At 70.6% G+C, this 57,671-nt stretch carries 49 protein-coding genes and 1 riboswitch (1 of these 50 only partly in view); of the genes, 24 read left to right on the forward strand and 25 right to left on the reverse strand.

What is annotated here, in order from left to right; translation table 11 throughout:
- Positions 1-266 precede the first annotated feature (266 nt).
- The gene (locus ACZ6TB_RS13200; RefSeq protein WP_465553887.1) at positions 267-1,295 is read right to left on the reverse strand and encodes a LacI family DNA-binding transcriptional regulator; all 1,029 of its coding nucleotides are present in this window, start codon (positions 1,293-1,295) and stop codon (positions 267-269) included.
- 264 nt (positions 1,296-1,559) lie between these two features.
- Here ACZ6TB_RS13200 and ACZ6TB_RS13205 point away from each other — a divergent pair, with 264 nt between their 5' ends.
- From ACZ6TB_RS13205 to ACZ6TB_RS13215, 3 genes are all read left to right on the forward strand, one after another.
- Entirely contained in the window at positions 1,560-2,978 is a 1,419-nt protein-coding gene (locus ACZ6TB_RS13205) for a DUF1996 domain-containing protein (protein ID WP_465553889.1), read from the forward strand.
- An 81-nt stretch (positions 2,979-3,059) separates the two neighbouring features.
- Positions 3,060-3,428, forward strand: a complete 369-nt coding sequence (locus ACZ6TB_RS13210; protein WP_465553891.1) for a metalloregulator ArsR/SmtB family transcription factor — start codon at positions 3,060-3,062, stop codon at positions 3,426-3,428.
- Positions 3,425-3,898, forward strand: coding sequence for an SRPBCC family protein (locus ACZ6TB_RS13215; protein ID WP_465553893.1), 474 nt, complete (start codon positions 3,425-3,427; stop codon positions 3,896-3,898). Before ACZ6TB_RS13210 ends, ACZ6TB_RS13215 begins: the two co-directional genes overlap by 4 nt.
- Before the next feature lie 5 nt (positions 3,899-3,903).
- Here ACZ6TB_RS13215 and ACZ6TB_RS13220 read toward each other — a convergent pair whose 3' ends face one another.
- On the reverse strand, positions 3,904-4,446 hold the full coding sequence (locus ACZ6TB_RS13220; RefSeq protein ID WP_465554609.1) for a DUF305 domain-containing protein: 543 nt from the start codon (positions 4,444-4,446) through the stop codon (positions 3,904-3,906).
- Between the two features lie 121 nt (positions 4,447-4,567).
- Positions 4,568-4,632, forward strand: a riboswitch (guanidine-III (ykkC-III) riboswitch).
- A 15-nt stretch (positions 4,633-4,647) separates the two neighbouring features.
- Here ACZ6TB_RS13220 and ACZ6TB_RS13225 point away from each other — a divergent pair.
- Positions 4,648-4,962 carry a DMT family transporter gene (locus ACZ6TB_RS13225; RefSeq protein ID WP_465553895.1) on the forward strand — a complete coding sequence of 105 codons (315 nt, stop codon included), beginning with the start codon at positions 4,648-4,650 and terminating at the stop codon, positions 4,960-4,962.
- Here ACZ6TB_RS13225 and ACZ6TB_RS13230 read toward each other — a convergent pair.
- The 7 genes from ACZ6TB_RS13230 to ACZ6TB_RS13260 all read right to left on the reverse strand — a co-directional run bounded on the left by ACZ6TB_RS13230 (position 4,959) and on the right by ACZ6TB_RS13260 (position 12,250).
- Entirely contained in the window at positions 4,959-5,162 is a 204-nt protein-coding gene (locus ACZ6TB_RS13230; protein ID WP_465553897.1) for a hypothetical protein, read from the reverse strand. The genes ACZ6TB_RS13225 and ACZ6TB_RS13230 overlap by 4 nt on opposite strands.
- Positions 5,163-5,200: 38 nt before the next feature.
- On the reverse strand, positions 5,201-6,001 hold the full coding sequence (locus ACZ6TB_RS13235) for an endonuclease/exonuclease/phosphatase family protein (RefSeq protein ID WP_465553899.1): 801 nt from the start codon (positions 5,999-6,001) through the stop codon (positions 5,201-5,203).
- 13 nt (positions 6,002-6,014) lie between these two features.
- Positions 6,015-6,389: a VOC family protein gene (locus tag ACZ6TB_RS13240; RefSeq protein ID WP_465553901.1), complete on the reverse strand. Its 375-nt coding sequence runs from the start codon at positions 6,387-6,389 to the stop codon at positions 6,015-6,017.
- 73 nt (positions 6,390-6,462) lie between these two features.
- Positions 6,463-9,906, reverse strand: coding sequence for a galactose-binding domain-containing protein (locus ACZ6TB_RS13245; protein WP_465553902.1), 3,444 nt, complete (start codon positions 9,904-9,906; stop codon positions 6,463-6,465).
- Positions 9,907-10,303: 397 nt separating this feature from the next.
- A complete protein-coding gene (locus ACZ6TB_RS13250; RefSeq protein WP_465553904.1) occupies positions 10,304-10,936 on the reverse strand; it encodes a hypothetical protein in 633 nt (210 codons plus the stop codon).
- Positions 10,923-11,261, reverse strand: a complete 339-nt coding sequence (locus ACZ6TB_RS13255) for a PadR family transcriptional regulator (protein WP_465553906.1) — start codon at positions 11,259-11,261, stop codon at positions 10,923-10,925. Before ACZ6TB_RS13255 ends, ACZ6TB_RS13250 begins: the two co-directional genes overlap by 14 nt.
- Complete coding sequence (locus tag ACZ6TB_RS13260) at positions 11,258-12,250, reverse strand: alpha/beta fold hydrolase (RefSeq protein ID WP_465553908.1); 993 nt, start codon at positions 12,248-12,250, stop codon at positions 11,258-11,260. The genes ACZ6TB_RS13255 and ACZ6TB_RS13260 overlap by 4 nt, the downstream gene beginning before the upstream one ends.
- Before the next feature lie 50 nt (positions 12,251-12,300).
- Here ACZ6TB_RS13260 and ACZ6TB_RS13265 point away from each other — a divergent pair, with 50 nt between their 5' ends.
- Genes ACZ6TB_RS13265 through ACZ6TB_RS13280 form a run of 4 tightly spaced genes read left to right on the forward strand, consistent with a single transcriptional unit; the run spans position 12,301 to position 15,887 of the window.
- Positions 12,301-13,287: a helix-turn-helix transcriptional regulator gene (locus tag ACZ6TB_RS13265; RefSeq protein WP_465553910.1), complete on the forward strand. Its 987-nt coding sequence runs from the start codon at positions 12,301-12,303 to the stop codon at positions 13,285-13,287.
- Positions 13,284-13,973: a response regulator transcription factor gene (locus ACZ6TB_RS13270; RefSeq protein ID WP_465553912.1), complete on the forward strand. Its 690-nt coding sequence runs from the start codon at positions 13,284-13,286 to the stop codon at positions 13,971-13,973. The genes ACZ6TB_RS13265 and ACZ6TB_RS13270 overlap by 4 nt, the downstream gene beginning before the upstream one ends.
- Positions 13,966-15,333, forward strand: coding sequence for a sensor histidine kinase (locus tag ACZ6TB_RS13275; protein WP_465553914.1), 1,368 nt, complete (start codon positions 13,966-13,968; stop codon positions 15,331-15,333). Before ACZ6TB_RS13270 ends, ACZ6TB_RS13275 begins: the two co-directional genes overlap by 8 nt.
- 35 nt (positions 15,334-15,368) lie before the next feature.
- Entirely contained in the window at positions 15,369-15,887 is a 519-nt protein-coding gene (locus tag ACZ6TB_RS13280) for a hypothetical protein (RefSeq protein ID WP_465553916.1), read from the forward strand.
- A gap of 64 nt (positions 15,888-15,951) precedes the next feature.
- Here ACZ6TB_RS13280 and ACZ6TB_RS13285 read toward each other — a convergent pair whose 3' ends face one another.
- Together ACZ6TB_RS13285 and ACZ6TB_RS13290 are read right to left on the reverse strand one after the other, a co-directional pair.
- Positions 15,952-16,728, reverse strand: coding sequence for a DUF5995 family protein (locus tag ACZ6TB_RS13285; protein ID WP_465553918.1), 777 nt, complete (start codon positions 16,726-16,728; stop codon positions 15,952-15,954).
- Between the two features lie 156 nt (positions 16,729-16,884).
- Positions 16,885-19,695: an ATP-binding protein gene (locus ACZ6TB_RS13290; protein WP_465553920.1), complete on the reverse strand. Its 2,811-nt coding sequence runs from the start codon at positions 19,693-19,695 to the stop codon at positions 16,885-16,887.
- Positions 19,696-19,875: 180 nt separating this feature from the next.
- On the opposite strand from ACZ6TB_RS13290, the gene ACZ6TB_RS13295 reads away from it, so the two are divergent.
- From ACZ6TB_RS13295 to ACZ6TB_RS13305, 3 genes are all read left to right on the forward strand, one after another.
- Positions 19,876-20,481 (forward strand): adenylate/guanylate cyclase domain-containing protein, encoded by a 606-nt coding sequence (locus ACZ6TB_RS13295; protein ID WP_465553921.1) that lies wholly within the window; start codon positions 19,876-19,878, stop codon positions 20,479-20,481.
- A 138-nt stretch (positions 20,482-20,619) separates the two neighbouring features.
- A complete protein-coding gene (locus ACZ6TB_RS13300; RefSeq protein WP_465553922.1) occupies positions 20,620-22,671 on the forward strand; it encodes a DNA gyrase/topoisomerase IV subunit B in 2,052 nt (683 codons plus the stop codon).
- A 13-nt stretch (positions 22,672-22,684) separates the two neighbouring features.
- Positions 22,685-25,204 (forward strand): DNA gyrase/topoisomerase IV subunit A, encoded by a 2,520-nt coding sequence (locus tag ACZ6TB_RS13305; RefSeq protein ID WP_465553924.1) that lies wholly within the window; start codon positions 22,685-22,687, stop codon positions 25,202-25,204.
- A 141-nt stretch (positions 25,205-25,345) separates the two neighbouring features.
- On the opposite strand, the gene ACZ6TB_RS13310 is transcribed toward ACZ6TB_RS13305, so the two are convergent.
- Positions 25,346-25,555: a hypothetical protein gene (locus tag ACZ6TB_RS13310; protein WP_465553926.1), complete on the reverse strand. Its 210-nt coding sequence runs from the start codon at positions 25,553-25,555 to the stop codon at positions 25,346-25,348.
- A gap of 55 nt (positions 25,556-25,610) precedes the next feature.
- Positions 25,611-26,441: a class I SAM-dependent methyltransferase gene (locus ACZ6TB_RS13315; RefSeq protein WP_465553928.1), complete on the reverse strand. Its 831-nt coding sequence runs from the start codon at positions 26,439-26,441 to the stop codon at positions 25,611-25,613.
- A 135-nt stretch (positions 26,442-26,576) separates the two neighbouring features.
- Here ACZ6TB_RS13315 and ACZ6TB_RS13320 point away from each other — a divergent pair, with 135 nt between their 5' ends.
- Both ACZ6TB_RS13320 and ACZ6TB_RS13325 read left to right on the forward strand, forming a co-directional pair.
- Positions 26,577-27,764, forward strand: a complete 1,188-nt coding sequence (locus ACZ6TB_RS13320; protein ID WP_465553930.1) for an ROK family protein — start codon at positions 26,577-26,579, stop codon at positions 27,762-27,764.
- Positions 27,765-28,532: 768 nt separating this feature from the next.
- Positions 28,533-29,666: a hypothetical protein gene (locus tag ACZ6TB_RS13325; protein ID WP_465553932.1), complete on the forward strand. Its 1,134-nt coding sequence runs from the start codon at positions 28,533-28,535 to the stop codon at positions 29,664-29,666.
- Positions 29,667-30,097: 431 nt separating this feature from the next.
- On the opposite strand, the gene ACZ6TB_RS13330 is transcribed toward ACZ6TB_RS13325, so the two are convergent.
- The 6 genes from ACZ6TB_RS13330 to ACZ6TB_RS13355 form a co-directional block, all read right to left on the reverse strand.
- Complete coding sequence (locus tag ACZ6TB_RS13330) at positions 30,098-30,610, reverse strand: YceI family protein (protein WP_465553934.1); 513 nt, start codon at positions 30,608-30,610, stop codon at positions 30,098-30,100.
- A 34-nt stretch (positions 30,611-30,644) separates the two neighbouring features.
- Positions 30,645-33,287, reverse strand: coding sequence for an ATP-binding protein (locus tag ACZ6TB_RS13335; RefSeq protein WP_465553936.1), 2,643 nt, complete (start codon positions 33,285-33,287; stop codon positions 30,645-30,647).
- A 15-nt stretch (positions 33,288-33,302) separates the two neighbouring features.
- The gene (locus ACZ6TB_RS13340) at positions 33,303-33,965 is read right to left on the reverse strand and encodes a hypothetical protein (RefSeq protein ID WP_465553938.1); all 663 of its coding nucleotides are present in this window, start codon (positions 33,963-33,965) and stop codon (positions 33,303-33,305) included.
- Positions 33,966-34,135: 170 nt separating this feature from the next.
- Positions 34,136-35,137, reverse strand: a complete 1,002-nt coding sequence (locus ACZ6TB_RS13345; protein WP_465554611.1) for an App1 family protein — start codon at positions 35,135-35,137, stop codon at positions 34,136-34,138.
- 148 nt (positions 35,138-35,285) lie between these two features.
- Complete coding sequence (locus ACZ6TB_RS13350) at positions 35,286-35,999, reverse strand: hypothetical protein (RefSeq protein WP_465553940.1); 714 nt, start codon at positions 35,997-35,999, stop codon at positions 35,286-35,288.
- Positions 36,000-36,181: 182 nt separating this feature from the next.
- Entirely contained in the window at positions 36,182-36,523 is a 342-nt protein-coding gene (locus ACZ6TB_RS13355) for a hypothetical protein (protein WP_465553942.1), read from the reverse strand.
- A gap of 84 nt (positions 36,524-36,607) precedes the next feature.
- Here ACZ6TB_RS13355 and ACZ6TB_RS13360 point away from each other — a divergent pair, with 84 nt between their 5' ends.
- The 8 genes from ACZ6TB_RS13360 to ACZ6TB_RS13395 all read left to right on the forward strand — a co-directional run bounded on the left by ACZ6TB_RS13360 (position 36,608) and on the right by ACZ6TB_RS13395 (position 46,241).
- Positions 36,608-37,453: an NAD-dependent protein deacetylase gene (locus tag ACZ6TB_RS13360; protein WP_465553944.1), complete on the forward strand. Its 846-nt coding sequence runs from the start codon at positions 36,608-36,610 to the stop codon at positions 37,451-37,453.
- Between the two features lie 232 nt (positions 37,454-37,685).
- Positions 37,686-38,687, forward strand: coding sequence for a LacI family DNA-binding transcriptional regulator (locus ACZ6TB_RS13365; RefSeq protein ID WP_465553946.1), 1,002 nt, complete (start codon positions 37,686-37,688; stop codon positions 38,685-38,687).
- A gap of 188 nt (positions 38,688-38,875) precedes the next feature.
- Entirely contained in the window at positions 38,876-40,558 is a 1,683-nt protein-coding gene (locus tag ACZ6TB_RS13370) for an ABC transporter substrate-binding protein (protein WP_465553948.1), read from the forward strand.
- A gap of 64 nt (positions 40,559-40,622) precedes the next feature.
- Positions 40,623-41,738 carry an ABC transporter ATP-binding protein gene (locus tag ACZ6TB_RS13375; RefSeq protein WP_465553950.1) on the forward strand — a complete coding sequence of 372 codons (1,116 nt, stop codon included), beginning with the start codon at positions 40,623-40,625 and terminating at the stop codon, positions 41,736-41,738.
- Positions 41,735-42,715 carry an ABC transporter permease gene (locus tag ACZ6TB_RS13380; protein WP_465553952.1) on the forward strand — a complete coding sequence of 327 codons (981 nt, stop codon included), beginning with the start codon at positions 41,735-41,737 and terminating at the stop codon, positions 42,713-42,715. The genes ACZ6TB_RS13375 and ACZ6TB_RS13380 overlap by 4 nt, the downstream gene beginning before the upstream one ends.
- Before the next feature lie 3 nt (positions 42,716-42,718).
- Positions 42,719-43,771: an ABC transporter permease gene (locus ACZ6TB_RS13385; protein WP_465553954.1), complete on the forward strand. Its 1,053-nt coding sequence runs from the start codon at positions 42,719-42,721 to the stop codon at positions 43,769-43,771.
- The gene (locus ACZ6TB_RS13390) at positions 43,771-44,775 is read left to right on the forward strand and encodes an ABC transporter ATP-binding protein (RefSeq protein WP_465553957.1); all 1,005 of its coding nucleotides are present in this window, start codon (positions 43,771-43,773) and stop codon (positions 44,773-44,775) included. Before ACZ6TB_RS13385 ends, ACZ6TB_RS13390 begins: the two co-directional genes overlap by 1 nt.
- A 65-nt stretch (positions 44,776-44,840) precedes the next feature.
- A complete protein-coding gene (locus ACZ6TB_RS13395; RefSeq protein WP_465553958.1) occupies positions 44,841-46,241 on the forward strand; it encodes a GH1 family beta-glucosidase in 1,401 nt (466 codons plus the stop codon).
- Positions 46,242-47,031: 790 nt separating this feature from the next.
- On the opposite strand, the gene ACZ6TB_RS13400 is transcribed toward ACZ6TB_RS13395, so the two are convergent.
- The gene (locus ACZ6TB_RS13400; protein WP_465553960.1) at positions 47,032-47,988 is read right to left on the reverse strand and encodes a GNAT family N-acetyltransferase; all 957 of its coding nucleotides are present in this window, start codon (positions 47,986-47,988) and stop codon (positions 47,032-47,034) included.
- A gap of 77 nt (positions 47,989-48,065) precedes the next feature.
- On the reverse strand, positions 48,066-49,601 hold the full coding sequence (locus tag ACZ6TB_RS13405; protein WP_465553962.1) for a DEAD/DEAH box helicase: 1,536 nt from the start codon (positions 49,599-49,601) through the stop codon (positions 48,066-48,068).
- Positions 49,602-49,774: 173 nt separating this feature from the next.
- Between ACZ6TB_RS13405 and ACZ6TB_RS13410 the strand changes: the two genes are divergently transcribed.
- Positions 49,775-50,620 carry a sigma-70 family RNA polymerase sigma factor gene (locus ACZ6TB_RS13410; protein WP_465553964.1) on the forward strand — a complete coding sequence of 282 codons (846 nt, stop codon included), beginning with the start codon at positions 49,775-49,777 and terminating at the stop codon, positions 50,618-50,620.
- 44 nt (positions 50,621-50,664) lie between these two features.
- On the opposite strand, the gene ACZ6TB_RS13415 is transcribed toward ACZ6TB_RS13410, so the two are convergent.
- The gene (locus ACZ6TB_RS13415) at positions 50,665-51,183 is read right to left on the reverse strand and encodes a hypothetical protein (protein WP_465553966.1); all 519 of its coding nucleotides are present in this window, start codon (positions 51,181-51,183) and stop codon (positions 50,665-50,667) included.
- Positions 51,184-51,361: 178 nt separating this feature from the next.
- Here ACZ6TB_RS13415 and ACZ6TB_RS13420 point away from each other — a divergent pair, with 178 nt between their 5' ends.
- A complete protein-coding gene (locus ACZ6TB_RS13420; protein ID WP_465553968.1) occupies positions 51,362-53,683 on the forward strand; it encodes a HelD family protein in 2,322 nt (773 codons plus the stop codon).
- Positions 53,684-53,942: 259 nt separating this feature from the next.
- Here ACZ6TB_RS13420 and ACZ6TB_RS13425 read toward each other — a convergent pair whose 3' ends face one another.
- Entirely contained in the window at positions 53,943-54,854 is a 912-nt protein-coding gene (locus ACZ6TB_RS13425) for a sigma-70 family RNA polymerase sigma factor (protein WP_465553970.1), read from the reverse strand.
- Between the two features lie 159 nt (positions 54,855-55,013).
- Between ACZ6TB_RS13425 and ACZ6TB_RS13430 the strand changes: the two genes are divergently transcribed.
- Entirely contained in the window at positions 55,014-55,514 is a 501-nt protein-coding gene (locus ACZ6TB_RS13430; RefSeq protein ID WP_465553972.1) for a DUF456 domain-containing protein, read from the forward strand.
- Between the two features lie 547 nt (positions 55,515-56,061).
- Here ACZ6TB_RS13430 and ACZ6TB_RS13435 read toward each other — a convergent pair.
- Together ACZ6TB_RS13435 and ACZ6TB_RS13440 are read right to left on the reverse strand one after the other, a co-directional pair.
- Positions 56,062-57,321, reverse strand: coding sequence for a D-alanyl-D-alanine carboxypeptidase family protein (locus tag ACZ6TB_RS13435; RefSeq protein WP_465554613.1), 1,260 nt, complete (start codon positions 57,319-57,321; stop codon positions 56,062-56,064).
- Between the two features lie 20 nt (positions 57,322-57,341).
- Positions 57,342-57,671, reverse strand: partial view of a hypothetical protein gene (locus tag ACZ6TB_RS13440; protein WP_465553974.1) — the 3' portion only. 99 nt of this gene lie beyond the right edge of the window; the window shows 330 of its 429 coding nt (coding positions 100-429); the start codon falls outside the window, past its right edge; its stop codon occupies positions 57,342-57,344.

Here is a 57,671-nt window from a genome sequence, read left to right on the forward strand (position 1 = left end):
TTTCCCTAGCGCTAGTCCTCGGGTGAGTGCGGGAGGGGCCTCCCCCCCGTGGTCGCCCCCTCCCCCCGGTCCTCGGGGAACTGCCTCCGGGCCCCTTTGCTCTGCTTACCTATACGCGCGGGCGGGTTCGGGAGCCGGCTCGGGAGCTCTGCTTACCTATACGCGCGGGGGGTTCGGGAGCCGGCTCGGGAGCTCTGCTTACCTATACGCGCGGGCGGGTTCGGGAGCCGGCTCGGGAGCTCTGCTTACCTATACGCGCGGGGCGGCTAGGCGGACTTCCGCAGCACCAGCGTCGGCTCGTAGATCACCGAGGAGATCCGCATGGCCGGGTCGTCGATGCGGGCCAGCAGCAGCCGGGCCGCCTCGGCCGCCATGTCCTCCAGCGGGTGGCGCACGGTGGTCAGCGGGGGAGCGGCGGCCGTCGCCGCGCTGCTGTCGTCGAAGCCGACGATCGCCACGTCCTCCGGGACCCGCCGGCCCGACTCGCGCAGCGTGAGCAGGGCGCCGACGGCCATCAGATCGTTCGCCACGAACACGCCGTCGAGGTCGGGATGGCCGGCGAGCAGCGAGCGCATGGCCTCCTCGCCGCTGTCGCGGGTGAAGTTGCCGGCCACGAGCGGCACCCAGCCGTGGCCGTGCTTGGCCATCGTGCGCCGGAACCCGGACACCCGGTCGAGGCTGGCCGGCACGTCGGCCGGGCCGGAGATCATGCCGACCCGCTGGCACCCGCGGGCGAGCAGGTGCTCGGCGGCCAGCGTCGCGCCGGTCTCGTTGGCCAGGTCGACGTAGTTGATCGGCACCGGCTCGGCCGGGCGGCCGATCATCACGGCCGGCACGCCGCCCTCGGTCAGCATCCGCGGCAGCGGGTCGACCGGCGGCAGGGAGAGCACGATCGCGCCGTCGGCCTGACCGTTGCGCAGGTCGCCGACCACGCGCTTGCGGCCCTCGTCGCTGCCGACGATCTGGAGCGCGAGCTGGACGCCGGACTGCCGCAGCACGCTCATCAGCCCGCCCACGACCCGCCCGAAGTAGGGGTCGGCGAAGAAGCGGCTCATGAACGGGTCGTCGTCGTGACTCTCCGAATCGGAGACGATCAGGGCCACGGTGCCGGTGCGGCGGGTGACCAGGGAGCGGGCGAGGCGGTTGGGGACATATCCCGTACGCCCGACGGCGTCCCACACGACCTCGTGCAGCTGGGGATCGACGTTGCGAATCCCGTTGATCACCCGGGACACGGTCGCCCGCGAGACGCCGGCGATGCGTGCCACATCCTCGAGCGTCGGCAGGCGTTCCATGGGGACTTTATAGCACACGTGGAGAGCGCTCTCCGGGACCACCGCGTCGCGCGAGAGTCGCGCCGCGGCCCGGGGTGGCAGGCGGCCGCGTGGCGGCGGCGGGAGGGCGCTCTCGTGCGGGAAAGGGGATTCCCGTACCGGCCGAGGGGGATTTTGAAGTTCCGGAACCGCACGCGCATTGACGGGTGTGACATCGCGGCGTAACACTTCGGAAAGCGCTCTCCAATATGACCCCCATCCCCGTGGAGAAACGTGGAGATCCCCGTGAAGACCCACAAACCGCCCCAGCGCCGCCGATGGCTGCGCACCGTAGTCGCGCCGATTGCCGTCGCGACGCTCGCCGGGACGCTCACCGCGTTCGGCATCCAGTCCGCACACGCCGCCGACACCCTGCTCTCGCAGGGCAGACCCTCGCTCGCGTCGTCGACGGAGAACGGTGGCGCCCCGGCCGCCGGCGCCTTCGACGGCAACTCGACCACCCGCTGGGGCAGCGCCTGGAGTGACCCACAGTGGCTGCGCGTCGATCTCGGCGGCACCGCGACGATCACCTCCGTGCAGCTGCAGTGGGAGGCCGCCTACGCCAAGGCGTTCCAGATCCAGACGTCGCCGGACGGCAACGCGTGGACGACCGTCTATTCGACGACCACCGGCGCGGGCGGGAATCAGACGCTCGCGGTCAGCGGCTCCGGGCGCTACGTGCGGATGTACGGCACGCAGCGTGGCACCGGGTATGGCTACTCGCTGTACGAGTTCAAGGTGTTCGGCAGCCTCGTGAACCCGCCCGCCTCGGACGGGCCGGGCTACATCATGGCGAACCCGCCGGTGACCGGCGTCGTGCCGTCCACCGCGGTGCCGCCCGCCACCAACCCGCCCACCACGCACCACGAGTTCCAGGCGAACTGCTCGGTGAGCCGGTCCAACCTGCCGGACGATCCGATCGTCTTCCCGAACATGCCGGGCGCCTCGCACTCGCACACGTTCATGGGCAACGTGACCACCAACGCGGCGACCACGCTCGGTAGCCTCCAGTCCGGCGGCACGTCGTGCATCACGCCCGGTGACAAGACCGGGTACTGGATGCCGACGCTGCTGAACGGAACCACCGCGGTGCAGCCGGTCGGGCGACAGGTCATCTACTACAAGACCGGCGTGATCGACTACCGCAGCGTGCGGCCGTTCCCGGCCGGCCTGCGCTACGTCGTCGGCAGCCCGGCGGCGTCCATCGACGACTTCCGGAACAACCCGGGCGCCGTCGAGGGCTTCGAGTGCGGCGACAGCACCCGCAACTGGGACATTCCGGCGTCGTGCCCGGCGGGAACCCAGCTCAACGTGCGTTTCCAGGCCCCGAGCTGCTGGGACGGGCTGCACCTGGACACGCCGGACCACAAGAGCCACATGGCGTACCCGGTCCTCGGCGTCTGCCCCAACGACCACCCGGTGGCCGTGCCGATGATCGAGTTCAAGATGGCGTGGCCGGTGAGCGGGGACATGTCCCAGGTCCACTTCGCGAGCGGGCGTGGGTTCAGTTTCCACTACGACGTGTTCAACGCCTGGGACGCGCCGACGCTGGCGGCGCTGACCACGCACTGCATCAACGGCGGGCTGCAGTGTGACCCGCGCGGGTTCGACCAGTACAAGCCGGACCGCGGGGCGGCGCTCAACGAGAACTACGAGCTGCCGTAACGGCCGTTTTCGAAGAAGGCGCCGCCCGCGCGGCGCCTTCTTTCTTGCCTGACGCGTAACTTGTTGGTTACGCTTCCGGGCGTGGACGAGGTGGCGGGAGCGATCGCCGATCCGGTACGGCGGGAGATCCTGCTGATGCTGCGCGAGCGGCCGCGCTCGGCCGGTGAGATCGCCGACCGGTTCGCGATCAGCCGGCCGGCGGTCAGCCGTCACCTGCGGGTGTTGCGCGAGGCCGGGCTGGTGGCGGATGCCGCGGACGGGCGCCGGCGCGTCTACACGCTGGTCACCGGGCCGATCGACGAGCTGGCCGGGTGGCTGGCCCGGCTGAGTGCCCCGCGCGGGTGGCAGCACCACCTCGACGCGCTGGAGACCGAGGTCCATCGCACCCGCCGCGAGCGGCAGACGGCCGCCGGGCGTACGAGATCGACATCCGAGAGGGAGACCGCATGATTTCCACCGGCCGGCTGTTCGGCAACGACCTGGTGCTGACCCGCACGTTCCGCGCGCCCGTGGAGGACGTCTGGGCGAGCCTCACCGAGCCGGAACGCACGGCGCGCTGGTTCGGCGCCTGGGAGGGTGAGCCGGGAGCGGGCCACCTGATCAAGGTGCAGATGGTGCAGGAGGAGGGCAAGCCGTGGATGGACATGACCATCGACGCGTGTGAGCCGCCGCGCCGGCTGGCCATCTCGGCCGGGGACGAGAAGGACCCGTGGCGGCTGGAAATGGTGCTGACCGAGAACGCGGGCGTCACCGAGCTGCGGTTCACCCAGCATCTTTCGCACACGGACAACGTCGGCGAGGTCGGGCCGGGCTGGGAGTTCTACCTGGACGCGCTGGTGGCCTCGCGGGACGGCTCGCCGGCGCCCGATTTCAACGACTACTACCCGTCGATGAAGGAGCACTTCGAGTCGCAGCGATAGGGCGCTCAGGAAATGTTTTTGATGGTGGAAAGAGCCTCGGCCCGGGTGCGCATGACCTGTAGCGCCAAATTGCGCGTCTGCGGCTCCACACCGGATTTGTCTTCGCTTCCGGCCAGGGTTTGACTTTGCTCCAGGTGCGCCTCGATCGCCTTGATGACAAAGGCGTCGAACTCCTTGCCGGTGAGCGCCTGGGCCTGGGTCACCTGCTCGGGCGTGACCATGCCGGGCATCGGCATGCCCTTGTGCGGGTTCTCCGCCGGGAGGCCGGCCTGGTCGTGCAGCGCGCGCAGATCGGTCAGCTCGGCGGTGGTGACCGCCTGCACCTGCAGCGCCACGGCCTGCACGTCCGCACTGCCGCTGCGGGACGGGACGAGCGCGAGCAGCGGGAGCAGCTCCTCGTCCATCGCGATGGTGAGCTCGATCCAGGCGAGGTCGGTGCCGCCGAACTGGGTGGCCGCCGTCGGCGTGGGGGAGGTGGCCGGCCCGGCGCTGCGGGCGGCGCAACCGGTGAGCGCCAGAACGAGGCAGAGCAGCAGGCGGGCCAACATTCTCACGTCGCCGAGTCTGACCTTTTCCGGGCACGTATGTCAACCATTCGATATTGATGGATGGCATCACTCCAATAACACTTTTTTGTTATTCTCCGAAAACGGCGTGCTATCGTGGGTCGCGATGCCGCATGGGCGACATCCCGGACGAGGTGCGCCGTACCCGGCTCGACAAGACGACGCCTGAAGAGGTGACTCGTCATGGCCTGGGTTGTTCTCGTCGTCTCCGGCGTCCTCGAGACCGTGTGGGCGCTCGCCCTCGACCGCAGCGCCGGCTTCAGCCGTCCCGTCCCCGTGGCGATCTTCATCGCCGCGCTGGCGGCGAGCATGGGCGGCCTGGCGTACGCGCTCCGCGCCATCCCGATCGGGACCGGTTACGCGGTCTGGGTCGGCATCGGCGCGGTCGGCACCGCGGTCGTGGGCATGGTGGCGCTCGGCGAGTCCGCCAGCTTCCCGCGCGTCGCCTGCCTGTTCCTGGTGATCGCGGGCGTGGTCGGCCTCAAGGTCTTCCACTAGGCGGTCACATCAAAGACCGTTCCCCGCGCCGAGCGGGACTGGAGCTCGCGCCGGGCCGCCTGCTGGGCCCTGGCGACCGTGATGCCGTCCTGGTCGACCGCACGCTGGGCGGAGTCGCGCTCCGCGATGTCCGCGTCGAGCCGGCCCTGCGCGCGGGTGAGCTGCACGCGGGCGTTGGAGCTGATCGCGCCGATGGCCATGGTGACTCCCTGGTCGGTAGCAATTCCGTTGCAGGCGCCTATCGGCCGGGTTGCGCCGGGCCGGAGGACTTTTCCGAGGAATTTCCCAGGTCCACGCCGACTGCGTAGTGGTCCGAGGGGTAGACGCCGCCGATCGGGCGGTCGCCGGCCAGGAACGCGCCGTGCACGGACAGCGGCAGGCCGGGGCGGCCGGGGCGGGCGAAGACGTGGTCGATCCGGCGGTCGATCAGGTCGGGGAGGTCGCGCGGGGTGTACGGCACGGCCGAGTCGAAGGTCACCGCGCCCGGGTCGCCGCCGCCCAGCGGCCAGGTGTCGGCCATCGCGTCGAGCAGCGGGGCGAGCGCCGGCCGGTCGACGGACGCGTTCAGGTCGGCGAGCAGCAGCACCGGCTGGGTGCCGTCCAGCCGCCGGTCGGCGGCCAGGGCGGCGAGCTCGCGGCACTGGGTGAGGCTGCCGTCGGTGGTGCCGACGATCACGTGCAGCGGGCCGCGCGGATGGTCCAGGGTGGCGAGCAGCGCGACCGGTCCCGGCGTGCCGGTCAGCTCGTGCGGCTCGGCCGCGAGGAACGGCCATCGACTGAGCAGCCCGACACCGAAGCCGATGCCGGGCTGTTCGTCGTACGGGCGCATGGTCGGCGGGAAGGGCGCAGGCGCGAAGGCGGCATGCATGCCGCACGGCTCCGCCAGGCGATGCGGTTGATCGGTGCCCTCGCCCGACCAGCTCTCGATGAGGCCGAGCACATCCGGCCGGTACGTGTCGAGCGTGGCCCGGATGCTCTCCTCGCGCAGCTTCCAGTTGCCACCGAAGCGCCACCAGACGTTCCAGACCATCACGCGCATCGATGTAACATACTCAGGCGTTCTGCCAGAGGCCGATCAGGTTCCCCTCCGTGTCGTGGACGTAGGCGCTGAAACCCATGCTGCCGACCGGTTGTTTGCCGATGGCGACCTTGCCCCCGAGCTTCTCGATGCGGGCCGTCGCCTCGTCGATGTCGTCGACCCCGATCGTGATGACCGGCGCCGTGATCGGGCCCTGTCGTTTCAGCATGCCGCCGTTGATACCGCCGGGCTCGGTGGGCCGGCCCTGCTCGTCGGTTTCCGTCGTGGCGACCATCGTGTACTGGAATTGCGGCATCGAGTCGAGCCGCCAGCCGAACGCCTCGCGATAGAACGTCGTTGCCCGTTCTCCGTCGTCGAACGGCACTTCGAAATGAACGACCTTGTCCATGCCGTCCAATCTAAACCCGGATGCCGGGGGCACCCCTTCCCCACAAGGAGTACCCCCGGCCCTTTCCGGATCGTCAGCTCCGATAGACCCCGAACTCCCACAACGAGTAGCCATAGGCGGTCGCCCGGCTGGTCCCGTTGACCCGGACATAGCGCCCGGAGCCGGAGATGTTCAGATCGTCGAAGCCGCCATCCCCACTCGAGGTCGAATAGACCGAGGTCCAATTCGTCCCGTCCGAAGATGTCTGCACCTGGTAACCGGTCGCGTAGGCGGCCTCCCAGGCGAGCTGCACGTGGTTGAAGGACTGCACCGAGCCGAGGTCGACCTGCAGCCAGGCGGTGTCGACCCACTCGCTCGCCCACCGCGTGCCGTAGTCGCCGTCGGTGGCGTACTGCGGCAGCTGCGGGCCGTTGGTGCCGGTCGGCTGATAGGTCGAGGCCGTCGTGGTCTTCCCCCGGGCCAGGTTGGTGCCGGGCACGGTGGGCGGCACGACCTTGATCGACTTCTGCTCGATGCCGACGTTGCCCTGGCCGTCGTAGGCGTACACGTAGACCTTCCAGACGCCCGTGGATTGCGGCGCCGTTGCGGTGAAGGTCCCGTTGCCGTTGTCGGTAAATTTCACGTTCGTCAGGCCGGTTCCGCCGCTGATGTATTTGTCCGAATACATCAGGTTGTATCGAATTAGGTCGCCGTTCGGATCGCTCGCGCCGACGCTCACCGTGAATGTTCCGCCGGCCGGGACCGCGGTCTGGTTCGAGACCGACATCGAGGAGATGATCGGCGGCGTGTTGGCCGGGGTCTGACCCGAATATGCCTGCGACAGCGCGTAGTAGCCGAGCCGCCGCCAGCCGCCGGTGAACGTGTTCAGCCAGACGCCGCCGAAGTCGTTCTCGAGGCCGTAGTGGAACTCGGTGACGCCGAGCGCCACGCCCGGGTGGGCGTTGATGGCGGCGACGCTGCTCGCGTAGCCGTCCCGCTTCTGCACGTCGGTCGGCTCGGTCGGCACCCCGTTCACGTCGTTGGGCACCTCCCACTCGCCCGCCGGGCCACCCTCGGTGACGATGTACGGCTTCGTGTAGCCGCCGGACACCCAGTCGTTGTAGACGTTCCCGATCGCCCCGTACGAGTTGACCGCCAGCAGGTCCAGATCGGGCGCGTACTGCTTGTAGTACGGCCAGGCGCCGGTGTACGCGTCGGTCGACGTGACGGGGTGGTTCGGGTCGGCCGCGTGGATCGCCTGGGCCAGCTGGTTCACGAACTTCGCGTAGCCGATCCGTCGCGCCTCCACCTCGGCCGCGGAGAGGCCGTGGTCCTGCATGGTGAGGATGACCTCGTTGCCGACGTCCCACATCAGCACGCCCGGGTTGTTCTTGAGCGCGTTGACCCGGTTCACGACCTCGGTCTTCACCGAGTTCATGTAGGCGGTGTCGTTGACGTAGTCGGCGCCCTGGTTGAGCCAGTGCCCGACGACCACCTTGATGCCCTGCTGCGCCGCCCGGTTCAGCAGCGCCGGCGTGTTGGCGTCGTCCACGCCCCAGATCCGGATCGTGTTGACGCCCATGTTGTGCAGATCCCGCATGTACCCGTCGGCCGCGGCCTGCGGGGGACCATAGGTCAAGCCCCTGAGCCGGTACGGCTGACCGCCGACCTGAAGCTGCCAGTTCCCCTGGGAGCCGGTCACCTTGACCACGCTCGGGCCGCCCGGGGTGGCCGGGTCGGTCATCGCCGCCGGGGTCGTCCCGGTCGCGCGGGCCACGGTCACCGAGTCGACGCTGAGCACGCCGCCCGACGTGGTGTCCGCGGTCGGGGTGGTGCGGCCGGCGATCGCGTTCGGCAGCGAGCCGCCGATGCCGAGGTCGAAGCGGAGGAAGAAGCCGTGGTGCACGGCCGCGTTCCAGGCGGTGACGCCGACCTGCGACTCGCGCACGATCCAGGTCTGCCGGCCGTCGAGGTAGAAGCGGATCTCCTCGTCGGTCTTGGTGCGGTCGACGACCTGGGTGTACTCGTGGTAGCCGCTCTGGCAGCCGGTGCAGCTCGCGAGCCCCGACTGGCGGCCGTTGTACTCCGCGCACGGCCCGTCCGGCGCGGTGCCGCAGTGCAGCGTCTGGGAGAGCTGGCTGCGTCCGTTGACGTCGGTCATGATGTCGGTCTCGCCGACGCCCGGCCAGTTGTTGTAGTTGCCGCGGTAGGCCGCGCCGGTCGCCCGGAAGCCCGGCCAGTAGCCGAGTCCGTTCGCGACGTCGGGCTGCTTGAGCACGGCGGTGAACTTGGTCTGCTGACCGGCCAGCGGCTCGAAGTCGGTGCGCTGGGTCTCCAGCCGGCCGGACGTCCAGTTCCCGGCGCCGTCCCGGATCGCCTTGATGTTCAGCTTGCCGGCGCCGTCGAGGTAGACGTTGGCCGTGCTCGCCGATGCGGTCTCGACCTCGCCGGTGCCCCAGTTCGCGGCGCCGCCCGGGTAGGAGGTGCCGGTGCGGAGCAGCCAGTTGGCGGCGCTCGGTGAGGTGTTGGCGGCGCCGTCGAAGGTGTCCGACCAGACCGTCGTGAAGTCACCCGGGACCTGGGTCGGGGGCGTCGTCGGGGGCGTGGTCGGCGTGGTCGGCGTCGTTCCCGTTCCACCTGTGAAGATCTTGAACTCGAACAGGGAGTAGCCGTAGCCGCCCGGGCGTTGCGTTCCGTACATGCGGACATACCGGCCGCTGCCGCTCACGGTGAGCGTCTCGGTGCCGCCGGCGCCGGTGGTGGTGGAATAGACGCTGGTCCAGGCGTTGCCGTCGGGCGAGGTCTGGATCTGGTACGCCTTGCCGTACGCGGCCTCCCACTGCAGGACCACCTGGCAGATCTGCTGGGTCGAGCCGAGGTCGACGCGGATCCACTGCGGGTCGCTGAACTGGCTGCCCCACCGCGTGGCGGCGTTGCCGTCGGTGGCGTTGGCGGCCGCCGTGTCCGCGCCCTCCTGCGAGCTCGCGGTCGTGGGGCTGCCCTGCGCCGCGTTGGTGGTGCCGCAGGTGCCGGGGTTCGTTCCGCCGGTCGAGCCGTAGACCTTGAACTCGAACAGCGAGTAGCCGTAGCCGCCCGGGCGTTGCGTTCCGTACATGCGGACATACCGGCCGCTGCCGCTCACGGTGAGCGTCTCGGTGCCGCCGGCGCCGGTGGTGGTGGAATAGACGCTGGTCCAGGCGTTGCCGTCGGGCGAGGTCTGAATTTGGTACGCCTTGCCGTACGCGGACTCCCACTGCAGGACGACCGAGGTGATCGTCGCCGTGGCGCCGAGGTCGACCCGGATCCACTGGGGATCGCTGAACTGGCTCGACCAGCGGGTGGCCGCGTTGCCGTCGGTCGCGTTGGCCGCCGCGGTGTCCGCGCCTTCCTGCGAGCTCGCGGTCGTGGGTTTGCCCTGCGAGAGGAGGGTGTCCGCGGCGTGCGCGCCCAGCTGCACGACCGCGACATAGGCGACGACCAAGGCCGCCACGACGATGGGGACGAGGCGCCGCCAAGGCGGCGAGATAGCCCTGTTCACGGATAACTCCAGGGGGATAGAGCGGCAGCGCCGGGGAAAGCGCTCTCCGTCAATGCGCGAAGTGTTACGCCGCCCTTTCCGCCGTGTCAAGGGAAGCGCATGCTTCCTGCCTCCTTGACCCCCACAAACTCCGCAAATAGGTCTCCACCCATTGACAGCGCCCACTCCCCGGAGTCATGGTTGCACTTGGTTTGGAGAGCGCTCTCCAACCAAGGCGCCGCCGGCGACAACGCACCCTCTCCCCGGCGGCGCCTTCTCCCCGCCCGCGCGCATCGGGCCTGGGCGTCTCGGGTCGCGTTCCGGGTCCGCGGTCGGTTCCCGTAGCGCCCGATGGTGACCCGTCGTGCCGTCCGTTGGCGCGGCGGCGCCGAGGTGACGGTCCAGGGCGCCCTCGGTATCAGCCGATCGCTCGCATGGCGCCGTATCCGAGCAGCACCACGACGATGCCGAGGCTGACGTACGACAAGATGCGCAGCGTGGGACGTCGTCGTGGTGCGCGCAGCAGCACGGCGGCGGTGGTCAGCTGCCCGACGAGGACGGCCAGCGGGGCGTAGATCAACAGTCCGGTCCCGGTGGAGCCGCGGAAGGCGGGCACGGGGTACAGCTCCTGCAGCGCGATGTCGAGCGCGCCGGGCCACCGGCCCCGTGATGAGGGATCTCCCACGACGAAGTAGGACAGGTAGTCCAGGATCTTGTATCCCAGCAGGGCCAGCAGGATGAGGGCCCCGCCGCGCAGCACCGACTCCCACCACTCCAGCGGTGTGGGCCAGGAGGCCGACCGGAATCCGGACAGGAGCCCGCCGGGGACGGCTCCGGCGGCGGCGCGCAGCTCGGCCGCGTAGTCCTGAGGCTGCTCGACGGTGATCTGGCCGGGATTCTCCCGGATGTGTTCGTGCAGGTCGGCGATGAGCTGCCGCCGACGACGCCACGGCACATCCAGGAGGAGGTCATCCACCGCCGTGACGTAGTTCCGGACGTCTTCCGCGGAGACGGAAGTGTTCTCCGCCGCGGATGGCTCAGCGTTGCTCACGGTCATTCCTCATCTCCAGGAGCCGGTCGACGACGCGGGCGAGCCGTGACCACTCTGCTTCGGCCCCGTCCAGGTCGGCTCGGCCCTCCGGGGTGATGCTGTAGTACTTGCGGGCGGGGCCGCTGGCCGACGGCTCCAGCCGGGCGGTGACAAGCCCGTCCTGCTCGAGGCGGCGCAGCACTCCGTAGACGGATGGGTCGCCCAACGGTGTGAGGCCCTCGGCCCGGAGCCGTTCGAGCAGCTCCAGGCCGTACAGCTCGCGACGTGACAGCGCGGCCAGGACGGCGATGTCCAGCACGCCCTTGAGCAGCTGACTCGATCTCACCTAGTCTGTATAGCAGAGAACCGTGCATCACATACAGGGTCCAGCCACTTCAGGATCGCCTCGGTCGTCTCGTCGGGCTTCTCCTGCTGGATCCAATGACCGCAGTCCAGGCTGACCACTTCCACGTTCGGCACGAAGTCCCTCAGCTTCTCCGATCTCGCGACCGTGTCGCGGTCGCCGTAGATCATCAGGGTGGGCTGTCGGATGATCGGGTCCACGTCCGCCAGCAGGCGCCAGTTGCGGTCCAGGTTCCGGTACCAGTTGATTCCGCCCGTGAACCCTGCTGTTTCGAAGGCGGAGACGAAGACGGCCAGTTCGCTGTCGCTCATGACGGGCTCACCGAGCGGCGTTTCCGCCCGGGCGAGGTTCATCAGCGCATTGCCCGGCTGAGGCTCGGCGAGGGGCACGTTCTTCCGGTACAGGTTCCGAAGGAAGGGGAACGTGTTCTCCTCGAACACGGCGTCCGCGACGCCCGGCTGCCGGTTGAAGTGGACGAAGTAGAAGTCGCCGCCGAGCACCGCTTCCATGGCCTCGATCCAGGGCATTTCCCCGCGCTCGAGGTACGGCAGGCTCAGGTTGATCACCTTGTTGACCCGGTTCGGGTGCAACAGGGTCAGGCCCCAGACGACGGCCGCACCCCAGTCATGGCCGACAAAGGTGGCATCGTCGTATCCGTAGTGATCGAGCAGTGCGACGAGGTCACCCGACAGGTGCGCGATGTCGTAGTCGGTGACCTCGGCCGGGCGGGACGAGTTCCCGTAACCCCGCTGGTTCGGAACGATGACGTGGTAGCCCGCTGCCGCAAGGGCGGGCACCTGATGGCGCCAGGAGAAGGCGTGCTCCGGCCAGCCGTGACAGAGCACGATGGGGTTCCCGGCGTTCTGCCGGCCGGCGTCGAAGACTTCGAGTTCCACACCGTTGACCGAAATGTGGGTGGGCTCGGGAAAATCGTTTGTCATGCCGGCATCCTGCCGACCGATACCGGTCACCTCCTGACCGGTTTTCGTGGAAGTTTGTCGAGGTGCGAGCCGACCGGTTGATGGCCATCCTCCTTCTGCTGCAACACCGCGAGCAGGTGACCGCGGCGGAGGTCGCCCGGGAGTTGGAGGTCTCCGAGCGCACCGCGCGCCGCGACCTCGACGCCCTCGGCATGGCCGGCGTGCCGGTGTACTCCGTGCAGGGCCGGGGTGGTGGCTGGCGCCTCGTGGGCGGCGCCCGCACCGATCTGTCCGGGTTGACCGCGAGTGAGGCCCGGGCCCTGTTCCTGGTCGCCGGTCCGGCCGCGTCCGTGACGCCGGCGGTGAGAACGGCGCTGCGCAAGCTCGTCCGTGCCCTGCCGGAGCCCTTCCGGGTGCAGGCCGAGGCCGCGGCGTCGTCGCTCGTGACGGACCCGCAGCGATGGGGGTCGAGCCGGATCGAGCCCCGGCCGCCTCGCTTCCTGGACGTGCTCCAGGACGCGGTGATCCGCGGCGTCCAGGTGCGGCTCGGCTATGTCGACCGCGAAGGCAGCCACACCGAGAGAACCGTCCACCCGCTGGGCATCGTCGCCAAAGGTCCGTCGTGGTACCTGGTCGCCGGCACCGAGGCCGGTCGGCGGACCTTCCGGATCGACCGCGTGTCGTCCGCCGACCCGACCGGCGACCCCGTGCACCGGCCCGGGGACTTCGACCTTGCCGAGAGCTGGCGCGCGATCGCGGACGAGGTCGACCGCATGCTGATGCCCCTGGAGGCCCGGGCACTGTGTGCGCCCGAGGGGATGGGCGTGCTCCGGATCGGGTTCGGCCGTCGGCTCGTAGTGGGAGGTTCCCGGACCGACGGCCGCATCGAGGTCGTGATCCGCGGCAACGACGAATTCGTCCTCGCCGGCGAGCTTGCCGGGCTGGTCGCCTGGATCGAGGTGATCGGCCCGCCGGGTGTGCGAGACCACCTGGCCTCGATCGGCAACGCGCTCGTCGAGCGATACGGCGGAGACCGCCGCCAACACTTACATCGCTCGAACAATCAGGCGGGCATGATGGGACCGTGACCGACGCGCCCGTCAAAGGCCTCGTCCTCGTGGTCGAGGACGAGCGCCCGATCGCCGACCTCGTGCGGCTCTACCTGAGCCGGGACGGGTTCGGCGTGCACGTCGAGCACGACGGCGTGGCCGGGCTCTCGGCGGCGCGGCGGCTGCGGCCGGTCGCCTGCATTCTCGACATCGCGCTGCCGGGCATGGAGGGCACCGAGATCGTGCGGCGGCTGCGGGCGGACGGTGACTGGACGCCCGTCATCTTCCTCACCGCCCGTGACGACGAGGTCGACCGCATTCTCGGGCTCGAGATGGGCGGCGACGACTACGTGACCAAGCCGTTCAGCCCGCGCGAGCTGGTCACCCGGGTCAAGACGCTGCTGCGGCGGGCGGCGGGGCCGGGCGAGCGCGAGATGGTCAGGCAGCTCGGGCCGCTGACGCTCGATCCGACCAGGCGCCTGGTGACGGTCGAAGGGAACCCGCTCAACCTCACGACGACCGAGTTCGACCTGCTGGGGCATCTGCTCGGCCGGCCGGGCCGGGTCTTCACGCGCGAGGAACTGCTGGCCAGCGTCTGGGGGTACGCGTCGGCGGCCGGCACCCGTACGGTCGATGTGCATGTGGCCCAGGTCCGCGCCAAGCTGGGCGCCGCCGCCTCGCTGATCCGCACCGTGCGTGGCGTCGGCTACACCGCCGATGCGTAAGTTCTTCCAGACCCTGACCGGCCGGGTCGTGCTGGTCACGGCGGCGACCGCGGTGGTCAGCGTGATCGTCACCGCCCTGGTCGCCATCCCGGTCTCGATCCGCTCGATCAACACGCAGGTCCGGGCCGAGCTGGTGGAGAAGAGCAAGATCGCGGTGGAGCTGCTGGCGACCGAGAAGCAGGCGGCGCGGGAGAACATCGTGACCGACCTGCGTGCGGAGAACATCGACGTCTATCTCGTACGCCGGGGAGTCGTCGACCGGCCGGGACTGCCGCCGCGGATCGTGCAGCAGGTCGCGGCCGGCCAGCAGGTCAACGCACAGGCCAAGGTCGGCGGGCGGCGCTCGTTCATCGTCGGCCGTCCGCTCAGCGGTCAGCGCAGCGGCGTCGTGCTCACCCGCCGGGTCGCGACCGGGACCGCCGGCCACCTGTTGAGCAGCACCTGGATCGCGCTGCTGGCCGGGCTCGCGGGCGGCGTCCTGGCCGGTGCGCTGCTGGCCCAGTTCATCGCGCGCCCGATCCGGCGGGCGGCGGGCGCGGCGGCGCGTCTCTCCGCCGGCGACCGCTCGGTGCGCATCTCCCGCCAGGGGCCGGCCGAGGCGGCGGATCTCGCCGACGCGATCAACCAGCTCGCTGCCGCATTGCAGGTCAGCGAGGGGCGTGAGCGGGACTTCCTGTTGTCGGTCTCGCACGAGCTCCGGACTCCCCTGGCCACCATCCGGGGGTACGCCGAGGCGCTGGCCGACGGGGTGGTCGGCGGCGACGACGGCGCCGAGAAGGCCGGCGCGACGATGCTGGCCGAGTCCGAGCGGCTGGACCGGCTGATCTCCGACCTGCTGGTGCTGTCCCGGCTCGAGGCGGCCGACCTGCCCCTGGACGTGGTTCCGGTGGATCTGGCCGAGCTGGTGCGGGCGGCCGGCGACGCCTGGGCCGCGCGCTGTTCGCCCGACGGGCCGCTCCTGCGCGTACAGCTGCCGGAGTTGCCGTTGATGGTGGAGACCGACCCCGGCCGGATCCGCCAGGTGATCGACGGGCTCTGCGAGAACGCGCTGCGGGTGGTGCCGGCCGGCGCGCCCCTGGTGCTGGCCGCGCACCCCGGAGAACATCAGGCGATCATCGAGGTACGCGACGGTGGTCCCGGCTTCTCCGACGATGATCTGCGGGTGGCCTTCGACCGGGGCGCGCTGAACCGCCGCTACCGGGGCATCCGCAAGGTCGGCAGCGGTCTCGGCCTGGCCCTGGCGGCGCGGCTGGTGGCCCGGCTCGGCGGCCGCATCTCGGCCGGGCACGCCCCCGAGGGCGGCGCCATGTTTGTCGTGGAACTGCCCTACCCCATTTACCCTTCCCGAACATTGCCCTGACCCGGGCTTCGCGTGCCGGGGACAGGATTTCCGCCATGAGACGAACCCTCCTGGCTCTCGGCATCACCGGCGCGCTGGCCCTGACCGGCGGCGGCTTGTCCGGTTGCGGGCTGAACGGCGGCACCACGCAGGCCGCGGCCGCCGACCTCGCGGACGAGGCGATCGCGCTCCAGCAGGTCGGCTTCGACACCGGCCTGGCCGACGCCGGCACCCCGTCGCCCGGCACGTCGAGCGGCACCGGCGACGCGCCGCACAAGTTGCGCAAATACCTGCGCCACAACACCCTGCACGGCGAGGTCACGATCCAGACCAAGAAGCAGGGCGACAAGACGATCGTCGTGCAGCGCGGGTCGGTCACCGCGGTCAGTGGCGACAAGATCACCGTCAAGTCGTCCGACGGCTTCACGCTGAGCTGGGTCTTCGGCGACAAGCTGCGTGTGGTGCAGGACAAGAAGAAGGTCGAGACCTCGGCGGTCAAGACCGGCGCCGAGGTCGGCGTGGCCGGCACCAAGGACGGCGACGCCAACGACGCCCGGCTGATCGCGATCAAGTAGCCGGGATCGCGTGGTGAGGTGCCGCGGCCCGTCTCCCCCGGGACGGGCCGCGGCCGAGTAATGCCTACTGGAGGAACTCGCCCAGCGGGGAGAGCAGCAGCTTGCCCAGGTCGGCCGAGATCCGGTCGAGGTGGGCGCGCTCCTTGTCGGTCGCGGCCATGTCGTGCCGCAGCCCCCAGAGCTTCTGCGCGTTGCGCCAGGCGACGTTCCGCGTGTACTCCACCGCCTCGCCCTGCCACCAGTCGTCGAGACAGCCGTTCATGGTGTCGATCAGCAGCTGCCACCGGTCGAGGTAGCCGCGCCGCAGCCCCGGGATCGCCTCCGCGAAGATCTCGTTGATCTGCAGGTAGTCGTGGTGCTGATCGCTGTCGTCGATCGGGTCGGAGCCCAGGTGGTCGAACGTGGTGACCAGGGCGAACGGCAGATCGAAGTTGATGTGCGCGTTCACGCCGGCGCAGGCGGCCGGCAGCGGGCGGCAGTCCGGGCCGGGGATGCGCACGAACAGCCCCGACCACACCCGCGGGCAGTGCGGGCTCGCTTCGGGGCCGGCCCAGGCGCGCAGCGCGTCGAAGTACCGCGCCGCGAACTCCACGTCGAGCCGGGCGAGGAATCCCGGGTCCTTGAACCGTCCCGCGTAGAGCCGCTCGAGCACGCTCTCGGTGATGGTCAGGTACAGCTTGTTGAAGTCGCAGAGCGGGTTCTCGTGCAGCAGCGGCGGCACGCGGCCCAGGATGTCCTGCAGCTTCGTCAGCTGGTCGACCACGGCGGGCACGTCGTCGGGATGCGATTGCAGCAGGTCGGACATCTCCCGCCGCACCGGACCCCAGACCGACTGATCCATCGGTTTCCTCCAGGTGCTCATCACACGGAGGGCCCCCAGCACCGGCCGGCGACGGTGGTCGCCGGCCGGTGCTCCCCCGTAGGGCAAGCCTTCCAAAGGCGGCCTACGGAGGGATCGGTAGAACGACGTATCTCGCGTACGTTTATAACGAAAAGGTCACGCCGCGGTCAGGAAGACCCGGCTGGCCTGCACTCTTGTGCGTACCTGCAACTTGTCGAAGATGTGTCCGACGTGTACGCCGACGGTGCGCTCGCTGATGAAGAGCCGTTCGCCGATCTCCCGGTTGGTCAGGCCCTCCGCCACCGCGGCCAGCACCTCGCGCTCGCGCTGGGTCAGCACGCCCAGGCCGTCGTCCTCGGCGCCGGGCATCTCCATCTCGACCGTGTCGGCGTCGTCGGCCAGCGTCACCCGGAACCGCTGGGCGGTCGAGACGATCTCGGCGGCCATCGGGCGGGCGCCCATCGCGGTCGCGGTCGCGTACGCCTCCCGCAGCGCCAGCACGGCCGCGGCCTTGCGGTTCTTGCGGGTCAGGGCGGCCTCGGCGCGCCGGAGCCGGGCGTACGCGGCCGGGTAGGGCTGGTTGCGCCGGTCCCAGGCGACGGCCGCCCGCACCCACGGCTCGGGGTCGTTGCGGTCCTCGACCCGGCTGATCTCGGCGTTGCACAGGTCGATGTAGCCGTCGATGACCGCCCGGACCGGGGTGGCGGCGTTGCCGACGCCCTCGGCCATGCGCTCGACCACGGTCTTGAGCCGGCGCAGCGCGCCCGGGTCGACCGGCTCGCCCGCCGACCGGGCCTCGGCCTCGGCCCGCAGGCCGTGCCAGGCCAGCACGCCGAGCAGCACCAGGTCGTCGGAGCGGGTCTCGGTCAGTCCACGCTGGACGGCGGCCCGGGCCTGGGAGTGCCGGCCCAGCCACATCGCCAGCCCGGCGCGCAGGGTCAGCATCGGCAGCACGTGCCGGGCGCCGCCGCCGGCCAGCAGCGTGGCGACCGCGTCGAGGTCGCGCTGGGCCGCCTCCATGTCGCCGAAGCCGACCCAGAGCCGGCAGCGGGCCAGCAGCAGCTCGACCGCGTCGGCGCCGGACGGCCGGTGCGCCATCGCGGCCTCGAGCACCTGGTCGGCCTCGGCCCACTGGCCGGTCCGGAACAGGCCGTTGCCGGCGATCGCGAGCAGGCGCGTCTGATAGGTGCGGCCGGCGCCCAGCGAGGCCAGCCGCTCGGCGCCGCGCCGGGCGACGAGGATGCCCTCCTCGGGGCTGTTCAGCGGGCCGGTCAGCAGCTCGGCCAGGTGCAGGTAGGCGACGCCGAGGTCGTCGGGGTGGCCGGAGCGCTCGGCGATGTCGACCGCCTGCCGGATGACGGCGAGCCCCGCGTCGGGGTCTTCCCGGAAGGCCGAGCTGAAGCCGAGGGCGGCGCTCGCGCGTACGAGATCGCGGGTCGAGCCGTTTCCCGCCGCCTGGCCGAGCGCCTCGGTGGCCCGGGTGTTCGCGTCGGCGTAGCGGCCCAGGTGGAGCAGCAGCTCGGCCAGGTTGGCCGCGGCCGACACCCGCTGCTGGGGCGTGCAGTCCGGCGCCTGGAGGGCCAGCTCGTACTCGACCTCGGCGGTGGCCGAGCGCCCGGCGGCGGCCAGGTAGCGGGCGCGGCGCAGGTGCAGCTCGCCCTGGCCCGGCGCGTCCGACCGGCCGGCCAGCTCGGTCAGGCCGGACAGGGCCCGCTGGTGCTCGCCGCACATGTGCGCCGACTCGGACGCGTGGGCCAGCAGCTCGGTGCGCTCGGGGGCGTCCTCGGTGGTCAGATCCAGGGCCAGCGACCAGTAGCGGTGCGCCTCGGTGAACCCGTACAACTTCTCGGCACTTCTCGCCGCCGCGACCACCGACGGCAGTGCCCGGGCCGGCTCGCCCGCCCGTTGCCAATGATGAGCGAGGCGGGCGTGATCGAGCGTGCCCGCCGACTCCATCGCCTCGGCGTAGCGGCGGTGCAGGGCGGTGGCCTCGGCCGGCAGCACCTCGGCCTCGAGGATCTCGGCGACCAGGCGGTGCCGCAGCCGGTAGCCCTCGGGGGCGCTGGCCACGAAGCGGTGCGCCACCGCGGCCCGGATCGCCTCGATCAGCTCGTCCTCGGCCAGCTTGGTGACCCGGGCCAGGATCGCGTGGTCGACCGGCTCGACGCCGGCCGCCACCGCGTGCACCACGGCGTGCGCCGCCGGGGGCAGCTCGTCCACCCGGGACAGGAAGATCTCGCGCAGCGTGTCGGACAGCTCGATCCGGCCGTCGCGCAGGTCGCGGGCCAGCTCCTCGACCACGAACGGGTTGCCGCCGGAGCGCTTGAAGACCCGGTCGGAGTCCTCGAGCTCGATGCCGCCGCCGGCGATCGCGTTGACCAGCTCGAGCGTCTGCTCGCGGTCGAGCGGGGCCAGGTCGACCACCTTGACCGAGCGCAGCCGCCGCAGCTCGGCCAGCACCCGGCGCAGCGGGTGGGCGCCGTGCAGCGCCTCGGCCCGCACCGCGGCCAGCACCGACAGCCGGATGCCACCGAGGCCGGCGAGCAGGTAGAGCAGCAGCTGCCGGGTGCTGCGGTCGGCCCACTGGAGATCGTCGAGAACCAGCAGCAGGTGCTTGTCGCCGGCGATCGTGCGCAGCTCCCGGGACACCCGCTCGAGCAGGGCGTCGGCGCCGGCCGCCTGGTCCCACGGCAGGTCGGGCTCGTGCTGCCGCAGCGCCTGGAGAACCGGGTGCAAAGGGGACGCATCGCCGATGTCCAGGCAGGTTCCGGACAGCACGGCGACACCCGCGGCGTTCATCGCCCGGGCGGTCTCGCGCAGCAGGCGGGTCTTGCCGACGCCACTCTCGCCGGTGACGAACACCGCCGCAGTGCCGCCGGCGCCCACGTTGCGCAGGTCGGACTGGACCTCGGCAAGCGTGTCGGTGCGCCCGACAAGCGGACCGTCGTCCCCCTCGTCGCTGGCCATGAAGGGCAGCCTAATGCGAAGAGACCTAGCAGGTTCTCGTCGGTTCGGTCTGTTCTGCGTCACAAAAATGACGGGAGCCCCGGCTGTCAGAGATACGTCGTTCTGACGATCCAGAACTGGACGGCGGCTGGCACCGTTCTCCACCGGGGCAAGCAGTGAATTTATTGGGGGGCGTGAGTCATGACCGCGATCGCTATGGCGGAGCAGGAGCGGCGTCAGACCGTCACGGTTCTTTTCATCGACATCGTGGGCTTCACCTCACTTGTTGATGATCTTGACTGTGCGGTGGTCCGCGCGTTGCAACGCGACTACTTCGCGACGGTGTCCGACGTGGTGCGGGACGGCGGCGGGGTGGTGGAGAAGTACGTGGGCGACGCGGTCATGGCGGTGTTCGGGACCGGACCGGGGGGGTTCGGTCCCGAGGCGGCCGCTTCGGCGGTACGGGTGGGCCTGTCGGTCCAGGAGGCGTTGAGGGGGCAACTCCTGGCCGGCAGGTTCGCTGTCCGCACCCGGGTCGGGCTGGCGACCGGCGACGTGATCGTCGACCTCGCGGCCGCCCGGGAGTACGGGCACGGGATGGTCAGCGGCAGCGTGGTCTCGACGGCGGCGCGGCTCCAGGCGTACGCGCCGCATGACACGGTCGTGGTGTGCGCGCAGACCCAGGCGGTCACCGGCCGGCTGATCGACTACCAGGAGATGCCGCCGGTGCGGGTGGCGGGCAAGCCGTACCCGCTCGACCTGTGGCGCGCGTTGCAGCCGCAGCGGGTGCTCTGCGCCGTGTCATAGCTCACCGGCCGGGGTATATGCGGCTATTATCCGCCGATCTTCCTGACGGTCCCTCGGCTCGGTGCCGAAGAACTGTCGGAGGGGCCCGGTAGGCTCGCGCCGTCTTGACCACCTAGGGCCGATGGGAAGTGCCACCTCGTGACCGCGGAAATTCTGTACGGGGCCGACGACCTCACGCACCTCGAGGGGCTGGACGCCGTCCGGAAACGCCCGGGCATGTATATCGGCTCGACCGACAGCCGCGGCGTCAACCATCTGGCCAACGAGATCATCGACAACGCCACCGACGAGGGCGTGGCCGGCCACGCCACCCAGGTGGCGGTGTTCCTGCACGCCGACGGCTCGGTGCAGGTCGACGACGACGGCCGTGGCATCCCGACCGACATCAACGCGAAGTCCGGCCTCAACGGCGTCGAGCTGGTGCTCACCCGGCTGCACGCCGGCGGCAAGTTCGGCGGCGCCGGCTACAAGACCTCCGGCGGCCTGCACGGCGTCGGCGCCTCGGCGGTCAACGCGCTGGCCGTGCGCTTCGACGTGACGGTCAAGCGGGACGGCAAGGTCCACGAGATCTCGTTCCACCGCGGCGCCCCCGGCAGCTTCGACGGCCCCGGGCCCAACGCGCGCTTCCACCCCGAGTCCGGCCTGCGCATCGTGCGGAAGATGAAGCGCGGCGAGCCCGGCGGCACCTCGATCCGGTACTGGTACGACGCGCGTTACTTCGAGACCGGCGCCCGGCTCGACGCCGAGTCGGTCCGGGCCAAGCTGCGCAACACGGCGTTCCTGGTCCCCGGCGTGCGGTACACGCTGCGCGACGAGACGGCCGAGGAGCCGGTCACCGAGACCTTCCACTTCCCGCACGGCCTCACCGACATGGTCGAGTTCCTCACCCACGCGGGCGACAAGCCGGTCTCCGGCATCCTCCTGGTCACCGGCGAGGGCACCTACAAGGAGAACGCCGCCGACGCCAACGGCGTGATGCAGTCCAACGTCGAGCGCCGGGCCGAGATCGAGGTCGCGTTCCGCTGGGGCACCGGCTACGACCGCACGATCGAGTGCTTCACGAACACGATCCGCAACATGCACGGCGGCACCCACCGCAAAGGCTTCGAGCGGGCACTCGTACGCGCGCTGACCGAGGCGATCCGGAACACCCGCGGCCTGCTGCGCCCCAAGGAAGACCCGCCCGTCCTCGACGACCTGCTCGAGGGCATGACCGCGGTGATCCACGTGCGGGTGCCCGAGCCGCAGTTCACCTCCCAGACCAAGGACGAGCTGTCCACGGCCGGCGTGACCCGGGTCGTGCAGAGCCTGATCGAGGCCCACATCAAGGAGTGGATCGACGGGCGCAAGACGAAGACCGAGGCGCGCACCGTTCTGCAAAAGGTGGTCGACGCGGCCCGCGTACGGCTGACGCAGAAGCAGCAGAAGGACGCCGCCCGCCGCAAGACCGCCCTCGAGGGCGCCTCGATGCCGCCCAAGCTGGTCGACTGTCGGGCGACCGGGATCGCGCGATCCGAGCTCTACATCGTCGAGGGTGACAGCGCGCTCGGCACCGCCCGGATGGCCCGCAGCTCGGAGTACCAGGCCCTGCTGCCGATCCGCGGCAAGATCCTGAACGTGCAGAAGGCCTCCCTCCAGCAGGTGCTGGACAACCAGGAGTGCTCGGCGATCGTGCAGGTGCTCGGGGCCGGCTCCGGGCGCACGTTCGAGCTCGCCGCGCTGCGCTACGGCCGCGTCATGATCATGGCCGACGCCGACGTCGACGGCTCGCACATCCGGACTCTGCTGATCACCCTGTTCGCGAAGTACATGCGACCGGTGATCGAGGAGGGCCGGCTGTTCGCCGCCATGCCGCCGCTGCACAAGGTGGTCACCAAGGGCCGCAACGGCGAGACCGTGTTCACCTACACCCAGCAGGAGATGGAGGCCACCGTCGCCCGCTTCGAGAAGGCCGGCCGCACGGTGCAGAAACCGGTGCCCCGATTCAAGGGCCTCGGCGAGATGGACGCCGACGAGCTGTGGGACACCACGATGAACCCGGCGACCCGCACGGTCCGGCGCATCACGCTCGACGACGCCGAGCGGGCCGAGGCCACGCTCGAGCTGCTGATGGGGGAGCGGGTCGAGCCCCGGAAGAACTGGCTGATCGAGGCGGCGGGCCGCATCGACGAAGAGACGATCGACGCCTGAGAGGTCTTGTTTCATGGCACGCCGCAAGAACGAGAACACCCGCGTCGACCCGTCCGCGTTCGACCAGGCCGGCGCCCGGGTCATCGACAATCCGCTGACCACCGAGGTCGAGGACTCCTACCTGGAGTACGCGTACTCGGTCATCCACTCGCGCGCCCTGCCCGATGCGCGCGACGGCCTCAAACCGGTGCACCGGCGCATCCTCTGGTCGATGTCGGAGCAGGGGCATCGGCCCGACCGGGCGTACGTGAAGTCGGCCCGCGTGGTCGGCGACGTGATGGGCAAATACCACCCTCACGGCGATGTCGCCATTTATGACGCTTTGGTGCGCCTGGCCCAGGACTTCTCGCTGAACGCGCCGCTGATCGACGGTCACGGCAACTTCGGCTCGCCCGACGACGGGCCGGCCGCCGCGCGGTACACCGAGGCGCGCATGTCGCGCGAGGCGATGCTGCTGGTCGGCGAGCTGGGCGAGGGCACCGTCGACTTCAAGTCGACCTACGACGGCAGCGACCTCGAGCCCAAGGTGCTGCCGGCCGCGTTCCCGAACCTGCTGGTCAACGGCACGTCCGGCATCGCCGTCGGGATGGCGACCAACATGATCCCGCACAACCTCGGCGAGGTCGTGGCGGCGGCGCGGCATCTGATCACGCACCCGGAGGCCGACCTCGACGAGATCATGCGCATGGTCCCCGGGCCTGACCTGCCCACCGGCGGTCAGCTGCTGGGGCTCGACGAGGTGCGGCGGGCGTACGAGACGGGGCGTGGCGTGGTGCGCATGCGGGCCCGGGCGCAGACCGGACCGCTCGAGGGTGGCCGCGGCCGGCAGGCGATCACGGTGACCGAGTTGCCGTACGGCGTCGGCACCGAAAAGATCATCGAGGCGATCACCGACGAGGTGAAGGGCAAGCTGATCACCGCCGGCCCGAAGCGCGGGCAGCGGCAGGCGGCCCGGCTGGCCGGCATCGCCGACGTCAAGGACCTCACCGACCGCGAGCACGGCATCCGCCTGGTGATCGAGTGCAAGGTCGGCGTCAACCCGCAGGCGCTGCTGGCCGACCTCTACCGGCTGACCCCGCTCGAGTCGTCGTTCGGCATCAACAACCTGGTGCTGGTCGACGGGCAGCCGCAGACGCTCGGGCTCAAGGCGCTGCTCGAGGTCTTCGTCCAGCACCGCTACGACGTGGTCACCCGGCGCACGACGTTCCGGCGCACCAAGCGGCTGGACCGGTTGCACCTGGTCGACGGCCTGCTCATCGCCCTGATCGACATCGACCGGGTGGTCGCGATCATCCGGGGCAGCGACGACGCGGCCGCGGCCAAGACCGCCCTCATGGCCGAGTTCGGGCTCTCCGACATCCAGGCGACGTACATCCTGGACACCCCGCTGCGGCGGCTCACCCGCTTCGACCGGATCGAGCTGGAGACCGAGCAGGAGCGGTTGCGGGCCGAGATCGCCGAGCTGAGCCGCATCTTGGACAATACGGACGTGCTGAAGCAGGTGGTGTCGGACGAGCTGGCCGAGGTGGCCTCCGAGTTCGGCGGGCCGCGGCGCACGACGCTGATCGACGGCGACCTCAAGGAGGTGCTGGCCGCTTCCGCGCCGGCGGGGCCGCTCGAGGTGGCCGACGACCCGTGCCAGGTGATCCTGTCGGCGACGGGGCTGATCGCGCGTACGGCCGCCGAAAGTGAGGAAGCCACCGAGGCCCGCCGCCGCTCCGGCCGGGTCAAGCACGACGCCGTTCGCGCGGTGATCCATTCGACCGCCCGCGGGCGCATCCTGCTGATCACCAGCCGCGGCCGGGCGTTCAAGACCGACGTGCTGCCGCTGCCGGTGCTGCCCGAGCAGTCGGGCACGGTCTCGGTGCGCGGGGGCATGTCGGCGTCCGAGCTGGTGCCGCTCGAGCGGGGCGAGCGGGTCGTGGGCATCGCGCCGCTGGCCGACGGGACGCCGGGCATCGCGATGGGCACCCGGCACGGCGTGGTCAAGGTGTGCGCGCCGGAGTGGCCGGTCCGCTCCGACGAGTTCGAGGTGATCACGCTGAAGGAGGGCGACGAGGTCCTGCAGGCCACGTGGCTCACCGACGGCAACGAGACGCTGGCGTTCGTGTCGTCGGACGCGTCGATGCTGCGCTTCCCGGCCAAGCTGGTGCGGCCGCAGGGCCTGAAGGGCGGCGGCATGGCGGGGATCAGCCTGGCCGCCGAGGCCGAGGTGATCACGTTCAACGTGGTGAACACGGCCGACGCCGTGCACGGCGAGCCGATGGTGGTCACGTCGACCGGCACGCAGGTGAAGGTGACGCCGTTCGCGCAGTACCCGGCGAAGGGCCGGGCGACGGGCGGCGTACGGGTGCAGCGGTTCCTCAAGGGAGAGACGCGGCTCACGGTGGCCTGGGTGGGCCCGCGCCCGGTCGGCGCCAGCAACACCGGCGACCCGGTCGAGCTCCCCGAGACCGACAACCGCCGCGACGGCTCCGGCGCGGCCGTGATGATGGGCCCGCAGATCATCGGCCACCTCATCGAGCGAGGCTGACCGTTCCCTGCTCAGCTTTGTGGCCGGCTCGCGTGATCGCGGGCCGGCCACATCAGCAAGGGGGCGACGGCGAAGGTGGTGGGTCCTGCGCCGCCGCCCGGTCAAACGGGGGGCCTTCGCATTGCCTGCTTACCTACTGGCCTACTTGCTCGGCTCGGGGATGTCGCACTTGATCTTCGGGTTGACGCCCAGCCAGTTCAACGGACCGGCCACGATGGTCACCATGACGGTGCCGGCCTCGGCGCAACTGGTGTCGCCGCTGTCCTTGAAGTAGCCGCGCTGGTTGGCGGCGACGGCGCCCAGGACAAGCCAGATGATCAAGATCACGGCGCCGATGGAACCTGTACGCATCGGGGGTCTCCTCGGTCGTGGGGATGACCGGGACATACCCCAGCAGCGTCGATCTTTAAACGGCTCCGGCGTTTCGGACGGCCTGCAGCGTGTACGTGTGCGCGAGCCGGTCGGGCCGATCGGTCAGCTGCCACTCGCCGCCGGGCAGCTCGTGCATCTGGCCGGGGAGCGCCTCCCACGGCACCGTCCGATGCTCGACCAGGCCGGTCAGCGTCATGCCGGCGTCGAGAACGGCGGTGACGATCTCGCCCATGCCGTGGTTCCACTCGTGGGTGGTGCTGTCGCCGAGGGGCTCGTCGGTCTCCACGTAGCTGCCGTCGGAGGTGAAGACCATCGGCTCGGCCCGCTCGAAATACGGGTAGCGCACCACCAGGCTGTCGGTGGCCTCGTCGTCGAGGGTCCAGAGCATCGGGTGCCCCTCGCGCACGAACAGCCGGCCGCCCGGACGCAGCAACTCGGCGACGACCCGGGCCCACCGGGCGATGTCGGGCAGCCAGCAGAGCGCGCCGACCCCGGTGTAGACGAAGTCGTACCCGGTGCCGGCCGCACGGGGGGCGTCATAGACGTCGCTCTGCACGAACCGTACGTCCGCGTGGGTTTGCTCGGCGATCTTGCGGGCCTCAGTGAGCGATTTATCGGAAAAATCAAGACCGGTCATGGTGGCGCCGAGGCGGGTGAGCGAGATCGTGTCGGTGCCGATGTGGCACTGGAGGTGCACGCCGCGCTGCCCGTCGAGGGAGCCCAGCAGCGCCTTGTCGAAGGCGACCACGTCGCTGAGCGCGGCAGGGTCGGCGGTCAGGCGGGCCACCGGATAGCCCGGGGAGGCGGCATGCGCGGCCGCTCGACCGTTCCAATGGGCCAGATTGACGTCCCGATAGTCGCTCACGGGGGCACGATAGACGCCCACGGCCGGTAGCGCCGTAGAGTTTCGGGGCAGGCGGCGGTCCGGCGGCCCGGGCGGACCGGCGGACCCGAGAAGAGGAGCGCAGGGTTGGAGAGCAGGCGTACGACGGTGCGAGACGTGCGCCGGGCGAACCGGTCCAGCCTGCTCACCGACCTCTTCCACGGCGCGCTGCAGAGCCGGCAGCAGCTGGCCTCGTCGACCGCGCTCAGCCAGGCCAGTGTCAGCAACCTGATCGGCGAGATGCTCGAGGAGGGCCTGGTCGAGGAGGCCGGCCTGGTCGGCTCGGACGGCGGACGCCCGCGCGTGCTGCTGCGGGTGCGGCCCGGCTTCCGCTACGTGGTCGGCGCCGACGTGGCCGAGACACGGATCATGGTCGAGCTCTACGACCTGTCGATGGCGCGGCTGGCCGCGGCCGAGTTCGAGCACGACGACGACCCCGAGCAGGTGGCCGCGCTGCTGCTGAGCGGCCTGACCGCGGTGATCGCCGAGGCCGGCGTGCGGCCGGCCGACGTGCTGGGCTTCGGCGTGGGCGTCCCCGGCGTGGTCGATTCCGACGGCGTGGTCGACTCGCAGTCGACCGGGTGGGACGCGGTGCCGCTGGGCGCGATGCTGCGGGCCGGCACCAAGGTGCCGATCTTCGTGGAGAACGGCGCGAAGACGTTCGGCCAGGCCGAGATGTGGTTCGGCGCCGCGCAGGGCGCCCGGCACGCGGTCATCATCATGATCGGTACGGGCGTGGGCGCCGCCGTGGTGATGGACGGCCGCGGCTACCGGGGCGCGAACAGCAACGCCGGCGAGTGGGGCCACACCACCCTGATCTACGACGGCGAGGAGTGCCGGTGCGGCGCCCGCGGTTGCCTGGAGGCCTACGTGGGCGCCGGCGGTATCACCCGCCGCCTGGCCGCCGCGACCGGCCGCCCCGAGACCCCGCACCTGCTGACCGAGATGCTGGCCGGCGCCAGCCCCGAGGCGGCCGCCGTCTTCTCCGAGACCGCCGGCTTCCTGGGCGCCGGCATAGCCGACCTGATCAACTTGTTCAGCCCCGAGCGCATCGTCCTGGGCGGCGTGGCCGGCGCCGACTTCGGCCGGCGCTTCCTGCCCGAGATCCGCGCGGCCGCCGCCCGTCATGCGCTGCGCCGCCCGTACGCCCAAACCAGCATCGACCTGTGCACGCTGGGCCCCGACGCGGTAGCGATGGGCGCCGCGACGCTCCCGATAGCCCAGCTGCTGGCCGACGGCGGCCTGCCGGAGCCGGACGAGCCCCCGATGATGGCCCTGCCGCCCCGCTCCCGCTCCCGGCGTTAGCTTCGTGATCGGCAATCTTGTTGATTCGCCGTCACCGCCTCGCCGAAGTTCATCAAACGTGGCCGCGGGCTCGACGTCCGGAGGGCGGCGGTGAGGATCGCCCGCGCATCGGCTCGGGGTCGCCCTCGGCACTGGTTCCGGCACCGACGCCCAGTCCCAGATCTTGATGAGATGCGGCATGCAGCGCGCGGCAAGTCATCAGGGCGCGGCGATCCGGCCGCCGCGGCGATCCTGGGTGTTGAGGTCGCATGTGCGCGACGTGACCGGTAGGCGGTCGGCCCTGTGGACGGCCGAGCCGGAATTGTCGTACCGGGGCGCTAGTTTCGCCCCACCCACTAACCGGGGTGGGGAAGAGTAGCGGCGGGCGACGCCAGTTTCGGAACCGTCAGGCCGCATTCGGCCGGCGCGGCGCGCGACGGGCGGGCTTGCGACACGCGATGTGGTGCCTGGTGGGGTGTGGTGCCCTCCAGGCGCTGCGCCCTGCAAGTGCAGCGCCTCGCTCTGTGGACAGCCGGCCGGAATTGTCGTACCCACGGGTTCTGACGGTCCGACGTGGCCCCACCCGGACGGCGTCAGCTGGCCCCACCACAGGGGGTGGACCTACTCGGGTTATCGCTCACACACAGTTGCGGCCGGCACGCCGACCCACCTTCGCCGCGACGCGCACTCATGCCGAGTTGAGTGGGGTGGCCATGCGTGAAGTGTCGAGTCCACCCTGAAGCCCGCCTGGATCTCGGTCAGTAGAATCGGCGTCGGAGGTGTACGGTCTTGACAGGATTATTGTATTACCCCTGGATCAATGCCCCGACGCCAATAATCAATCAGGCTGCCCTCTATTGGGATAGTCTGTCAACTATTGTTCCCCCGAACGAAGATTTGCCACTCAACTCAACGATGCGGCAGATCGCAGACGCCGGACTTTATCGACCGCTCCGAGTGGACAAAGTGTTGACGGTGGACAGATCGTCGCAAGCTATTCGCCAGGTCTCCGAGGCGCTGTACGGGTTTCCTGTGGATGACCTTTTGCCTCCGTCGTTAGAGAATCAGGCGGAACTTCCCCTTGAGTTATTCGTATTCAGCGGCAAGTTTGGAAACCATCGCGCCTTCCAGGCGATTCTTGACAAAGGGTTGGGCCGGACGGATGAGCGATACTCCGGTCGAATCATCGCTTCGCCTCTTTTGCAAGCCATCCTCATATCTTCAGTTGTGCGCGAGATCTGGGGCGTCGAAGTTGCCGAGAATCAGCACGATGAGTTCGACGCCTTCAACTGGAACAGTGGACTCATCTCGGTAACTGATAACCAGGCCGCATATTACGTTGCGCATAAGCCGGTCGTTGACGGCATACCAGCCATCAGGCACATGACGGACACGGAGGCGTGGCAGGCTGAGGTGGGTGACCTGTTGCCGAGTCCTAGAGAAGACGTCATGCTTAAGGATCTGCTCGACTTTCGCATTCGCTACGATGACGAACGCCGACGGCTCCTATCGGAGATCGAAAAATTGGCGAATGGGTTGCATGTGGCTGGACTTAGATACGACGACCCCGACCGCAATGAGCGGCGTTTCGATTTCTCGCCACTGGACGTAGTGGGCGAACTCCGCAGCGACCTCGAGAGATCTCTCCGCGATTTCAAGGCTGCCGGAAAGTCCTTGAGAATAGCTTGGGCAAAGCGGTCCCTGCTACTCACTGTCGCGCTCGGCTCCGGGTATGCCACTACCATCGACCCTAGCAGATCTTGGCTGTGGGTTGTCGCCGGTGGGGTTACCGTAAACCTTGCGACGCGCGAGAGGATACGGCGCCGCGATTCCGATTCGCCCTACAGCTACCTGGATCGCGTTCATCGCTTGACTCAAAGTTACACCGATTCCAGCGAGTGGAGGCAGGGTAAGCTCTGGTGACATCGGATCCCGGCTTTTCTTCGCCGCCGATCGATCATTTCAGCTCGCCTGAGCTGGCCATCAGTAGGGATAACTGAGGCCGCGGCCGACAAATCTCTCTGCTGATCCGCCGCTCCCGGATGACGCGGGCAGCACCACCAAATCAACCCGACCTAGAGCGCTCCGGTAGGCCGCGGAAGGCGTCATCATTTGCCGCAGACAATGCGCGCGCCGCGGACCTGCATGACTCAGCTTTGCGGCGTCGCGGACCCGCCGACCCCGTGGTGGGGCCAGTCGAGGCCGTCCGGGTGGGGCCACGTCGGACCGTCAGAATCATCCCCGCCGCTACGTTCCCCCACACCCAGAACAGGGGTGGGGGAGACGTCGGCACGCAGGCGTGGGGAGACGTTGGCGCAGGCGGGACACGTCGGCACAAAGCGACATCGACCTTTTCAGCCGGCGCACACATCCAGCGTGATGTGCACCGGCCGGGCGATGATGCCGCGCCCAGCCTTCACTCCGGCGACCACCCGGTCGATCGTTCCGCTCGCCACGCAGCGGAAGCCGGCGCCCACGGGCTCGAGCGAGTCGAGGGCCAGGACCACCTCGCTGTCCACGCCGCGGACCGACAAGACGCCGGTCATCGACCAACCCGCGGCGGTGCGGGCGCAGCCCGTGCTGCGGAAGCCGATCACCGGGTGGGTGGCGGTGTCGAGGAAGCGCTTTCCGCGGATGTCCTTGTCGCGCTTCGGGTCGTCGCTCGTGAAGGAGCCCGCGTCGAGGCGGGCGGAGGCGCTGGAAGCGGACGGCTCGGCGGCGATGGTCACGGTGCCGCCGAGGATTGCCGCCGTTGCGGTCACCGGTTTGAGGCCGAAGGCGTGCGCGGCCCGCAAGGTGCACGTGGAGCGGGCCAGGTCGAGGGTGTAGGTGCCGGGCCGGATGCTGGTGCTCAGGTTCGTTGTCATGCACCGAGCGTCGGGGAAACACGGCTCGGAAACCTCAGTGCTGGTACTGAGAGTCGCCACGTAGGTCGGTGCGGCTCGTCAGGCCGAGCTTGCGCAGGATGCTGCGGACGTGGGTCTCCACCGTACGCTCCGACAGGAACAGCTTGCCGGCGATGGCGCGGTTGGCGAGGCCCGACGCGACCAGGGTGGCGATCTCCCGCTCCCGGGCGGTGAGCACGTCGTCGCCGGCCAGGGCGGCGGCCTCGGCCGCTACCTTGGGCATGCCCAGGCGGCGGGCGGTGGCCAGCGCCTGAGCGGCGAGGGTGCGCGCGTGGCGGGCATCGGTCAGCGAGCGGGCGTAGGCGACCTGGGCCAGCGCCAGGAACGGGGGCGAGCCGAGGCGCTCCTCGGCCTCGACCGCGGCGGCGAAGTGCGACGAGGCCGCGGGCAGGCCCAGGGCCGTGGCGATCGTCCCCAGGGGACGGTCGTAGGCGCCGAACAGGGCCGACATCGAGTTGAGGTAACGGCCCGCGTAGGGGAGCGCCAGCCGGTAGCAGTCGGCGGCCAGGGACAGGTCGCCGACCCAGGCGGCCACCTCGCCGGCGGTGACCACGATGTACGGGCGGCGGCCGTCGACCGGCAGCCTCGGCATGATCGAGCGCATCTGCATCATCTGGGCGGCGGCCGTGTCGCGGTCGCCCAGGTCCATGGCGATGCGGCCGAGCTGGACCACGCCGATCGGCACCCCGGGATAGCGCTGGCTCAGCGCGGCCATGTCGGCCGGCCAGTTAGTCTCGCCGGTCAGCTGGCCGAGCCCGCTCAGGAACGCCTGCAGCAGCAGCCCGGCCGACGTGTCCTGGGCGCGCAGGGCCAGGTCGCGGGCCTCGATCGCGACGGTCTCGGCCTCGGCCAGGCGGCCCGCCAGCTGCTCGCGGGCGGCCCGGGCGCGCAGCAGGTGCCAGCGGGCGACCGGCCAGCCGAGCCGGTCGACCAGGTCGGTGAGGCGGTTGTACTCGGCGTCGTACTCGCCCAGGTCGCCGGTCGCGAGCCAGCTGTCGAGGTTCCAGACCCGGCCCCACAGCTCGGCGTCCGGCCGGCCGCTCGGCGCGGCGAGCTCCACGCAACGCCGGGCCAGCGAGCGCACCTCGCCGACCTCGCGCACCGGGTCGAGCACCTCGTGGCGGGCGTGGATCGCGGCGACCAGCGCGCCGGGGTGGCCGGACCGCTCGGCCAGGGCCATCGCCTCCCGGCTGATCGGGTCGGCCCGGGGCGCGTCGTGCATCTCGGCGATGAGGAACGCGTACTGGGCGAGGACCTGGGCGCGGTCGGCGTCGCCGAGGTCGAGGGCGAGCGCCCGCTCGCAGAGCCGGATCAGGCGCGGGCCGATCGGGCCGCCCAGGCCGCCCACGCCGGGCACGGCCAGCGCCGCGGCCGCGCCGACCTCGTCGACGATCGCCTCGCAGTCGTCGATCGCGAGGTCGAGCTGCCCGTCGCGGTAGGCGGCGCCGGCCCGTTCGAGGCGCAACTCCGCGGAGGGCGCGTTCTCCAGGGCCCGGGTCAGCCAGCGCACGGCCTCCCGGTGGTCGAGCGTGGCGGTGGCGTGCCGGGCCGCGGCGACACAAGCCTCGGCGGCGGCTCGGCGTGACGAAAAAGAAGCGGCCGCACGCACCCGGTGCCGGGCGATCTCGATCGGGCTGCCGCCGGCGGCGGAAAGAGCGTCCGCGAGACGGCCGTGGGCGCGGAGGCGCGCGTCGCGGCCGAGGTCGGCGTAGCAGGCCTGGCGGACGAGCTCGTGGGCGAATCGCAGCCGGGACGGCGCCCAGGGATCGTCGACGAGCACGCCGGCGTCGACGGCCTCGGAGAGCAGCGCGGCGGGGTCCGGGCCGAGCACCGGCATGGAGATCTCCGTGCCGCAGGCCGCGGCGATGCCCAGCAGGGATCGGCAGGCGGGGCTGAGGTGGGCGGTGCGGCGGGAGACGAGGCGGCGCAGGCTGTCCGGCAGGTCGATGTCGCCGGCCGGATGGGTGAGGCGGCCCTCGCGGGACAGCAGCCGGGCCAGCTCGCGGGTGTAGAGCGGATTGCCGCCGCCGAGGTCGTGCACGACCTCGGCCCACGTGCCGTGGGCGGCGCCGAAGCTACGCAGATAGGTGGCCACGGCGGCGGCGTCCCACGGGCCCAGCGGCAGGACGGTGGCGTCGGGCAGGTCGAGGCCGGTACGCGACGTGCCGAGCACCAGGATCGGATGGCTCCCGACCTCCCGCGCGACGGCGGCGAGCAGCGCCAGCGACGCCGGATCGGCCCAGTGCAGGTCCTCCAGGACGAGCAGCAGCGGCGCCCGCTCGGCCGTCGTCACCAGCGCCGTCACCACGTCGCGGCTCGCCCGGAACCGGGCCGCCGCCGCCGATTCGCCCGCGTCGGCCAGCGCGAGCAGGGACGGCGACAGGCCGTCCACATCGGAGTCGAGCAGCCGCAGCCAGGGCCAGAACGCCGGCGCGCCCTCGTCGGGGTCGGCCCGGCCGGTCAGCACCGTCAGGCCGGCCGCGGCCGCGCGGGCGACCGCCTCCTCGACCACCGCCGTCTTGCCGATGCCGGCCTCGCCGATCAGCAGCGCCACCGCGCCGGAGCCACGGACGGCGCCGGCGCGCAGCGCGTCCAGCGCCACCACCTCGGCGACCCGGCCCACCAGCCCCGCGTTCATGGGGACAACCTGACGCTACTTCGCCGGAATGTCCACCTCGATCTCGTCCCCCAGGGTGAATCCGGCGCACAGTTCCAGCTCGTCGCCGCTCCAGAACCGGCCCGGGTCGTACCAGTTGGGCTGGTGCTTGCGGGGGAGCAGACCCATGTCCTCGTACGTGACCGCGACGACCTCGGCGCAGTAGGCGGTCTCGAGCCCGGCGTCGCCGTCCGGCCCGTGCTGCCCGTGCTGCCACTTGCGGGGCCGGACCTGCGGCACCCGGCCCCGCACCCAGCGCCAGGCGAGCTGCGCCGACGACGGAAAGGGGGTGCCGTCGAGCCGGGCCACGGTCTTGAGGGCCTTGTCCTCCATCGGGCGCGGCACGCCGGGCTCCAGCTGGCGCAGCCACCCGCGCTGGCCGTAGCGGTGCGCCCAGACCGTGACCGCGTCGCGCAGGTCGTGCAGCTGCACCCCGCGCTGGAACGTGCCGGACCACAGATCGGGCAGCGATTTGCCGAGCTCGGCGTGCCACATGAGCGGCGGCATGTCCTCGATGACCAGCGACATGCCGACATGGTTGACCGGGCTGTTGGTCAGCGTCTGGATCGCCCGGTCGGGGCCGGAGCGGCCGCGGAAGATCCAGATGTCACCCGTGCGCGTCAGGTCGAGGGCCTGATCGAGGCTGATAGCGGCGTCCACGTGTCTATCCTCGGATGATGCGTTGGTGGAAAGTAGTGGGCTTGGCCGGATTGGCAGGAGTCGCGGCGACCGGAGTGGTGGTCGCCCGTTCGGAGCGCAAGCGCCGGGCGTACACGCCGAACGAAGTGCGTGACCGGCTGCACCAGCGGGTCGCTGAGGTAGGGAAGGCTTCAGACGACATCAGTATCGCGGAGTAGCGACCACAATCCGGCCCCATCCGGCGCCGCGAACCAGGTCTTGCCGCCCGAGCCGACCGCCTCGGGGGTGCCGGCCGGTCCCGGGACGGCGCCGGCCAGCACCGACTGGGTCGGCGACAGGCGGCGGATCGCCACCGCCGCCACGTTCTCCGGGTGGGCGTGCGCGAACTCGGAGTAGATCTCCTGGTCGTGCTGGCCGTCGTCGCCGATCAGCAGCCACCGGATGTCGGGGAACTCGGTCGCGAGCCGGCGCAGCGTGTTGCGCTTGTGCTCCTGGCCGCTGCGGAACCAGCGGTCGGGGGTCGGGCCCCAGTCGGTGAGCAGCAGGGGACCGGCGGGGTAGAGGTGCCGGGAGAGGAACCGGCTGAGCGTGGGCGCCACGTTCCACGCGCCGGTGGACAGGTAGAACACCGGCGCGCCCGCGTTGGCCGTGATGAGCCGCTCGTAGAGCACCGCCATGCCGGGGACGGCCATCCGGGCATGCTCGTCGAGAACGAAGGTGTTCCACGCCGCGAGCAGCGGGCGCGGCAGCGCGGTGACCATGACCGTGTCGTCGATGTCGGAGACCAGGCCGAACTTGCAGGCCGGGTCGACCACCCGGATCGGCGCGTCGACCGACGTCCCGCCCTCGATCGACAGGCGCGCGCTGCCCCAGCCGGGCACGAGGTCGCCCTTGACCCGGCAGTCCACGTAGCCGCTGCGGTCGGTGCGCGTCTCGGTGATGCTCTCGCCGATCTGGATGTGCACCGCCGCGTTGCTGACCGGGGAGCTCAGGAAGCTGCGCCAGCCGCGGACCTTTTCCAGCTTGCGGGGCGACCGGGTGGGGCGGGTGAGCACGACGCGGGCCATGACCCGGGCCCAGCCGGGCGCGCCGTAGCCGGTGTAGGCCGTGATCACCGGGCGCCAGCCGCGGCCGCGCAGCCGCCGCTCGATGACGTCGTGGAAGGCGTCCTCCACGACCGCTGCCCGGTGCATCCGGACAGCGGGCGGCGAGGCGCCCGCCGGAGTCTCCGTCACGCTGGTCCCCTAACCGTCTTCAGGTGCGGCGGTCGTCCCGTGCGGTTACGGTACCCGCCCGGTCCGACCCTCGCGGAGTAATGCGCGACCACTCCACTCAGGACTTTCAGGCCGCCGCCGGAAGCTCCGCCGTGGTCCACTGCTCCGCCCACCATTGTTCATCGGCGGCGGGTTGCCCGGCCCGGGCGCGGGTGATCGCGGCGGCCGCCTCGATCCGCAGGCTGCGCACCGCCTCGGCCGACGTCTCGGCCCGCTGCCAGGCGGTTCGTTCCTTGGCGAGCGCTTTCCGGTACTGCTCGAAACGGTGCTCGCGCATCGCCTGCCGCAGCATCGACTCCTGCACCACCGGGTGCAGCCGGGGATTCCAGCCGCGGTGCGCGAACACGTCGTTCAGCTGGGCGATGGAGATCTCCCGGTTGCGGCAGGCGGCGCTCGCCGCGTGATGGAGATAACGCTGGCGGTCGGCGTTCTCGCCCGGCTTGCGGCGCCGGCTCATCAGCGGGTAGGCGCAGGCCTTGGCGGCCTCCCGGGCGACCTGGTCGGCCGCGTCGAACGCCGTCCAGGCGGCGTCGAGCTCCTCCTGGGCGGCGCTCCAGGCGGTGCGGTGGCGCTGGGCGGTGGCGGCGGCACGGTCGGCGGCCACCGCCACCTCACCGGCGAAACGGAGGTCGTCGGCGTCGGCCTCGGTGACGGACTGCGACTTCGCGCGATTGCTGCGGGCGAGCGCCGCGGCGGCCAGGAACACGCCGAGCAGCATCACCAGCCAGAGCGCGGCGGCTTGCGGGACGGAGACGAGGAAGCTGTGCAAAGCGGTTTCCACGGGAACACCTCACTGCGATTCGCGGCCTTCGTGGGAGGTTTCGCTTCAGTGGCGCGCCTTTCGGCTCGCGGCGGAGAGAACGACGGCGGACGTACGCGTGATCCGGTCGAGTTTTCCGCAGGCGCGCGGCCTTCTGCCTCATCCTCGTGAGATGGCCGGCGCCGATCGTGCGGCGGAACCGATCAGATCGCCGGGGGCGCCCGCCCGGCGCGCAGCCGGAGCGCCACGCCGGTCAGCGGGACGGTCAGCGCCGCGACGACGATGATCGTCGTGCCTGCGGCCCGCGGGGCGGCGATGACGCGTACCGGAGAAGTCTCGGAAACCGACTCACTCACCGTGACCGAAGTCTCGGCCGCCGCCATCGTGATCACCGTCGGTGATGGCGCCGCGGGCGCCGGCGCGATGGCCGGCGAGGTGAACGCCAGGGCGAGCATCGCCAGCCCGGCGAGGAAGCGCAGCAGGCGGCGAGAATCCCAGTCACTGAGAATCCAGTGACTGCGAAGCGCACCCGCCACTCCTGTCACGGGATCAACTTACCGAATAGGGGTGCAACGCGCACGACTCGACCAGGTTGTGGGCGTGTGACGGTGTCCACCGGGCGAGGGACCATGGATGGCGTGGACCTTCAGGTGGTGGAGCAGGTGGCGACCCTCGGCGAGTGGATCGCCGAGGGCGATGTCGCGGTGCTGAGCGGGGCGGGACTGTCGACGGAGTCGGGGATTCCGGACTATCGCGGGCCGTCCGGCTCGGCGCGGCGCAGCACCCCGATGACCTACCAGACCTTCACTCGCGACCCGATCGCCCGCCGCCGCTACTGGGCGCGCAGCCACCTCGGATGGCGCACGATCGGGCACGCCCTCCCGAACGAGGGTCACCTGGCCGTGGCGCGGTGGCAGGAGCTGGGCCTGCTCGGCGGGATCATCACGCAGAACGTGGACGGGCTGCACCAGGCCGGCGGGGCCCGCGACGTGGTCGAGCTGCACGGAAACCTGGCCCGGATCGTCTGCCTCGGGTGCGGCGCGCTGACCCCCCGCACGGAGCTCGGCGCGCGGCTCGACGAGGCCAATCCGGCCTTCGCCGGGGTGGCCCTCGCATTCAACGCCGACGGGGACGCCGAACTGGCCGACGAATCGCTCGACGGATTCACCGTAGTGGATTGCCCGGACTGCGGGGGAATGCTCAAGCCGGACGTCGTCTACTTCGGCGAGACCGTGCCGGCCGAGCGGGTCGCGCGCAGCTTCGAACTGGTCGAGAGCGCCCGTACGCTGCTGGTTCTCGGTTCCTCGCTGACCGTGATGTCGGGCCGGCGGTTCGTGCTGCGGGCCGCCAAGCTCGGCATCCGGGTGGCGATCGTCAATCGCGGCGTGACGCGCGGCGAACCGTACGCGGGGATTGTCGTCGATGCCCCATTGGGCATTGTGCTGCCCTGCCTCGCCGCCCAGCCGACCGGATAAATCCGGACTTATTCGGCTGGTTTCGGCGAGGTTACCGTCTCGATACACAAATAAAGTTTGTTTCTCATTGACGTGACGTGGGGCACTGTCGTTAACTGCCGGAACCGGTCCCGAAACCGGTTCCGCCATCTCCCGGAAACACCGGGAAGAAGTCGGGGCAACACCGCCGACGCCGGGCGCCAACCCACCCGGCGCGGGGGAGAATCGCGGTATGCGTCAGACAGGAGGACCAGTGCCGATCACCATCGCCGATGTGGCGGCCCGGGCGAAGGTCAGCAAGACGACCGTGTCCCGGGTGCTGAACGGCAAGGGTGAGCTGGACGAGTCGACCGCCGCGCGGGTCCGGGCGGTGATCGACGAGCTCGGCTACGTGCCCAGCGCCCGCGCCGTCGGGCTGGCCCGGGGTCGTACCCGGGTGGTCGGCATGCTCGTGCCGTCGCTGACCTGGCCCTGGATCGGCGAGGTCCTGCAGGGCGCGGTCGACGTGCTGGAGACCGAGCGGTACGGGCTGCTGCTGTTCACCTGCAACCGCGGCGAGGAGTCCATGCGCCAGTTCGGCGCCCAGGTGTCCGCCAAGTCGTTCGACGGCCTGCTGGTCATCGAGCCCGAGGGCACCCTCGACTACATCTACACGCTGCACCGGCGCGGTCTGCCGGTGGTGCTGATCGACGACCGTGACCAGACCTCGGGCGACATCCCGAGCGTCAGCACGACCAACCACGACGGCGCCGGCTCGGCCGCCCGCCACCTGCTCGAGATCGGCCGGCGCAAGCCGCTGGTGATCACCGGTCCCGAGAAGTTCGGCTGCACCCATCAGCGCATGGAGGGCTTCGCCTCGGTCTTCGCCGGGGCCGGCCAGGCGATCCCGCCCGAGCGGGTCTCGCTCGGCGACTTCACGGTCGCGTGCGGCGCCGACGCCGTGCACACCGCGCTGGCCGCCGGCGTCGAGTTCGACTCGGTCTTCGCCCACAACGACCTCTCCGCCATCGGGGCGATGCAGGCGCTGCTCGACAGCGGCCGCCGCACCCCGCAGGACGTGGCGGTGGTCGGCTTCGACGACATCCCGACCGCGGCGCACACCCAGCCGTCGCTCTCCACAGTGCACCAACCACTGCGGGAGATGGGCGAGGCGGCGGCACGCACGCTGCTCGCCCACTTCGAGGGCACACCCCTGCCCACCCGCCCGACCGTCATTCCTACGTCGTTCGTCACCAGAGGCTCCACCGTCGTCTGACCGCCGGTCGCCGCGCCCCGGCGACCTGACTCGGATCCCATAGCTTCCGCTCGTGTCGTCGCGCCCCGACGACTGGCAATCGCACCACGGCGAAATCACGGCGCCGGCCGCACCTGGCCGGCACCGCGATGGCGCACGCCCTCCTCCGGGCACCCCTCTTCACCCGATTCCGTCATGAGGAGACATTGATGCAGAGAAGGAAACTGTTTGCGGTCGCGCTGGCGGGCGTAGTCGCCACGGGCGGTCTCGCCGCGTGCGGTGACTCGCCCAACGCCAACAAGGACGCGGCGAGCAAGTCGGTCGACTTCCTGAAGATCGGCATGCCGAACGGCACGCAGACCGAGAACCACAACCCGTTCGCCGGCACCTCGTCGGCCAACGCGCTCGGCTACAAGTGGATGATCTACGAGCCGCTGACCATGTGGAACCCGGTCAAGCCGGCCGAGCCGGCCAAGCCGTGGCTGGCCAGCGAGGTCAAGTGGGCGGCGGACTACAAGTCAGCGGACATCACCGTCCGCGACAACGCCACCTGGTCGGACGGGCAGAAGCTGACCGCGGACGACGTCGCGTACACCTTCACCCTGCTGAAGACCAACGAGGCGCTGAACGCCAACGCCATCCCGTTCGACCAGATCACGGTCAACGGCAACGCCGTGCACGTGACCTTCAAGTCGCCGCAGTTCGTCAACCAGAACAAGATCATGGCGACCACCCCGATCGTGCCGAAGCACGTCTGGGAGAAGATGTCGGACCCGGCGACCGACACCAACAAGAACCCGATCGGCTCCGGCCCGTACACGCTGAAGTCGTTCACCCAGGCCGGTGTCGTGCTCGACGTGCGCACCGACGGCTACTGGCAGGACCTGCCCAAGGTCAAGGAACTGCGCTACACCTCGTACGCGGACAACAGCGCGCAGGCGACGGCGCTGGCCAACGGCGAGTCGGAGTGGAGCTTCGTCTTCATCCCGAACTACCAGGCCACGTTCGTCTCCAAGGACCCGGCCAACCACAAGATCTGGGCGCCCGGCGTGCTCGGCATCCACGGCCTCTACATCAACACGACGATCAAGCCGTTCGACGACGCGAACCTGCGTAAGGCCATGAACATGGTCATCAACCGGGCGGACATCTTCAACCAGGCCGAGGCCGGCTACTTCCACCCGCAGATCGACAGCGTGACCGGTCTGCCCAACGGCGCCGGCGACGCGTTCATCGCGCCGGAGTACAAGGGCAAGACCCTGACGCCGGACGTCGCGGGCGCCAAGGCCCTGCTCCAGCAGTCGGGCTACAAGCTCAACGGCACCACGCTGACCGACCCGTCGGGCAAGCCGGTCAAGATCACCCTGACCGACCCGGCGCCGTGGTCCGACTACCAGACCACGCTGGAGATCATCAAGACCAACCTGGCCGACATCGGCATCGCGGCCACGGTGGACAAGGCCAACCAGGACAAGTGGGACCAGAACGTCCAGAAGGGCGACTTCCAGGCCACGATGCGGTGGACGAACGGCGGCGCCACGCCGTACGACATCTACCAGACCGTCATGGACGGCGACCTGATGAAGCCGATCGGCACCGCGGCGCAGCAGGGCAACTTCGGCCGGTTCAAGTCGCCCGAGGCGACCGCCGCGCTCAAGGCCTACGCCAACGCCACCAGCGACGCCGACCGCACCACCGCGATGAACGCCATCCAGAAGGTCTACGTCGAGCAGGCTCCGATGCTGCCGGTCGGCTCCGACAACGTCGGCGGCGCCTACAGCACCAAGAACTGGATCGGCTGGCCCGGCGACTCCGACCCGTACGCGGGCATGCAGCCCACCCAGCCGTACGCGCTCGACGTCGTCCTGCACCTCAAGCCCGCCAACTCCTGATCGCACCACGCCGCTCCCCTGAGCTCTCAGGGGAGCGGCGCCTCATCCTTCGAAGGAAGTGGCAATGACGTCGGTTCAAGACGCCAAGGCCCCGGCCGGTGAGGTGGTGCTTGAGGCGGTAGGCCTTACCAAGCACTTCCCCGTCCGCCGGCGACTGCGTGATCTCTTCCGCAGGCAGCATCAGGCGGTGCACGCCGTCGACGACGTGCACCTGACCCTCCGGCGCGGCCATGTCGTCGCGCTCGTCGGCGAGTCCGGCTCCGGCAAGTCCACGGTGGCCCGCCTGCTCGCCCAGCTCTATCCCCGCACCGGCGGCGCGATCGAGCTGCACGGCGAACCGACCCGGGTCAAGGGCGGGAGCCAGTTCCGCGCCTACGCCGCCCAGGTCCAGATGATCTTCCAGGACCCGTTCGCCTCGCTGAACCCGGTCCACACGATCCGCTACCACCTCACCCGGGCGTTGAAGGTCCACCACAACGCCGGGCGTACGGACGAGGAGCTCGAGGCCGCGCTGGCCGACCTGCTCACCCGGGTCAGCCTCACGCCGCCCGAGCGGTACCTGGACAAGTTCCCGCACGAGCTCTCCGGCGGCCAGCGGCAGCGGGTGGCGATCGCCCGCGCGCTCGGCGCCCAGCCCGAGGCCCTGCTCGCCGACGAGCCGGTGTCCATGCTGGACGTCTCGATCCGGCTCGGCGTGCTCAACCTGCTGCGCGACCTCAAGGAGCGCCTCAACCTGGCGATCCTCTACATCACCCACGACATCGCCTCGGCCCGGTACTTCGCCGACGAGACCCTGGTGATGTACGCGGGCCGGATGGTCGAGGGCGGCGACAGCGAGACCGTGACGCAGACGCCGGCCCACCCGTACACCCGGTTGCTGATCGACTCGGCCCCGGACCCGGACCGGCTCACCGGCGACGTCGACCCGCTGGAGGAGGACAAGGGCAACGGCGAGCCGCCGAGCCTGATCAGCCCGCCCTCCGGCTGCCGCTTCCACCCGCGCTGCCCGGCCGCGATGCCGCGCTGCTCGACCGACCTGCCGGTGCGGCTCGAGATCGGCGACAAGCCCGGCCACTGGGCGGCGTGCTGGTTGTACGACTCTTCCTCGCCCGGGTTCTCCGCGCCGTCCGAAGGACCAGGCGCCGGAAGCGGCACAGTCGCAGAGGGGGCCGCCAAGTGAAGTACTTCCTGCAACGCATCGCGTTCTACCTCTTCACGGCCTGGGCCGCGATCACCATCAACTTCTTCATCCCGCGCCTGGTCCCGGGCGACCCGGTGCAGTCGCTGATCTCGAAGTACCAGGGCCAGCTGAGCACCAAGTCGATCCAGTCGCTCTACATCCTGTTCGGACTGGACAAGCACCAGAGCCTCTGGAGCCAGTACATCGACTACTGGAAGCAGCTGTTCCACGGCGACCTCGGCCTGTCGTTCACGTTCTTCCCGGCCCCGGTCTCCCAGGTGATCGGCCAGGCGCTGCCCTGGACGCTGCTGCTGGTCGGCATCACCACGGTCATCAGCTTCCTGCTCGGCACCGGCCTCGGCGTGGTCGCCGGCTGGCGGCGTGGCTCGTGGGCCGACGGCCTGCTGCCGGTCACCACGTTCTTCTCGTCGGTGCCGTACTTCTGGCTCGGCATCATCGCGATCTACCTGCTCGCCGGGCCGGGCAGCTTCTTCCCGTCCTCGGGCGGTTTCGACTCGGGCCTGGTGCCCGCCTGGGACCAGTACTTCATCCCGAGCGCGATCCAGCACAGCCTGCTGCCGGCGCTGACCATCCTGATCTCGTCGGTGAGCGGCTGGATCCTGAGCATGCGCAACATGATGGTGACCGTCTCGTCCGAGGACTACATCACCGTCGCGCACGCCAAGGGCCTGCCCGAGCGGCGAGTGGCGCTCGCCTACGCGGCCCGCAACGCGCTGCTGCCGAACATCTCCGGCTTCGCGCTGGCGCTCGGCTTCATCGTCGGCGGCACGCTGCTGGTGGAGATCGTCTTCTCGTACCCGGGGCTCGGCTTCACGCTGCTGCAGGCGGTGGGGGCCAAGGACTATCCGCTCATGCAGGGGATCTTCCTGATCATCACGATCACGGTGCTGCTCGCGAACCTGCTCGCCGACGTGGCGTACATCCTGCTCGACCCGCGCACCCGCAAGGAGGGCTGAGCGATGACGATTCCCACCTCCAGCATCGAGCAGGTCATCCCGGGTCAGGGCTCGATGGCCCAGCCGGAGGCCGCGAAGCCGGCCCGGGCCAAGCGGCAGCGGTTCCGCTTCGTGCGCAACCGCAAGGCGGCGGCCGGCCTGATCATCCTGAGCATCTACGTGCTCTTCGCGATCATCGGGCCGTGGGTCGCGCCGTACGACCCGAGCGCGCGCAGCAACGAGCTGGTGAAGGGGCCGTCGGCGGCCCACTGGTTCGGCACGACCCACCTCGGCCAGGACATCTTCAGCCAGATTTTGGTCGGCACCCGCAGCGTCATCTACGTCGGTCTCATGGCCGGCATCATCGCGACCACGCTGAGTGTGCTGGTCGGCGTCACGGCCGGCTACATCGGCGGCAAGGCCGACGACACGCTGTCGGTCTTCACCAACGTCATCCTGGTCATCCCGGCGGTGCCGCTGATGATCATCATCACCTCGACCCTGGACAACGTCAGCGACACCCTGATCGCCGTGATCATCGGCCTCACGAGCTGGTCGTGGAACGCCCGGGTGCTGCGCGCGCAGACGCTGTCGCTGCGCCGGCGCGACTTCGTCGAGGCGTCCCGGGCGTCCGGCGAGCGCACCTGGCGGATCATCGGCTTCGAGCTGCTGCCGAACCTCACCGCGGTCATCGCCTCCGGCTTCGTCGGCACCGTCATCTTCGCGGTGCTCTCCGAGATCACGCTGGCCTTCATCGGCGTCGTCAACAACGGCTGGAACTGGGGCACGATCCTGTTCTGGGCGCAGGGCCAGCAGGCGCTCGGCCAGGACGCCTGGTGGTGGTTCGTGCCGGCCGGTCTCGCCATCGCCCTGCTCGGCATGTCGCTCTCGCTGATCAACTTCGGCATCGACGAGTTCGTCAGCCCGCGGCTGCGCAGCGCCGGCAAGACCAAGCTCAAGACGGCTTCGGGCCGCAGCGTACGGATGCGGATCGGGTTCACTCCGGTGCTGTCCGGCGCGCCGGTCATCGAGGAGCCGGCGCGGTTCGCCACCCCCGTGGCACGAGAGGCCAAGTGATGGAACCCGTACTCGAGATCCGCAATCTCAACGTCGACTACGGTCTCGGCGACCGCGCGGTCCACGCCGTACGCGATGTGAGTCTGACCTTGCACAAGGGTGAGGTGCTCGGCCTGGCCGGGGAGAGCGGCTCCGGGAAGTCGACGCTCGCCTACGGGATGACGCGGCTGCTGGCGCCGCCCGGTGTGATCACCGGCGGCGAGGTCGTCTACCACCCGGCCGAGGGCTCGCCCTACGACGTGCTGTCGCTGAGCGACCGGGAGCTGCGGCAGTTCCGCTGGGGCGAGACGGCGATCGTGTTCCAGGGCGCCATGAACTCGCTCAACCCGGTGCACAAGATCTCCACGCAGCTCACCGACGTGCTCCGGGCGCACGAGCCGAAGATGAGCGACCACAGCCGCAACGCCCGGGCCCGCGAGATGCTCAAGCTCGTCGGCATCTCGCCCGACCGGATGGACGCCTACCCGCACCAGCTGTCGGGCGGCATGCGCCAGCGCGTGATGATCGGCATGGCGCTGATCCTGCAGCCCCAGGTGGTCATCATGGACGAGCCCACCACGGCGCTCGACGTCGTGATGCAGCGGCAGATCCTGGGCCAGCTGATCGAGCTGCGCGAGCGGCTCGGCTTCTCGGTCATCTTCATCACGCACGACCTGTCGCTGCTGGTCGAGTTCTCCAACCGGATCGCCATCATGTACGGCGGGCGGATCGTCGAGGAGGCACCGGCCGGCTCCATCTATCGGGACGCTCTCCACCCGTACAGCAAAGGGCTGTTGAGCTCCTTCCCGGCCCTGCGCGGTCCCCGCCGCGAGCTCGCCGGCATTCCCGGCTCCCCACCGGATCTCGCGGGCATGCCCGCGGGTTGCTCGTTCCACCCCCGTTGCCCCCAGGCATTCGAGCCCTGCTCCACCGTCATCCCGGTGCTCGGCCGTCCGGAAACACCGGATGGAGCCGGCCGTTCCGTCGCGTGCTGGCTGCATCCGGCCGGGCAGCCCGTCGGATGACGCACAGGGGGCCGGTCCTTTCACCGCGGGGGACCGGCCCCTTCCTTATCCCCTACTGGAGAGACATGAACCCCACTACCACCACCGCCGCACCTCTGCCTGCCGAGGCGATCGCCGGCCTGCCGCCCACGTTCCAGTGGGGCGTCGCCACGTCCGCCTACCAGATCGAGGGCGCCGCCTTCGAGGACGGCCGGACGGCGTCCATCTGGGACACCTTCGCCCGCAAACCCGGCGCCGTGGTTGACGGCGACAACGGCGACGTCGCGTGCGACCACTACCACCGGATGCCGCAGGACGTGGCGCTGATCAAGTCGCTCGGCGTCGACGCGTACCGGTTCTCGGTGTCCTGGCCGCGGGTGCAGCCCGGCGGTCGCGGCCCGGCCAACGCGGCCGGCCTCGACTTCTACGACCGCCTGGTCGACGAGCTGCTGGCCAACGGGATCGACCCGTGGGTCACGCTCTACCACTGGGACCTGCCGCAGGAGCTCGAGGACGCCGGCGGCTGGCCGGTCCGGGACACCGCGTACCGCTTCGCCGACTACGCCGCGATGGTCTTCTCTCGCCTCGAAGATCGCGTGCAGACGTTCACGACGCTGAACGAACCGTGGTGCTCGGCGTGGCTGGGCTACCAGGTCGGCGTGCACGCGCCCGGCCGTCAGAACTTCGACGACGCCCTCTTCGCGGTGCATCACCTGCTGCTCGGGCACGGGCTCGCGACGCAGCGGATGCGGTCGCTGGAGACCCGGCCGCACACGTACGGCATCACGCTGAACATGGGCACGGCCGACCCGCTGTCGGACTCCTCGGAAGACCGCGAGGCCGCGCGGCGGGCCGACGGCATGGGCCTGCGGATCTACCTGGACCCGCTGCGGCACGGCCGGTATCCCGCCGACATGGTGGACGACCTCGCGGCGCGGGGGTCGGCGTTCCCGGTCCGCGACGGGGACCTCGAGATCATCTCCTCGCCGTTCGACGTGCTGGGGGTGAACTTCTACTTCGGGCAGAACTTCGCCGGGACCGATGAAGAAGGAAACACGCACGATGCCGCCGGGGAGCCGGTGGTGCGGGCCGTCTTTCCGGATACTCCCCGTACGGCCATGGACTGGCCGATCACGCCGGCTCGCTTCACGCAGTTGCTGGTCCGGTTGCACCAGGATTACCCCGGTCTCCCGTTGGTCGTCACCGAGAACGGCGCCGCCTTCCTCGACGCCCCCGACGCTTCCGGATTTGTCGCCGATGAGGCGAGAACCGCCTATTTGTCAGCCCATATCGCCGCAGTAGCCGCAGCCCGAACCCAGGGCGCGGACGTCCGCGGCTATTTCGCGTGGTCCTTGCTCGACAACTTCGAGTGGGCCGAGGGCTACGCCAAGCGCTTCGGCATCGTCCACGTGGACTACGAGACCCAGACGCGAACCCCGAAGCAGAGCGCGCTGTGGTACCGGGACACGATCGCCCGGACGCGCTAGTACACCCCGATTTTCCGCCGGCGGCTTTGTGGGTCACCCCGGGGCCGTCGGCGGACTCCAACCCTTTGTTTCTGATGCCCGGTCGGCTTTGCGGGGCGTCGGGTTCGTTTTGGTCGTCGCTCGTGTCGTCCCCGCCGGATCGCGTTGCCTGTGTCGCCGGTCTGCTTGTGCTCGTGTCGCCGGCGTGCTCGTGTCGCCGGCGTGCTCGTGTCGCCGGCGTGCTCGTGTCGCCGGCGTGCTCGCGTCGCCGGCCTGCTCGCGTCGCCGGCCTGCTCGCGTCGCCGGCCCGCTCGCGCCGCCCGCTCGCTCGCGCCGTCGCTTTGCCCCGCTCGACGTCGCTCGCCAGCTCGTCAACTGGCGTCTGCCGATTGCCGCCTACTGTTCCCCACCCCTGTTAGTGGGTGGGGCGAAAGTAGCGCCGGCGTATGACATTTTCGGGTCGGCTGTGCACAGGCTTGGGTCGCTGCCTGGCCGAGGATGCCGTGCAGCCGGCCGCAGTCGGGGCATTGCAGGTTCTCGTCAAACCGGCGGCTGTCGCGGGGCTGTCTGTCGCCGGGCTGCCTGTGGCCCGGCTGCCTGTCGCCGGGCTGCCTGTTGCCCCGCTGCCTGTTGCCCCGCAGGCTGTTGCCCCGCAGGCTGTCGCCCCGGGAAATGTCATACCCGGGCGCTACTTTCGCCCCCACCCAGTGACGGGGTGGGGAACAGTAGGCGGCAATTAGCGGCGGCGTCAGCCTGCGGGGCGACAGCCTGCGGGGTCGGCCGTCCACAGGGACCGGTCGTGGCGACTCACTCAGGCCGCCGTGCTGGGCTTGATGAGCGGCATATCCCGCGAGATCTCCCGGAACCCGACCCCGTAATACAGCCCCCGCGCCCGGGGGTGGCCGGCCGCGCCCAGGCAGACCACGGTCGCGTGCACAGCGCCGGCCGCTCGGGCCAAGTGCAGCGCGTGCAGCATCATCGCCCGGCCCAGGCCCTGGCGCCGATATGCCGGGTGCGTTCCGACCGGCTCGAACTCCACCGACTTGTTCGCCTCGTCCAGCCACATGATGGCGGAGCAGGCCATCGTGCCGTCCGGGGCCTCGACCAGGACGTGCAGGTCGCCTCTGTAGGCCGCCGTCCGGCGTACGCCCTCGTAGCTCTCGGCCGAATACGTCGAGGGCGCCCAGGCGTCCACGTGGGCCTGGACCGCGGCCTCCGGTCCGGCGTCGGCGGCGGTGCGGAAGCGGAATCCGGGCGGCAGCGCGGGCTGCTCCAGATCGGTCAGGTCCCGCTCGTTGAGCTGGGTCCAGTCACCGTTGTCGCCGAGCGCCGCCTCGTCGGCCTCGTAACCGTGTGCCGCCCAGCGCTTCAACGCGAAATCCTCGGCGGACGTCGGCGTCACCGTGCGCTCGAGGCCGGCCGCCACGGTGTCGTACCAGTCGATCACCTCGTCGACCAGGCCGGTGGCGTGGTCGGGGTGGACCTGGTAGCTCAGCGAGGCGCCGGTTACGTCCGTGATCGACCCGTCGTTGCGCCGGACGGGGTGCGGCCGGAAGGCCCAGCCCCACGCCACCAGGTCGTCGCCCGAGAACCACAGCCGGCGCGGCCAGGCGGAGCCGTATGAGGCGTGGCCCTTACCCCAGATCCAGGCCAGCTCACCGTACGAGGCGCCGGCGCTGATCTGGTCGGGGCGGGCGGCGGTGACGCGCTGGGCCAGACCCTGCATGAGCGGGATGTCGGCGGCGGTCAGCAACTCGAAGTCGGTCATGGTCGCACTGTTCCAGGATGCGGCGCGGCCGACGAACCGTTTTTACGGGTCGCCGGCCGCGGGCAGTCGATGAAGCGTCAGCGGCCGCCACCGCGGCGGCCGCCGACCCGGCTCGACGCCGAGAACGCCGCCGCGCCGCTGGGCGCGCCGGACTGGGCGGCGCCGCCTCGACGGGGCCGGCCCGTGCCGCCGCCGCTGCCGTTGCCGGCCGGGCGGGCGTTGACCACGGGGCCGTCGGTCGTGTGCGCCGTGTGTCCGGCGGCCCGGCCGCGACCACGCGACCGGCCCGACGATGCCCGCGTCGGCTGCGACCCGCCGGCGTCCCCGCCGTTGCGCGACTGCTGAGGCGACCTGCCGCCCTGCGCGGCCGGCTTACCGGACTGACCCGCGGACCGGCCCGATCGGGCGGCCCGGGAAGGCTGAGCCGGCGCCGAGGCCGAGGGAGCCACGAACCGGCGCTCCCCGGGAGCCAGCTCCGACAGCAGCGGGTCCCCGGGCCGGGTGCGCGAGGTGGTCGGCCGGACCCCGGCCTTGCGGGTGAGGTCGCGTACCTCCGCCTGCTGATCGTCGGTCATCAGGGTGACCACGGTGCCCTGCGCGCCGGCCCGGGCGGTGCGGCCCGAGCGGTGCAGGTAGGCCTTGTGCTCGACCGGCGGGTCGGCGTGGATCACCAGGGTGACGTCGTCGACGTGGATGCCGCGGGCCGCGATGTCGGTCGCCACCAGGGTCTCGGCGCTGCCGTCGGAGAACGCGGCCAGGTTGCGGTTGCGCGCGTTCTGGGCCAGGTTGCCGTGCAGCTCGACGGCCGGCACGCCGGCCGCGATCAACTGGCGGGTGAGGACCTTGGCGCGGCGCTTGGTGCGGGTGAAGACGACCGTACGGCCGGGGGCCGCCACCAGGTCCACCAGCACACCGAAGCGATCGTCACCGCGTACGTGCAGAACGTGGTGTTGCATTTCGACCGGCGCCTCGGCCGCCGCGTCCACCGCGTGCGTGACCGGCCGCCGCATGAAGCGCTTGACCAGCACGTCCACGCCGTTGTCGAGGGTCGCCGAGAACAGCAGCCGCTGACCGTCGCGCGGGGTCTGCTCCATGAGCCGGCGCACCACGGGCAGGAAGCCCAGGTCGGCCATGTGGTCGGCCTCGTCGAGCACGGTGATCTCGACGGCGTCGAGCGAGGCGTGGCCGTTGCGGAGGTGGTCGTCGAGCCGGCCGGGGCAAGCCACCAGCACGTCGACGCCGGCCGCGAGGCCCTTGATCTGCGGGTTCGCGCCGACGCCGCCGAAGACGACCAGCGTCTTGAGGCCGAGCGAGGCCGCGAGCGGCGCCATGGCGGCGTCGATCTGGCTGGCCAGCTCCCGGGTCGGCGCCAGGATCAGCGCGCGCGGGGAACGGGGACGGCGCGGCTTGCGCGACGCGGCCAGCCGGGCCAGGACGGGCAGCGCGAACGCGTACGTCTTGCCGGAACCGGTGCGCCCGCGGCCCAGCACGTCCTTGCCGGCGAGCGTGTCGGGCAGGGTGGCGGCCTGGATCGGGAACGGGGTGGTGATGCCGAGGCCGGCGAGCGCCTGCGTCAGTTCGCGCGGCACGCCGAGCTCGGTGAACGTTGTCATGTAGCGGGAGCTCCAAAAGGTTCGGGGATGTCCCAAGCGATCAACCATACCGGGTTTGCGGTGCAACCGTTCCGCACCCGGACGAGACCTGTATCGCACTCAATGCCGATCACCGTTCTCCTCAGTGCCCGGGAATCCCCCGTCCGGGCGTTACCGCGAGGAGATCCCCCACCATGAGCGGTGCATATGCCGACCGCCGTCGCGAGGACATCGTCCAGGAGCACATGCCGCTGGTCGGCCACCTGGTTCGCGAGATGCTGGCCCGGGTGCCGTCGCACGTGAACCGCGACGACCTGATGTCGGCCGGGTACGCGGCCCTGGTGCACGCGGCCCGAGGCTTCGACACGACGCGCGGCGTCCCGTTCGCCCGTTTTGCGGCGACCCGGATCCGCGGCGCCCTGCTCGACGAGCTGCGCGGCCTGGACTGGGCCAGCCGCTCGGTGCGGCAGCGGGCCCGGCGTACCGACACCGCCCGCCAGGAGCTGACCGCCGAGCTCGGCCGCACGCCGACCGTCCAGGAGGTCGCCGAGCGGCTGGGCTGCACGGTCGAGGACATCGAGACCGCCGACGACGACGTGCATCGCGCCGTCGTCTTCAGCCTCCAGGGCTTCGCCACCGCCGCGGCCGACGACATGGTCACCGAGCCGAGCGCCGGCCCCGAGGAGATGCTGATCCGCCGGGAGCGGCTCGGCTACCTGCAGAACGCCGTCGACGCGCTGCCCGAACGGCTGCGCGTGGTGGTGCAGGGCTACTTCTTCGACGAGCGGCCGATGGCCCGGATCGCCGAGGACCTCGGCGTCACCGAGTCGCGGGTGTCGCAGCTGCGCGCCGAGGCGCTCGCGCTGCTCCGCGACGGGCTGAACACGCACCTCGACCCCTCGCTCGCGGCGCAGACCCCGCCCAAGGACGGCTGCGTGGCCCGGCGGCGCGCCGCCTACTACGACCAGATCGCGACGCGCGGGACACTGCAGAGCCGGCTGGCCCTCACCGGTCCGGACGGTCTGCCGCACGCCGCTTAGGAGAAACGGGCGCCCGCCGCGGTTCGCGGCGGGCGCCTTTCCGGTCACTGGCCGGCGCAGGTCCCGGCCTTCTTCTGGGCCGCGATCGCCTTGGCCGCGCCGAGCTTGTAGAGGGCGAGGCCCTCCTTGGCCGGCTCCAGCTTCCAGGCGTTGTTCTCGTACACCATCGTGTAGGACTGGGCCGCCACGAGCTGCTTGGCGATCACGATCGCCTTGTCCGTGCCGTCCATCCGGGCGCTGGTGAGCTGGATCGCGAGACCCTTGCGCGAGCACGCCTGGTTGAGCTTGACGTAGTCGTCCTTGCTGATCGCGGCCTTGCCGGCGGCCGTGTACATGTCCCAGGCGCCGGCGAAGTCGCCGCCCGCGAAGCGGTCGAAGACGGTCTGGGCCGCGGCCCGGGCGCCCTCGATGGTCTTGGCCTCGGGGCCGCCGGCCGCGGCCTGGGCGGCGTTGCCGGCCGGCGCGTCGTCGTCTCCGCCGGTGCACGCCGTGGCGAAGGTGAGGGCGGCGGCCGCGGTGAGGGCGAGCGCGCCGAGACGTCGGATCGGGTGGTTGTGGTTCATGCCGGGACTAATGTCGATGGGCCGCCGCGCGTAACGGCTCGCCGGAAAACTTGACGGATTGGCGACAGTCGCGTGACCTGTTGGGCCGAGCCCATCGATGGGCTATTCTGGCCGTTTGTCGAGCACAAAAAAAGCGACCACCCTGCGTTTAATTAAGCACAGGTGTCGCTGATGGCGAATGTTACCACAAAGGGGAGTGGCATTGTCAAGCTCCGCCGCGGACGACCTCCGTTCCGAGCAGGCGTACCTCACCACCCTCTACCGACGCCTCGATCACCTGCGTGAGCAGGCCGATCAGCGATTGAAGGGCATCCTGCTGGAGGCCGGCGGCACGCCGCAGGGCCGCACCCAGCGGGAGGCCACCCGATCCCACTACGCCGAGCAACTCGCCCAGATGAATGCGGTCGAGAACGGTCTTTGTTTCGGCCGTCTTGATTTCAGCAAGGGCGACTCTCGTTACATCGGCCGGCTCGGGCTCGCCGCCGAGGAACACGATCGTGACCCGCTCCTGGTCGACTGGCGTGCCCCGGCGTCCCGCCCGTTCTACCTGGCGACCGCCGTCTCGCCGGACGGCGTCACCCGGCGGCGTCACCTGCGCACCCGGGGCCGCACGCTCACCGGCATCGACGACGAGGTGCTCGACCTCGAGTCGGGCGCGGCCGGTGGCCGCGAGGACGTGACCGGCGAGGCGGCGCTGCTGTCCGCGCTGACCGCGACCCGCACCGGCCGGATGCGGGACATCGTCGAGACCATCCAGTCCGAGCAGGACGAGGTGATCCGGGCCGGTCTCAACGGGGTGATGGTCGTGCAGGGCGGCCCCGGCACCGGCAAGACCGCGGTGGCGCTGCACCGGGCGGCGTACCTGCTCTACACGTACCGCGCCCAGCTCACCAAGCAGGGCGTGCTGATCCTCGGGCCGAACACGACGTTCCTGCGCTACATCTCGCAGGTGCTGCCGTCGCTGGCCGAGACCGGCGTCCTGCTGGCCACCCTCGGCGACATGTACCCCGGGGTGCGCGCCCGGGGCTCCGAGCCGTCGGCGGCCGCGGCGGTCAAGGGCCGGCTCGCCATGCTCGGCGTCCTCGAACGAGCGGTCGCCGACCGGCAGACCGTGCCCCGGGACTACATCGAGGTGGATCACGACGGCTACCCGCTGCGCATCGAGCGGACCGTGCTCGAGGACGCCCGGGCCGTGGCCCGCCGCTCCGGCCGGCCGCACAACGTGGCCCGGCAGATCTTCGTGACCGAGGCGATCCACGCGCTGTCGTTGCAGATCGCCGAGCGGATCGGCGCCGACCCGCTGGGCGGGGAGAACCTGCTCTCCGAGGCCGACCTCGCCGAGACCCGGCGCGAGCTGCGCGAGGACATCGACGTCCAGCAGGCGCTGTTCGACTTCTGGCCGGTGCTGACCGCGCGCACGGTGCTGCGCGACCTGCTCGGCGACGAGGACCGGCTGGCGTCGGCGGCCGCCGATCTGACGGCCGGGGAGCGGGCGCTGCTGCTGCGCGATCACGACGCCCGGTGGACGCCGGCCGACGTGCCGCTGCTCGACGAGCTGGCCGAGCTGCTCGGCGCCGACGAGACGCTGAAGAAGCGGCAGGCGGCGATGGAGCGGCGCGAGGCGATCGAGTACGCGGAGGGCGTGCTCGAGATCGTCGAGGGCTCGCGCTCGCTGGACTTCGAGGACGACGCCGAGGAGGAGATCCTGTCGGCGATCGACGTGGTGGACGCGAGCGCCTTCGTCGAGCGGCACGAGGTGCTCGACACGCGGACCGCCGCCGAGCGGGCCGCCGCCGACCGTACCTGGGTTTTCGGGCACGTGATCGTCGACGAGGCGCAGGAGCTGTCCCCGATGGCGTGGCGGCTGCTCATGCGGCGCTGCCCGAGCCGGTCGATGACCGTGGTCGGCGACGTGGCGCAGACCTCCGAGCTGGCCGGCACGACGGGCTGGGAGCAGGTTTTCGAGCCCTATGTGGCGCAGCGCTGGAACCTGGTCGAGCTGACCGTGAACTACCGCACGCCGGCCGAGGTGATGGCGGTGGCGGCGGACGTGCTGGCGGCGGTCGACCCGGCGCTCCAGCCGCCGCGGTCGGTGCGTTCCGCGGGCGTCGAGCCCTGGTCACTCCGGGTGCCGCGGGCCGCGCTTGCGGCGGAGGTGATTGCGGCCGTACGGGTGGAAGCGTCCGAAGTCGGCGACGGACGCGTGGGCGTGATCGTCCCCGAGGGGCTCGAGGAGGAACTCGGCCGGCACCTGGTCGAGGCCGTGCCGGGGGCGGCGGTGGGTGAGCAGCCCGACCTGCTGAACCAGGTGGTGCTGATGACCGTACGGCAAGCGAAAGGTCTTGAATTCGACTCCGTCGTCGTGGTCGAGCCGGAAGAGATCATCGCGGAGAGCCCGCGCGGTTTGTCGGATTTGTACGTCGCCGTGACGCGAGCCACGCGCCGGCTCGGGGTGCTGCACACGACCGATTTGCCGAAGGTTTTGAACGCGCTCGCGTAGTTCTTCTGCCCAGCGATTCCGCAAGTCCGCCGCCCCCAGGCCGCCCCCACCCCCAGGCCGCCCCCACCCCCAGGCCGCCCCCACCCCCAGGCCGCCCCCACCCCCAGGCCGCCCCCACCCCCCAGGCCGCCCCCCCAGGCCGCCCCCACCCCGTTCACTGGGTGGGGTGACTTTAGGGCCGGCCTACGACATTTTTCGGCGGCTATGCACAGAAGAAGGGCCCGGCACGATGAGTGCCGGGCCCTTCGTCATGTGATCGTCAGGCCGCCGAGGCGGGCACGCGGCCGTGGCCGAACGTGGTGTGGCCGTGCGCGTTGGTCATGGCGAGCCGGCTGCGGACCGACGTGCTGCTCGCGATGTTGGCGTAGTAGTTGGCACGGCGACGGGCCGTGATGCTCTCCGGGTTGTCCGGAACCGGCGCGAGGTCCGGGTTGAGGTGCGTGTTGAGGCCGTCCTTGAGCAGCGACAGCGCCTCGGCCCGCAGCTGGCTGATCCGGCTCTCGGTGACACCCAGGTCGGCGGCGATGTCGGCCATCGGGCGCTCGTGCAGGAAGTACTCGGTGATGACGGTCTGCAGGCGCTCGGGCAGCGACCCGATCGCGTGGTGCAGGTAGCCGATCTGCTCGCGGCGCAGCAGCATGTCCTCCGGGCCCGGGGTCTTCTCGGTGACCAGGTCGTCGGCGCTGCTGGTGGTGAAGCCCTGCAGCGAGAGCACGGTGGCCCGCTGCACGTCGGTGTCGGTCTGCTGCAGGTCGTTCGTCGTGGTGCCGAGCGCCTGGGCCAGCTCGTCCGCGGTCGGCGTGCGGCCGAGCGTCGTGGTCAGCTGCTGGCGGGTGGTGTCCGTGGCACGGGCCTTGGTGCGCACCGAGCGGGTCGCCCAGTCCAGCGCGCGCAGCTCGTCGAGGATGGCGCCGCGGATGCGGGTGCTGGCGAACCGGTGGAACGGGATGCCGCGGTCCGGGTCCCAGCCACGGGCCGCGGTCACGAGCGCGTGCAGGCCGGCGCTGGTGAGGTCGTCGCGGTGAATGTGGTTCGGGATGCGGGTGAGCATGTCGCGCACCAGGTGGCCGACCAGCGGCATGTGGGTGCGGATCAGCTCCTCCTGCTCGGCGGCGGAGAGCACAGTCGCGGCGGGCGCGGACTCGGCGGCGTTCGTCACGGTCGTGGTCATGTCATTCCCCCGGTTTGTTGAGTCGGCGGCCCGTTGCTGGGGGGCTCACCGGCTGACAGGAGAAGACTTTGGGTGACCGGGGGTACGACTTTCGGTCACGCTGAGGTGCCACCAAGTTGCGGTGTTTAGAGCCGCCGTACGATCGGGCACGCTGGCCTCATGGACCTCAGTGACACCGGTGGAAGCGTCACGGTGATAGCCGGCATCGCGGTCGCGCTAGGCGTGGTCGGCGTCGTCATCCCCGTGCTGCCCGGCCTGCTGCTGGCCTGGGCCGGCGTGGCGCTGTGGGCATTCCTGGGCGACGCCTCGGGCGCGCTGAAGTGGGTGGTCCTGGTCGTCGCCACGCTGGTGGCGGTGCTCGGCGCCCTGGTGAAGTACCTGGTGCCGGGGAAGCGGCTCAAGGACGCCGGCATTCCGAACATGGCCCTCTTCGCCGGGGGAGTGCTGGGCCTGATCGGTTTCTTCGTGGTTCCGGTGATCGGCCTGATCCTGGGGTTCGTGCTCGGCGTCTACCTGGTCGAACACGTGCGCGTGGGTGCTGCTCAGGCCTGGCCGTCGACGAAGAAAGCCCTGGGGGCCGCTGGGATGTCCATGCTGATCGAGTTCACGGCCGCGCTCGGGGTTGCTGTGGTTTGGGTCGCTGGGCTGTTGTTGACCTGAGTCGCTTGCTCTATTCCGCCCCGCCGCACGCCGCCCCGCCCCCGCCCCCGCCCCCGCCCCGCCCACGTCACTGGGTGGGGGCGACATTAGGGCCCGGGTATGACACTTTCCGCCGGTTTTCCCCAACCCTCCCCGGCGAGCCGGTGGTCAGGCGCGGAATGGCCGGGCGGTGGCTGGGTGCGCCCGGTGGTCAAGGGTGCAGTGGCCCGGCTCGGTGGCTGGACGCCCGGTGGTCGGGCGCGACTGGTGGCTGGCCACCTCCGGGAGCAGAGCGCCGGTAGGGCGGCGCGTGGAGGTAAGCAGAGCTTCGGGTAGGGCGGCGCGTGGAGGTGAGCAGAGCTTCCGGTAGGGCGGCGCGTGGAGGTGAGCAGAGCTTCGGGTAGGGCGGCGCGTGGAGGTAAGCAGAGCTTCGGGTAGGGCGGCGCGTGGAGGTAAGCAGAGCGACCGGCAAGCCGGCGCGTGGAGGTAAGCAGAGCGACCGGCAAGCCGGCGCGTGGAGGTAAGCAGAGCCCCCGGTAAGGCGGCGCGTGGAGGTGAGCAGAAGGGCTCACCGATACGCCCCACCGGGGCGCTGAGGCGGCCGACGGCGCCGGCGCTGCGTCAGCAACAGCAGCAGGGGAGTGCCGGCCAGCAGCAGGGCCACCGCGGCCGCGGCGGCCACCGTTGTCGTGCCGGGGCCGGACGAGCGGGCCGGCGGAGCGGCCTTGGCGGCGGTGGTCGACTCGGCGCGGGCGTCGGCCGTGGGCTGCCGGGCGGCCACGTCCTCGGGGGTCACCAGCTTGCCGACCGAAGCATCCTTCGGCAGGGCGAAACCCCAGTCCAGCAGGGCGGCGCCCTGCTGCCAGCCGCGCAGGGGGTGGGCCTCGGCGCCGAGCAGGGTGACCACCAGGCGGCGGCCGTTGCGCTGGGCGCCGCCCACGTAGCTGTGCCGGGCGATCGTGGTGAAGCCGGTCTTGCCGCCCATCGCGCCGGGGTAGTTGTAGATCAGCTTGTTCTCGTTCTGGAACTGGAAGCCCTTCTGCTTCAGCTGCGGCTGCGCCGGCATCTGGGCGGACTTGGTCAGCACGTACTTGCGGAAGTCGGCGTTGGCGAAATCCTTGCGGGCGATCAACGCCAGGTCGTACGCGCTGGTGAACTGGCCCTTGCCGTCCAGGCCACTGGGGGTGACGGCGTGCGTCTGGAATGCGCCCAGCCGCTGTGCCTCGGCGTTCATCGCGGCCACCGTCGTCGCCACGCCGTCCGCACCGCCGCCGGCGGCCATCCGGGCCAGCGCGTTCGCGGCGTCGTTACCCGAGTTGAGCAGCAGCCCCAGCCAGAGCGTCGACACCGGGTACTTGCCGCCGACGACCAGACCCACGGCCGAACTGTTCACCTCGATGTCGAGGTCGCTGCGTACCACCGTCACGGTTTTCGCGGGGTCGAGCTTGTCCATCACCGTGGCCGCCAGCAACGTCTTCTGCACGCTCGCCGGGGTCTGGTAGACGTGCGGGCCGCAGGCGCCGAGCACCTCGCCCGTGTCCAGGTCGGCGACGATCCAGGTGGTCGCCGTGACCGCCGGCGGCTGCTTCGCCCCGGCCGGAATGACCAGACCGTGGGTGGCCAGGTCGTCGCCGCCCACCGCGCTGTTCACCGGGTTGTCCGGCGGCGGCACCGGGCGGGGCGGGATGCCCTTGGGCTTGGGCACGTTCGGCTTGGGACACGGGATCTCCGCGGCCTTGCCGGCAGCGAGAGCAGCGGCGGAGGCCGGGGCCGGGACGCCCGCCGTGGGGATGACGGCAAGGCCCGCGATCAAAAGAGAGGTGATCACGCGTCGAGGGGTGAGAAGGGTCAAGGCCAGGAGACTCCCGCGTCGAGCCGCTGGTCGAGGAGTTGAGCCAGCGGAATGGTCTCGCCGTCGCCGCCGCCCGCACCGACGATCAGCCGGGGCACGCTGGGGGAAAGATCGGCGCCGGTGAACCGGGCGCGCAACGATGACGGAACGGTCAGGACGTAATACTCGCCGTGTTCGCCGACGGCGACCGAGCGATTCGACTTCAGATACCAACCACGAACCTTGGTCCGGTACGCGGCGCGGCCGTCGAAGCTGCGAGCGGTCAGCGGGTGGGGCGGCAGGCCACGCTCGGCGGCCCGGCGGACGAACGAGATCAGCAGGTCGGC

Source organism: Actinoplanes sp. NPDC051537 (genome assembly GCF_055586105.1).

Coding starts and splice junctions, on each gene's coding strand:
- ACZ6TB_RS13200 (WP_465553887.1), bottom strand. CDS start 1,295: ATGGAACGCCTGCCGACGCTCGAGGATGTGGCACGCATCGCCGGCGTC.
- ACZ6TB_RS13215 (WP_465553893.1), top strand. CDS start 3,425: ATGATTTCCACCGGCCGGCTGTTCGGCAACGACCTGGTGCTGACCCGC.
- ACZ6TB_RS13220 (WP_465554609.1), bottom strand. CDS start 4,446: ATGTTGGCCCGCCTGCTGCTCTGCCTCGTTCTGGCGCTCACCGGTTGC.
- ACZ6TB_RS13225 (WP_465553895.1), top strand. CDS start 4,648: ATGGCCTGGGTTGTTCTCGTCGTCTCCGGCGTCCTCGAGACCGTGTGG.
- ACZ6TB_RS13230 (WP_465553897.1), bottom strand. CDS start 5,162: ATGGCCATCGGCGCGATCAGCTCCAACGCCCGCGTGCAGCTCACCCGC.
- ACZ6TB_RS13235 (WP_465553899.1), bottom strand. CDS start 6,001: ATGCGCGTGATGGTCTGGAACGTCTGGTGGCGCTTCGGTGGCAACTGG.
- ACZ6TB_RS13240 (WP_465553901.1), bottom strand. CDS start 6,389: ATGGACAAGGTCGTTCATTTCGAAGTGCCGTTCGACGACGGAGAACGG.
- ACZ6TB_RS13265 (WP_465553910.1), top strand. CDS start 12,301: ATGGCCATCCTCCTTCTGCTGCAACACCGCGAGCAGGTGACCGCGGCG.
- ACZ6TB_RS13275 (WP_465553914.1), top strand. CDS start 13,966: ATGCGTAAGTTCTTCCAGACCCTGACCGGCCGGGTCGTGCTGGTCACG.
- ACZ6TB_RS13280 (WP_465553916.1), top strand. CDS start 15,369: ATGAGACGAACCCTCCTGGCTCTCGGCATCACCGGCGCGCTGGCCCTG.
- ACZ6TB_RS13285 (WP_465553918.1), bottom strand. CDS start 16,728: ATGGATCAGTCGGTCTGGGGTCCGGTGCGGCGGGAGATGTCCGACCTG.
- ACZ6TB_RS13290 (WP_465553920.1), bottom strand. CDS start 19,695: ATGGCCAGCGACGAGGGGGACGACGGTCCGCTTGTCGGGCGCACCGAC.
- ACZ6TB_RS13295 (WP_465553921.1), top strand. CDS start 19,876: ATGACCGCGATCGCTATGGCGGAGCAGGAGCGGCGTCAGACCGTCACG.
- ACZ6TB_RS13305 (WP_465553924.1), top strand. CDS start 22,685: ATGGCACGCCGCAAGAACGAGAACACCCGCGTCGACCCGTCCGCGTTC.
- ACZ6TB_RS13310 (WP_465553926.1), bottom strand. CDS start 25,555: ATGCGTACAGGTTCCATCGGCGCCGTGATCTTGATCATCTGGCTTGTC.
- ACZ6TB_RS13330 (WP_465553934.1), bottom strand. CDS start 30,610: ATGACAACGAACCTGAGCACCAGCATCCGGCCCGGCACCTACACCCTC.
- ACZ6TB_RS13335 (WP_465553936.1), bottom strand. CDS start 33,287: ATGAACGCGGGGCTGGTGGGCCGGGTCGCCGAGGTGGTGGCGCTGGAC.
- ACZ6TB_RS13345 (WP_465554611.1), bottom strand. CDS start 35,137: ATGCACCGGGCAGCGGTCGTGGAGGACGCCTTCCACGACGTCATCGAG.
- ACZ6TB_RS13360 (WP_465553944.1), top strand. CDS start 36,608: ATGGATGGCGTGGACCTTCAGGTGGTGGAGCAGGTGGCGACCCTCGGC.
- ACZ6TB_RS13370 (WP_465553948.1), top strand. CDS start 38,876: ATGCAGAGAAGGAAACTGTTTGCGGTCGCGCTGGCGGGCGTAGTCGCC.
- ACZ6TB_RS13375 (WP_465553950.1), top strand. CDS start 40,623: ATGACGTCGGTTCAAGACGCCAAGGCCCCGGCCGGTGAGGTGGTGCTT.
- ACZ6TB_RS13385 (WP_465553954.1), top strand. CDS start 42,719: ATGACGATTCCCACCTCCAGCATCGAGCAGGTCATCCCGGGTCAGGGC.
- ACZ6TB_RS13390 (WP_465553957.1), top strand. CDS start 43,771: ATGGAACCCGTACTCGAGATCCGCAATCTCAACGTCGACTACGGTCTC.
- ACZ6TB_RS13395 (WP_465553958.1), top strand. CDS start 44,841: ATGAACCCCACTACCACCACCGCCGCACCTCTGCCTGCCGAGGCGATC.
- ACZ6TB_RS13400 (WP_465553960.1), bottom strand. CDS start 47,988: ATGACCGACTTCGAGTTGCTGACCGCCGCCGACATCCCGCTCATGCAG.
- ACZ6TB_RS13405 (WP_465553962.1), bottom strand. CDS start 49,601: ATGACAACGTTCACCGAGCTCGGCGTGCCGCGCGAACTGACGCAGGCG.
- ACZ6TB_RS13410 (WP_465553964.1), top strand. CDS start 49,775: ATGAGCGGTGCATATGCCGACCGCCGTCGCGAGGACATCGTCCAGGAG.
- ACZ6TB_RS13415 (WP_465553966.1), bottom strand. CDS start 51,183: ATGAACCACAACCACCCGATCCGACGTCTCGGCGCGCTCGCCCTCACC.
- ACZ6TB_RS13420 (WP_465553968.1), top strand. CDS start 51,362: ATGTTACCACAAAGGGGAGTGGCATTGTCAAGCTCCGCCGCGGACGAC.
- ACZ6TB_RS13425 (WP_465553970.1), bottom strand. CDS start 54,854: ATGACCACGACCGTGACGAACGCCGCCGAGTCCGCGCCCGCCGCGACT.
- ACZ6TB_RS13430 (WP_465553972.1), top strand. CDS start 55,014: ATGGACCTCAGTGACACCGGTGGAAGCGTCACGGTGATAGCCGGCATC.